Source organism: Pseudomonas sp. A-R-19, from assembly GCF_019956575.1.
In the GTDB taxonomy this organism is placed as follows: domain Bacteria; phylum Pseudomonadota; class Gammaproteobacteria; order Pseudomonadales; family Pseudomonadaceae; genus Aquipseudomonas.
Map to the genome: position 1 here is coordinate 170,649 of NZ_JAHBDR010000049.1, position 56,651 is coordinate 227,299.

Below are 56,651 nucleotides of genomic sequence, written 5' to 3' on the forward strand. Positions count from 1 at the left end.
CAAGGCTTGCTCGGCCGCGCCGATGGCCATCTGGCAAAGCACCGACCATTCGTCGTTGGAACGTTCCGGCAGGCGCGGAGCCATGCGTTGCGGGTCGAGGATGCCTTCCTTGTCCATGACAAAGCGGCTCTTGATGCCGGAGGCTTTTTCGATGAACGCTGCGCTGGACTCGGTCAACGCTTGCACTTCACCGCGCGCGATGGCGTCAGCGTTGTCGGCGTTGAATTGCGCGACGTAAGCATTGAAAGACTGCACCAGCTCTTCGTTGGAAATGCTGTTGGCCGGGGTGTACAGGCCGGTGCCGCTGATGACGACGTTATGCATGGTCGTGTCTCTAATCTGTTCAGGCAGAAAGCATTGGCACCGTCGTACCAATACACAAAGGGTCTATTCCCATCCGGGGGACGCAAACCTGGCATCGCTTTATTCCTGCTCGCAACCTGGTCGAAGGCTCCAGGTCGCGAAACTGGCGTTTATGGTCGCGAAGTTTGCCATAAAGCTTGGGTTTTGGCGCCTTTTGCGAGAGCAACGCAATACTTGTAGGAGCGAGCTTGCTCGCGATGAACCAGAGAACGCCGTGGGGTGTCAGGTTCCCAGCGTTATCGTTGACGACCATCGCGAGCAAGCTCGCTCCTACAGGGATTGTGTCAGGGCTCTACCTGACTCCACTGCTTGTTCAGGCGCTTGTCGGAGATCGGCACTTTGGTTCCCAACTGTTGCGCAAACAGCGAAACCCGATACTCCTCCAGCCACCAGCGATACAACTCCAGCTGCGGATCGCGCTTGCCTTCCTGGGCGTGTTTGTTGGCGCGGGTCTGGTACTGCGTCCACAGGCCGGACAATTCGCCGCTCCAGACCCGGTCGCGCTGCACTTGGGCACCGATTTTCTCGAAACGCTGCTCGATGGCCTTGAGGTAACGCGGTAATTCCTTGAGCCACTGCATCGGCGTTTCCCGGACAAAACCCGGATAGACCAGGTGGCTGAGCTGCTGCTTGATGTCGTTCAAGGCCACGGCTTGTGCCAGATCGATCTTGCCCTTGAAGCGCTTTTGCAGGCCGTGCCAGAGTTTGAGGACTTCCAGGGTCAGCTTCGCCACGCGCTCGGCGTGCTCGGTCCAGGCGCCACGTTTGCGCTCGGCCAGCGACGCCAATCCGGCGCCATCGCGAGGCAGCGGGTCTTCGCCTTCGAGAATGCAGCTGTCGAGGCTGGCCAGCAGAATGTCTTCCACCAGTGCATCGACACGCCCCATGTCGCGATACAGCAGGCCCAGTTCAGTCAGGCCCGGCAACTTGCCACGCAGGAACTTCGCCGACTCGGCCAGTTGCTGCATCAGCAGGCGCTGCAAGGCACGGCGATGCTGGAACTCGGCCTCGGCCGGGGTCGAGAAACGCCCTTCCTTGACCGTACCGCTCTCCTCCACCAGCGCCGGATAGACCGTCATCGACAGCCCGGCGATCTTCTGTTGGGTTTTCTCGGCCACGGCGGCGAACACTTTCGGCTCCACCGGTTGCTGGCTCTTCGCGGTTTGCGGCACGGCCAACGCCGCCTGGCTGGCCTCGGCGAAACGCGCCGTCAGTTCCGCCAGGTCGCGACCTTCACCGAGGAACTTGCCCTGGGCGTCGACGATTTCCAGGTTCATCCGCAGATGACTTTCAACCTGCTGCGCCGCCTCGGCCCAGGCTTCATCGCTGACCCGCGCACCGGTCATGCGCAGCAGCTCGCGCCCTAAAGCCTGGGGCAGCGAGCCCTCGGCAAAGGTCATGCGCTGCAACGCCGCCTTGACGAAGTCCGGCACCGGCACGAAATTCTTGCGCAAGGCCTTGGGCAGGTTGCGCACCAGGGCAATGCACTTGGCTTCGATGACACCCGGCACCAGCCATTCCAGGCGTTCCGGCGGCAGCATCGGCAACAGCGGTGCAGGCACGCGCAGGGTCACGCCGTCGCGCGGGTGATTCGGTTCGAAGTGGTAGCTGAGGGCCAATTCCAGATCGCCGATGTGCAAGGTGTCCGGGTAATGCTGGGCGGTGACTTCACTGGCTTCGCGGGCCAGCACGTCCTCTTCGCGCATGATCAGCAGTTGCGGGTCTTTCTGGCTGTTGATCCGGTACCAGCTGTCGAAGGTCGCGGTCTGATGGATCTCCGGCGGCAGACGCGCATCGTAGAAGGCGTACAGAGTTTCTTCGTCGGCGAGGATGTCGCGGCGACGGGCCTTGGCTTCCAGTTCGTCGAGCTGTTCCAGCAACTGCTTGTTGGCCGCCAGGCACTTGGCCTTGGACTGGATTTCACCGCGCACCAGCGCTTCGCGGATGAACAGTTCCCGCGACACCACCGGGTCCACCGGGCCGTAATGCACCGGCCGGCGCCCGACCACGATCAGCCCGAACAGGGTGATCTGCTCGAACGCCACGACCTGGCCGCGCTTCTTCTCCCAGTGGGGTTCGAAATGGTTTTTCTTGATCAGGTGCCCGGCCAGCGGCTCGATCCAGTCGGCATCGATCTTCGCCACCATCCGCGCGTAGAGCTTGGTGGTTTCCACCAGTTCAGCGGTCATCAACCATTGCGGGCGCTTCTTGCCGATGCCCGACGACGGGTGAATCCAGAAGCGCCGCTGACGCGCACCGAGGTAATCACCCTCTTCGGTTTTCTGGCCGATCTGGCTGAGCAAGCCCACCAGCACCGCTTTGTGCAGTTTCGGATAGTCCGCCGGCTCTTTATTGAGGCTCAACTGCATGTCGCGGCAGATCAGGCTCAGCTGGCGATGGGAATCGCGCCATTCGCGCAGGCGCAGGTAATTCAGGAAATTCTTGCGGCACCAGTTGCGCAGCGGGTTGGCGGTCAGCGCCTGGCGCTGCTCCTCGAATCCGCGCCACAGATTGACCAGCCCGGCGAAGTCCGAGTCGGGGTCCTTCCATTGGGCGTGGGCTTGATCCGCCGCTTGCTGACGCTCCGGCGGACGCTCGCGCGGGTCCTGGATCGACATGGCGCTGGCGACGATCAGCACTTCCTGCAAGCTGCCGAGTTTCGCCGCTTCCAGCAACATGCGCCCCATGCGCGGGTCCACCGGCAGTCGCGCCAGTTGACGACCGAGCGGGGTCAGCTGGCTGTTGCGATCCACCGCCGAGAGTTCTTGCAGCAGGTTGTAACCGTCGCTGATGGCCTTGCCGTCCGGCGGCTCGATGAACGGGAACTCGGTGACTTCGCCGAGGCGCAGATGCAACATCTGCAAGATGACGGCGGCGAGGTTGGTGCGCAAGATTTCGGGATCGGTAAATTCCGGGCGCCCGAGGAAGTCTTCCTCGCTGTAGAGGCGGATGCAGATACCCGGCTCGACCCGCCCGCATCGACCTTTACGCTGGTTGGCGCTGGCCTGGGATACCGCTTCGATCGGCAAGCGCTGAACCTTGGCGCGGTAGCTGTAGCGGCTGATGCGCGCGGTGCCGCTGTCGATCACGTAGCGAATACCCGGCACGGTCAGCGAGGTTTCCGCGACGTTGGTCGCCAGGACCACGCGACGGCCCGGGTGCGACTGGAAAATCCGCTGCTGCTCGGCCGGCGACAACCGTGCGTACAGCGGCAGGATTTCGGTGTGCTTGAGCTGGGCCTTGCGCAGCATTTCGGCGGCGTCGCGAATCTCGCGCTCACCGGGCAGGAACACCAGCACGTCACCGGGACTGCGGCCTTCGCTGCGCTCATAGGCGGCGATTTCATCAAGGGTGGCGAGAATCGCCTGATCCACTGTCAGGTCGTCCTCGACGCGGTTGCCCTCTTCGTCCTGCTCCAGGGTCAGCGGGCGATACCAGGTGTCCACCGGAAAAGTGCGCCCGGAAACTTCGACTATCGGCGCATCATCGAAATGCTTGGAGAAACGCTCCAGATCGATGGTTGCCGAAGTAATGATGACCTTCAGGTCCGGACGACGCGGCAGCAGGGTTTTCAGATAGCCGAGCAGGAAGTCGATGTTGAGGCTGCGTTCGTGGGCCTCGTCGACGATGATCGTGTCGTAGCGTTCCAGGTAGCGGTCGTTCTGGGTTTCCGCCAGCAGGATGCCATCGGTCATCAGCTTGATCAGGGTGTTGGAATCGCTCTGATCCTCGAAACGCACCTGATAGCCGACCAGCGCGCCCAGCGGCGTGCCGAGCTCTTCGGCGACCCGGCTGGCGACGCTGCGCGCAGCGATCCGGCGCGGTTGGGTGTGGCCGATCAAGCCGTGCTGGCCGCGACCGATTTCCAGGCAGATCTTCGGTAACTGGGTGGTTTTACCCGACCCGGTTTCACCGGCGATGATCAACACCTGGTGCTTTTCCAGCGCCTTCTTGATTTCGTCGCGCTTGGCGGCGATCGGCAGGCTGTCGTCGTAACGAATCACCGGCAGGCTGGCGCGGCGCGCCAGCACCTGCTCACAGGACGCCTGCATGCGCGCAACCCACTGGGCCAGCTTGGCCTCGTCGGGTTTCTTGCGCAGCTCAAGCAACTGCCGCCGCAGCCGGTGGCGGTCGGCAAGCATGGCGTGATCGAGGTTTATCAGCAGTTTGTCGATGGAGGGCGATTCGTCGGTCATCGGGTACGCAATTCAGTCGTCTAGTGGCGCAGGGGGGCGATTGTCGCAGATTTGAAGGTTGAGCGAGATCCCTTGTAGGAGCGAGCTTGCTCGCGATGAACTCAAGAACGCCACGGGGTGTCAGGTTTCCCGCGTCACCGTTAACGACCATCGCGAGCAAGCTCGCTCCTACAGGGATGCGTACCGGTGCTACTCGCTGTCGAGGCCTTTACGCCGATACGGGAATACATCGATCACTTTGCCGCCCCGAATCGCTTCCTGCAGGCTTTTCCAGTAATCGGCGTTGTACAACTCGCCATGCAACTGATCGAACAGCTTGCGCTGCCCGAAATCGGCAAACAGGAACGGCGGAAACTCTTCCGGGAACACGTCCAGCGGCCCGATCGAATACCACGGTTCGGAAGCCATTTCGTCTTCCGGGGTGCGCGGTTGCGGGATGTGGCGGAAGTTGGCCTCGGTGAGGAAGCAGATCTCGTCGTAGTCGTAGAACACCACGCGGCCGTGACGGGTGACGCCGAAGTTCTTCAGCAGCATGTCACCGGGAAAGATGTTGGCCGCCGCCAGTTGCTTGATCGCCAGGCCGTAGTCTTCCAGGGCTTCGCGCACCTGCGCCTCGTTGGCGTTCTCCAGGTAGAGGTTCAGTGGGGTCATGCGCCGTTCTGTCCAGCAGTGGCGGATCAGCACCGTATCGTCTTCCACCGAGACCGTGGACGGCGCAACTTCCAGCAGTTCCTCCAGGCATGCCGGATCGAACTTGCTCAGGGGAAAACGAAAATCGGCAAACTCCTGGGTATCGGCCATGCGCCCGACGCGGTCGACACTCTTCACCAAACGGTACTTTTCGATCACCGTGGCGCGGTCGACGTTTTTCGACGGCGAGAAACGGTCCTTGATGATTTTGAACACGGTGTTGAAACCCGGCAGGGTGAACACGCTCATGACCATGCCGCGTACACCGGGGGCCATGATGAACTGGTCGTCGGTGTTGGCCAGGTGGTTGATCAGCGCCCGGTAGAACTCCGACTTGCCGTGCTTGTAGAAGCCGATCGAGGTGTACAGCTCGGCAATGTGCTTGCCCGGCAGGATACGCCGCAGGAAACCGATGAACTCCGCCGGCACCGGCACATCCACCATGAAATACGAACGGGTGAAGGAGAAGATGATCGACACGTCCGCCTCATCGGTGATCAGCGCATCGATCTGGATGCCGCGGCCTTCGAGGTGCAGCAGCGGAATCGCCAGCGGCCATTGCTCGTCGGCGGTGTAGATGCGCCCGACCAGGTACGCGCCCTTGTTGCGGTAGAGCACCGAGGAAAACAGTTCGACGCTCAGCTCCGGGTCCTTGCATACCCAGTCCGGCAGGTTCTCGCGCAGTTGCGCTTCGAGGCGCTTCAGGTCGCCGGACAGGTCGGCGTAATCCTCGCTGAAGCGGTAGTCGGCGAAGATGCTGGCGAGCATGGCCGACAATTGGCCTTGCGGCTTGTAGGTGCGGGTTTGCGCGGCCCGGGCCCGGCGCAGGCTCGGCCGGGTGGTGTGGATGAACATGCAGCCATCGCTGATCAGGTCGTGGCTGAACAGCCCGCAGAAGATCGAGTTGTACCAGGTCTCGGACAGTTCATCGTCGAAGCGCAGGTCGATCAGGCTGATATAGGCGCTTTTGACCAGCGGCCAGCAGCTGACGTCCAGGGTGCCTGGGTCAAACGCGGTGCGCAGGCGCGCCACCGTTTCAGCGACTTTGTCTTCGTACAGATTGATCCGCGCCGCCGACGCCGATTGTGTCTCTTGCCACTTGGCCTGTTCGAAGCGAGCCCGGGCGCCGTCGGTGATCTGGCGAAAATGCTCGCGGTAATCGTCAAAGCCATCGAGGATCAAGCGGGCGATGTCGGCGGCTGGCCATTGCTGCGGCATGGTGAGACCTCTGCGGGAATTCGGGAGCCCTGAGCTTAGCCAGTGAAGCAGGTGCAGGAGAAGCGTAATTTTGCGGGCGAATTGAATGCCCGGTTTTCGGTTGCCATCGATCACACACTCAGCAACACTTTCGCCCCTCCATCAAGGAAGGACCGCGCTGTGAACCCCGTCGATATTTTCCGTTTACTGTCCCTGGCGGCCATTTGGGGAGCGAGTTTCCTGTTCATGCGCATCATCGCCCCGGTGATTGGCAGCATTCCAACCGCGTTTTTCCGAGTATCCATCGCCGCTGCCGGACTGCTGGTGATTCTCGGGCTGATGCGCATCAGTTGGGATTTCAAGGGCAAACTCAAAACCGTGATGCTGCTCGGGGTGATCAACTCCGGGATTCCGGCGACGCTCTATTCGGTGGCCGCGCAGGTGCTACCAGCCGGTTACTCGTCGATTTTCAATGCCACGACACCATTGATGGGGGTGCTGATCGGCGGCCTGTTTTTCCATGAAAAGCTCACTGGCGCCAAGCTCGGCGGCGTGTTCCTGGGGCTGTTCGGTGTGGGCGTGCTGACCCGTGCCGGTCCGGTGGCGTTCGATATGGCACTGCTGATGGGTGCCGTTGCCTGCCTGCTCGCGACCACTTGCTACGGCTTTGCGGGGTTTCTCGCCCGGCGCTGGCTCGATCAGGCCGGTGGCCTCGACAGCCGTTTGTCGGCACTGGGCAGCATGCTCGGCGCGACGTTGTTCCTGCTACCGCTGTTCGGCTACAGCGTGATCAGCCAACCACCCGCGAGTTGGGGCGGCTGGAGCGTGTGGCTATCGCTGCTGGGCTTGGGTCTGGGATGCACGGCGTTTGCGTACATTATTTACTTCCGGCTCCTGAGCTCCATTGGCCCGGTGAAATCGATGACCACAACCTTCCTGATCCCGCTGTTCGGGGTGTTGTGGGGGGGACTGTTTCTCGATGAGCCGCTGTCGATGGCGCATGTCTATGGCGGGATGTTGATTGCGCTGGCGTTGTGGCTGGTGTTGAAGCCGGCTGCGGTGAAACCTGGCCTGGTGGCTGACCGGTAGGGTTGTTGCGAGTCGGATGACGCCTTCGCGGGCAAGCCCGCTCCCACATTTGATCAGAGTGTTCACAAATTATGCGTTCACAACAGATCCAGTGTGGGAGCGGGCTTGCTCGCGAAGGCGATAGCCCAGACACCGACAATCACAAGGCCGAAGCACTCATCTCCCCATCCACCAACCGCCGAATTCCCAGCGGATTGCCGTTCTGCAACGCTTCGGGCAGCAACGCATCCGGATAGTTCTGGAAGCACACCGGCCGCAGGAAGCGATCGATCGCCAGGGTGCCCACCGAGGTGCCCCGCGAGTCAGACGTCGCCGGATACGGCCCGCCATGCACCATGGCCTCGCAGACTTCGACCCCGGTCGGATAGCCATTGAGCAAGATCCTTCCGACCTTCTCCTGGAGCAACTCAGCCAGCCAGCGGTACTCCAGCAATTCTTCGGCCTCGCCGATCAACGTCGCCGTCAATTGCCCGCGCAGGCCATGCAGCGCCGCCGCCAACTGCGCCCGATCCTCGACCTCAATGACAATGGTGGTCGGCCCGAACACTTCCTCCTGCAACAACTCATCGCCCTTGAGCAACAGGCTGACATCGGCCTTGAACACCTGCGGTTGAGCCTGATTGCCTTGTTGTGGCCGGCCCGCCAGATGGGTCAGGCCCGGATGCTCGTGCAGTTCGCCAAGACCCCGGCTGTAGCTGACCAGCGCGCCGGCGTTGAGCATGGTTTGCGCCGGTTGCTGGTTCATGTGGGCGCAGAATGTCTCAAGGAAAGAACTGAACTGCGGCGAGCGCACACCAATGACCAAGCCCGGATTGGTGCAGAACTGGCCACAGCCCAGGGTGACCGAGCCGGCCAATTGCGCCGCGATCTGCTCGCCACGCACCTTGAGGGCTTCGGGCAGCAGGAACACCGGGTTGATGCTCGACATCTCGGCGAACACCGGGATCGGCTGCGCCCGGTTAGCAGCCATGTGGCTCAGGGCATTGCCGCCTTTGAGTGAGCCGGTGAAGCCGACCGCCTGAATCGCCGGATGCTTGACCAGCCATTCGCCGACACCGCCGCCATAAATCATGTTGAACACACCGGCCGGCATGCCGGTTTTTTCCGCGCCGCGGATGATCGCGTCAGCCACCCACTCGGCAGTTGCCATGTGTCCGCTGTGGGCCTTGAACACCACCGGGCAACCGGCGGCCAGTGCCGAAGCGGTATCGCCGCCGGCTGTGGAAAACGCCAGCGGGAAGTTACTGGCGCCGAACACTGCAACCGGCCCCAGGCCGATGCGGTACTGACGCAGATCCGGGCGTGGCAACGGCTGCCGATCCGGCAATGCGCGGTCGATGCGCGCACCATGGAAATCACCGCGACGCAGCACCTTGGCGAACAGGCGCAACTGGCCGCTGGTGCGTGCGCGCTCACCTTGAATACGCCCGGCCGGCAACGCGGTTTCGCGGCACACGGTGGCGACGAACTCATCGCCCAGCCCGTCGATTTCATCGGCGATGGCATCGAGGAACGTTGCGCGCTTTTCAGCGCTGAGGTTGCGATAAACCGGGTAAGCGCTGGCGGCGGCTTTGGCGGCGGCATCCACTTCGGCTTCGGATGCCTGAATGAAGAATCCGGAGAGCGCTTCGCCCGTCGTTGCATCGAGGCTTTGCAGCTGCGTCGTGCCGTTGGCACTGCGGCGACCGCCAATGTAGTTGTGTCCGAGAAACTGGGTCATATGGACTCCTTGGTCAAATGCAGACCTGTAGGAGCCGGCTTGCTGGCGATAGCGATTTGGCGCGCGACGTTGATGATCATTGCGCCATTGCCATTGCGATCGCCAGCAAGCCGGCTCCTACAAGGGTTAAAGCGTGCGCACCTGACCGATGCCAAGCGGCTGGGCGCTTTCGCCGATACCGTTGACCAGCGGCGCGCCGAACTCATCGAGGCTGATCTGGAAGCTGTCTCCCGGCTGGGTCTTTACCCCGTCGGCAAACGACAGCGTGGCGGTGCCGAAGTAATGCACGTGCACATCACCAGGACGCAGGAACTGCGCGTACTTGAAGTGATGAAACTCCAGGTTGGCTAGGCTGTGGCACATGTTGTCCTCGCCGCTGAGAAACTCCTTTTCCCAGATCGTTTCACCGTTGCGCTTGATCCGGCTGGTGCCGACCAGATGCCTGGGCAACTCGCCGACGCGTAGTTCCGGGCCATAGGAACAGCAGCGCAACTTCGAATGGGCGAGGTACAGGTAGTTGCGCCGTTCCATGACGTGGTCGGAGAACTCGTTGCCCAGGGCGAAACCGATGCGGTACGGCTGGCCATCATCGCCAATCACATACAAGCCGGTGAGTTCCGGCTCTTCACCGGCGTCTTCGGCGAATGGCGGCACCGGGAAATCCGCACCGGGGCGCACGACGATGCTGCCGTCGCCCTTGTAGAACCATTCCGGTTGCGCGCCGACCTGCCCTGCCGCCGGTTTGCCGCCCTCCAGCCCCCACTTGAACATGCGCATGGTGTCGGTCATGCCAGCTTCGACGGCGCCGTCGTGCTGATGCATTTTGTCCCGCGTCGCCGCGCTGCCCAAATGGGTCAGACCGGTGCCACTGATCAGGCAATGCGCCGGGTCCTCGTGGTCCAGTGGCGGCAGGACCTTGCCCTGCTGCAACAGCGTTGCGTAATCCGGTCCGGGCTCGGTGCCGCGCAGGGCGATCTCTTCTTGCAGACTGCGTTGGGCACGAATGGCGGCCACCGCCAGTTCACGGGTGCTGCGGGTATCACGCAACACCTGGACCTGAGCCCCTTCAACCAAGCCGACCTGGCGTTGTCCGTCGGTGTTTTCAAACTGAATCAGGCGCATGTCGGCCCTCCGAAAAGTCGTGTTGGGCGCCGCCGCTGAGCGACGCCGGACGGTCACTCGATGATGTTGAAATCGCTCAGGTACTCATCGGAGATTTCCAGACCCAGCCCCGGTTTGTTGTCGTCGAGCTGGATGTAGCCGTTGACCGGTTGCGGCTCGCCCTTGAACACGTAGTAGAAGAGCTCGTTGCCGACTTCGACATCGAACACCGGGAAGAACTCGGCCATCGGCGAGGCCGTGGTGGACATGGTCAGGTGGTAGTTGTGCATCTGCCCGGCGTGCGGGATGACCGGCACCGACCAGGCTTCGGCCATGGCGTTGATCTTGCGCGCGGCGGTAATACCGCCTACGCGGTTGGTGTCGTACTGGATCACATCGACGGCACGGCGTTCCAGCAGGTCCTTGAACCCGTAGGAGGTGAACTCGTGCTCGCCGCCGGAGATCGGCATGATCCCCATCTTCTTCAGTTCGATGTAGCCTTCGATGTCATCGGCGATCACCGGTTCTTCGAGCCAGCGAGGTTCGAACTCGGCCAGTTTCGGCAACATGCGACGCGCATATTCGAGGGTCCAGCCCATGTAGCATTCGAGCATGATGTCGACGTCAGGGCCGGCCAGCTCACGCAGGGCGCGCACTTGTTCGATGTTGCGACGCATGCCGGCCGGGCCGTCTTTCGGGCCATAGCCGAAGCGCATCTTCAGCGCGGTGAAACCCTGGCTCAGATAGCCCTGGGCCTCTTCGAGGAACAGGTCGAGGTTGTCGTTGGCGTAGAGTTTGGACGCGTAGGTCCAGATCTTTTCCTTGGTGCGCCCGCCCAGCAGCTTGAACACCGGCTTGTTCACCGCTTTGCCCATGATGTCCCAGATCGCGATGTCGATCGCCGAGATCGCCGCCATGCCGATGCCCTTGCGGCCCCAGGCGTGGCTCTGGCGGTACATTTTCTGCCAGATGTATTCGTTGTCGAACGGGTCTTCGCCAATGGCGATCGGTGCCAGGTAGGTGTCGATGATTTCCTTGGCCACACGCGGCGCCAGGGCGCAGTTACCGATGCCAACGAGGCCGGTGTCGGTCTCGACTTCTACCACCAGCCAGCCGTGGAAACGGAACGAGCCCATGGCGTCGCCACGTTCGAACAGGATGTCGCTGGCGTTGGTGCAGAAGTGCGCCTGGGGTGGCACGACTTTGCCTTTCCACTCGAAAACGCGGGTACGGATCGCTTTGATTTTCATGAATACAGTTCCTTGCTAACGCTTGGGTAGTGATCAGCCAACCTGAGCCGGTGTGAGCTGCGAGGGGGATTTAGGGGTGTGGGTGGTACGAAGTCGGGACAGCAGGACGGCGCCGATAATGCCAACCGTGGCCAGGGCGAACATGCCGGCGCGGGGGTCTGCAAAACTGCTTTCCATCACGGTTTTCAGGTTCGGTGCAACGAAGCCGCCGAGGTTGCCGATAGAGTTGATCAGGGCGATCCCGCCCGCCGCGGCGGCACCGCTGAGGTAGCTGGTGGGGATGGTCCAGAACAGCGGTTGCACAGAGACGAAACCGGCAGCCGCGAAGCAGAACGCGAGGACAACCGGCACCATGCTCGTACCCAGCGCGGAGGCGGCGATACCAAGGGCAGCCATGGTCAGCATGCACACGGCGAGGTGACGGTGCTGGCCGGTACGGTCGGCATAGCGAGTGACGAGGCGGGTCACGATCAGCGCGCAGATCCACGGGATTGCGGTGATCAGGCCGACGTTCAGGCCAACATGCCCGTCAAGCAAACCTGCTATACGGGTCGGCAGGTAGAACACCACGCCGTACACGCTCATCTGAATGGTGAAATACGCCAGGCAGAATTGCAGCACCCGAGGGTTGCGCAAGGCACTGAGGAAACCGTGGGGGCTGCTGTGTTTTTTCTGTGCGTCTTCTTCGGCCAGGGCAGTGCCCAGCGCCTGTTTTTCTTCAACGCTCAACCAGGTCGCGTCGCTTGGGCGATTGACCAGGTAGAAGTACGCCGCGATGCCGACTACCGAAGCCATCAAGCCTTCGACAACGAACAGCCATTGCCAGTTGGTCAGGCCGAACACGCCGTGGAATTCCAGCAACCAGCCGGACAACGGGCTGCCCAACACCAGCGCCAGGGGCAGGCCGAAATAGAACAGGCCCAGCGCCTGGCCACGGCTCTGCGCCGGGAACCAGTAGGTGAGGTAAAGGATGATCCCCGGGAAAAACCCGGCTTCAGCCACACCCAGCAGGAAGCGCAGCACGTAGAAAGTTTCGGCATTGTGAGCAAACATCATCGCCGCCGACACCAGGCCCCAGGTGACCATGATCCGGCACAGCCAGACCTTGGCGCCGAGGCGATGCAGCATGTAATTGCTAGGCACTTCGAAGAACGCGTAACCGATGAAGAAGATGCTCGCGCCGAACGCGAACGCGGCATCGCCCAACCCGGTGTCGGCCTGCAACGCCGCTTTGGCGAAGCCGACGTTGGAGCGATCGATGAACGCCAGGATGTACATCAGGATCAGAAACGGCAGCAGGCGAAGCCGGCTTTTGGAGATAGCGCTGGACAGCGCCAGGGCGGAATCTGGGCGGGTCATGTGAAGGTTCCTTTTGCTGCCGGTATGTGCCTTGCGGAAGTGACAAGGCGGGCTTTTTGTAGTTGTCATTCGCTTGATCGCCGTGGCCGAAAGTGGCCGGTTGCGTTCATTCGATGGAGCGACTTTAGCCAGCGCAAAGGGTTGCGGATAATCACTTATGCGTATCCGGCGATAACCTGGGGTGATAGGAAAAACCGATTATTGAGTAGATCGAGTTATCAGCCTTTCCACAAAACTGTAGGAGCCGGCTTGCTGGCGATTGCAGTCCGTCAGGCACCTGAAAAGTGTCTGCCAGACCGCATCGCCAGCAAGCCGGCTCCTACAGGGGTATTGCGTGATGTCAGTGGCGGTTGCGACCCATCCGGCAGGCAATCTCGAACGCCTGGCGGATCGCACCGGCATTCGCCTTACCCTGCCCCGCGATGTCGAACGCAGTGCCATGGGCCGGGGTGGTGATCGGAATCGGCAGACCGCCCTGCACCGTCACGCCACGGGAAAAACCCATCAGCTTAATCGCGATCTGGCCTTGATCGTGGTACATGGTCACTACCGCGTCGAAGGCACTGGCATCGCCCTGGACCTTGAGGAAAATAGTGTCGGCCGGATACGGCCCGTCCGCCGCGATCCCCAGCGTCTGCGCCGAGCGGACGGCCGGGCCGATGATGTCCAGTTCCTCGCGACCGAACGAGCCGTTGTCGCCGTTGTGCGGATTCAAGCCACACACACCGATTCGTGGTTTCTCCAGACCATTGCGCTTGAGCGCCGTGTCGATCAGTTGAATCGCTTCCACCACCCGTTGCTGGCTGAGCAGGCCTGGTACATCGGCCAGGGCCACATGGGAGGTCACCCGTGAAGTCCAGAGGTTGTCGAGCACGTTGAACTCGCAGAACGGCCCGTGGAAGTCCAGCAGCTCGGCGAACCAGTGCAACTCATCGCTGTGCGCCATGCCGGCCATGTGCAGCGAGGTCTTGTTCAAGGGCCCGAACAGCACCGCATCGGTGATGCCCGCTTCGGTCAGGCGCAGGGCCTTTTCCAGGGTGTCGAGGCTATAGCGCCCGCCGATGACGCTGGCCTCACTGCGCGCAAACTCACCGACGGTGTCGCCACGAAAGTCATAGAACAACGGCGTGTCATCGACGAATGCCAGATGCTCCAGGGACTCGACGCGACGATAGGGAAACTCCATCCCGGCGATGCGCATGCCGCGACGCATTTCCGCTTCGTCGGCGATCAGGATCACGTTGGCCTGAGCGCGCACGTCGGGCTCGCCGAGCAAGCGGGCGATCAGTTCCGGGCCGATGCCTGCCGGGTCGCCAAGGACCATCGCGATGGTGGATTTGCTCATGCTTCACTCCTCAAGGGTTCAGGCCGCGCCCGGTCAATGGCGCAAGGCTCGCAGCGATAGACCCGCTGCGCGTTGCTATGGAAAAGTCGCTCCTGATCGGCCATTGGCAAATCGGCGACGATGGATTTGAAACCGCTGTAGATGTCGTCGAACGAGCCGCACAGGCTGTCCACCGGAAAGTTGCTGGCGAACATCGCTCTGTCGCTGCCGAACATGGCGATCACTTCGCGCACGATCCAGGCGTTATCCTTGGCACGCCAGCGCTGGCCGCCCTGCCCCAGGCCGGAAATCTTCACCCGCACGTTCGGCCATTGCGCCAGTCGCGCCATCGCCAGACGCCAGCCCGCCAGGCCTTCGGCACTGCGGTCGTTGGGCAAACCGGCATGGTTGAGAATCAGCGTGATGCCGGGAAAGTCCCGGGCCAGGCGTTCGGCTTCGTGCAGGTTCCACCAGGGTGTCTGCAAATCGAAATGCAGGCCCAGCCCTTCGAGCGCGGCATAGCTGCGACGCCAATGCTCATCGCTCATCAGGCTGCGCATGTGACCGACTTGTTGCGGCGTGGCCGGCCCGCCGGGTTTGTGCCGAACGCTGCGCACATGCTTGAAGCGCGCCTGTTCGGTCAGGACATCGATGGCGTCCGGGTGGTCGAGCCAGGCTTGCGCAACAACCGCATTCGGCACGCCGTAACGGGCGGCCAGTTGCTCGATGAAACGGGTTTCGCCAATCGGGTCCTGGGGGTTCCATTCAGTCTCGACGTACACCGTTTGCACGACGTTATGGGAGCCGGCATCGGCAAAGTAATCCTCGGGAAAATAGCGGCGCTTGATGGCGCTGTAATCACCGTAGCGAAACGGAACACTGGCTTCAGGGGCGAGCCACGGGTGATCGTTGATCGTTGGGTCCCAGAAGTGATGATGGGCGTCGATGATCGGGCCGTCCCACAACTTAGTCATGACGCACCTCATCCAGGCTGATAAACAACGTGGCTAGAACAAACACCGCCGAGCACGCCGCGAAGAACCCGAGCACCGGGGCAAAACCGCCGGCCGCTTGCAGAATCACGCCCACCAGAATTGGCACCGCAATGCCACCGGTGCTGCCGGCCATGTTCATCACGCCGCCGATCAAACCGACCCGCGCCGGAGCTGCCAGCAGCGCCGGGAAGCTCCAGTAGAGACTGCCCCACATCAGGAAAAACGCGGTCATGGCCAATAGCGCCACCGCCGCAAAAGGATCGCTCAGGGTCGGCAGCAACAGGAATGCACCGAGGGCCACCAGACCGGAAAACGCCAGCAGACTCTTGACCGCCACACCGCGACTGACGCCCTTGCGAATCAAACCATCGCAGAGGAAGCCACCGGTCAACGAGCCGAGCGCACCGCAGATGAAAATCACGAAAGTCGCCGCGCCGATGCCCTTGATATCGAAGCCGCGGGCCTGGGCCAGATAGCTCGGCCCCCAGGTCAGCAAACCGAAATACACCATGGCCCAACTGGCCCGGCCGATCAGCAAACCGCTCAGGGAACGGGCCGCAATGCCCAAGCCCTTGACCGGCATCCGCACGGCTTCGGCGGCCGGTGTGGCGCGGCCGACGTTGATCTTTTCCAGCTCCGCTTCATTGACCTGCGGATGGCTGGCCGGGTCATCGCGCAGATAACGCCGCGCCAGCCAGGCCAGTACAAGGGTGGCGATACCGGCAATCACGAACGCCAGGCGCCAGGAATCCAGCGAGGCAATCAGGTAGGCAATGATCAACCCGCCAAGGGCCACACCCAGCGGGCTGCCGCTGTCCATCAATACCGCACCGCGACTGCGCTCGTTCGGTGCGAGCCACAGGGAAATCAGTTTGCCGCCCGACGGGAACAGCGGGGCTTCGGCAGCGCCCAGTGCAACCCGGGCAAACAACAAGGACAAGCCACCGGTGGCAAACGCCGCCAGCACCTGAAACGTCCCCCACAATCCGGTGGACCAACTGATGACCCGATGCGGACCTAAGCGATCGATCAACCAGCCGCCGGGAATCTGCAACAATGCGTATGCCCAGAAAAAGCTGCTGAGGATCAGCCCTTGCAGGCTAGGTGACAGGGAGAATTCATGAGCAATGGTCGGCATCGCGATGGACAGCGACACCCGGTCGATCAGGTTGACCATGGTCAACGCGAAGATGATCGCGAAGATCCGCCAACGCACATTACTGGCCTTGGCGGTTGCCATCTGCGGTTTCGCCACCGTTGCGGGCGCAGCATCTGCGCCAGGCAGATACAGGGAAGCACTGGAACGAGCCATGGTGCGTACCTCTTTTATTATTTTTGTGGTGATGCAAACGTTCGATCTGTAGGAGCCGGCGCCTGTCACACCGCTATCGCCAGCAAGCCGGCTCCTACGGAATGGGTGTTGTCGAGCACTATCGAAGGCTCATTGATAACCGTCTAATCAAAACTTGAAATCGGGTGATAGCCCCGGGTTATGTCATGCCCTGCTTTCAACGAGCTTTCAACGTTTCTGTAGGAGCGAGCAAGCCCATCGCGAGCAGGGCTCGCTCCTGCAGTGCCGAGGTATAACCCCAGGCTATCGGTGTATGTATTGTTTTGACTAGACGCGGCGACGGCACGTTCCCACACTCAGCCCAGGCTTGCGGCTTTACCGCGCAGACAAGTCGCTCATAACAATTACAAAAACACAAAACGAGGCTCTTCCATCATGCGAAATGCATTCGTCCGCCGCACATCCCGTCTGTTTCTCGGCTGTACCCTGATCGCCGCCACCGCCCTCCCCGCTCTCGCCTACGCCTGGCAACCAGACAAGAACGTCGAAATCGTCGTGGCCGGTGGCCCCGGTGGCGGCACTGACCAGCTCGGTCGCCTGATCCAGTCGATCATCACCACCCACAAGCTGCTCGACGTCAACACCATCGTCCTCAACAAGGGCGGCGGCAACGGCGCCGAAGCCTTTCTCGACATGAAGATAAACAAGGGCGATGCCGAGAAACTGGTGATCGGCACCAACAACATTTACCTGTTGCCCCTGGTGTCCAAGCTCGGCTACCAATGGCAGGAACTGACACCGATTGCCGCCGTGGCCGAGGATGACTTCATTCTCTGGAGCTACAAAGACGCCCCGTGGAAGGACGCCAAAGGCTTCTACGAAGCGGTCAAGGCCGATCCGTCGAACCTGCGCATGGGCGGCAGCCAGTCCAAGGACGTCGACCAGACCCTGACCCTGCTGCTGAACCAGACCACCAACAGCAAACTGGTGTACATCCCGTTCAAAAGCGGCAGCGAAGCCGCGACCCAACTGGCTGGCAAGCACATCGCCGCCAACGTCAACAACCCCAGCGAAAGCATCAGCCAATGGCGTGGCGATCAGGTCGAGCCGCTCTGCGTCTTCAGTAAAGAACGCATGGCCTACACTGAAAAAGTCGCCGGAGATAAATCCTGGGCCGATGTTCCGACCTGCCACGAACAAGGTCTTGGCATCGATCAGTACCGCTTCCCGCGCACCGTATTCATGCCCGGAGACATCAGCGCCGAACAGCGGGCGTTTTATGTCGAGCTGATGCGCAAAGTCACCCAAACCGATGAGTTCAAGGCCTACGTGAAGCAGAACGCGCTAGTGCCGACCTTCCTCGAAGGCGAGCCTCTGACCGCCTACATCGAAAAAGACACCGCCCGCGTCACCCCGGTGTTCAAAGAAGCCGGCTGGCTGAAAAACTGATGTTGCCGTGGCCGCCCGCCTGCGGGCGGCCGCCTTCTGCTGGAGGTGTTTCATGTCCCATTCTTCGGATTCACCGGCGCTGGTCGGCACCCGTTGGGTCGAACTCGGCCTGGCGGTGTTCACCACCTTGATTGGCGCTGTGGTGATGTACGGTAGCCTCGAACAAGGCATCGGCTGGGGGGATGCCGGCCCCGAGCCGGGTTACTTCCCCTTCTACATCGGCCTGTTGCTGAGTGCCGCGAGCGTCGCCAACGGCATATTGGCGCTGGTGCGCTGGCAGGCCCTGAGCGTGGCCTTCGTCAGCCGCAGCGCGTTCAAGCAAGTGATGTCGGTGTTTGTGCCCATTGCGCTGTTCGTCGGGGCCATGCCTTTGACGGGTATCTATATCGCGTCGGCGTGCTTCATCGCCTGGTTCATGTGGCGTGACAAGGTCCGCGCCAAGCCTTACGGCAAATGGATGATCGGCAGCGTGTCCCTTGGCGCGGTGCTGGCCAGTTACCTGATTTTCGCGCTGTGGTTCAAAGTGCCGCTGGATGCCGGCCCGATGGGCGACTGGATTGCCCTGGCCGGGAGAAACTTCAAATGAGCGAGTTCGATTCCCTGCTGCAAGGCATGAACCTGATCCTCACGCCGGGCCATATCGGCCTGATGGTGATCGGCGTGCTGCTGGGCATTCTGGTCGGCGTATTGCCCGGTCTCGGTGCCCCCAATGGCGTGGCGTTGCTGCTACCGCTGACGTTCACCATGTCGCCGGTGTCGGCGATCATCCTGTTGTCGTGCATGTATTGGGGCGCGCTGTTCGGCGGCTCGATCACCTCGATTCTGTTCAACATCCCCGGTGAACCCTCATCGGTGGCAACCACCTTCGACGGTTACCCGATGGCCCGTGAAGGCCGCGCCGCCGAAGCCCTGACTGCCGCCTTCAGCTCGGCGCTGATTGGCGCCTTGTGCGGTGTGTTGCTGCTGACGTTTCTGTCGACCCGGATTGCCGAGTTCGCCATGTCCTTCAGTTCACCGGAGTTCTTCGCGGTGTACCTGTTGGCGTTCTGCACCTTCATTGGCATGAGCAAGAACCCGCCGCTGAAAACCGTGGTGGCGATGATGATCGGTTTCGCCATGGCCGCCGTCGGCATGGACACCGTGTCCGGCAACCTGCGCCTGACGTTTGACCAGCCGACCCTGATGACCGGCATCAGCTTCGAAGTGGCGGTGATCGGCCTGTTCGGTATCGGTGAAATTCTCTGCACCGTCGAGGAAGGCTTGGTATTTCGTGGCGAGCATGCGCGGATCACACCGATGGTGATTTTGCGCACTTGGGCCAAACTACCGCGCTACTGGTGGACGATTGTGCGCAGCACTCTGGTCGGTTGCTGGATGGGTATTACGCCTGGCGGCCCGACCGCCGCATCGTTCATGAGCTACAGCCTGGCGCGACGTTTCTCGAAAAATCGCGACAACTTCGGCAAGGGTGAAATCGAAGGCGTGATCGCACCAGAGACTGCCGACCACGCGGCCGGCACCAGTGCCCTGCTGCCGATGCTGACCTTGGGCATTCCTGGTTCGGCGACCGCTGCGGTGATGCTCGGCGGCTTGATGATCTGGGGCCTGCACCCGGGGCCGACGCTGTTCGTCGAGCAACACGATTTTGTCTGGGGCCTGATCGCCAGCATGTACCTGGGTAACGTAGTCAGCCTGATCGTGGTGCTGGCCACCGTGCCGCTGTTCGCTTCGATCCTGCGCATCCCGTTCTCGATCATCGCGCCGATCATCATCATGGTCTGCGCCATCGGTGCCTACTCAGTGCACAACTCGTTCTTTGACGTGGTGCTGATGCTGGGTTTCGGTGCCTTGGGTTATCTGTTCAAGAAACTCGGCTACCCGATTGCGCCACTGGTGTTGGCGGCGGTGCTGGGTGACAAGGCAGAAGATGCCTTCCGCCAGTCCATGCTGTTCTCCGACGGGCACCTGGGGATCTTCTGGTCCAACCCGTTGGTGGGCAGCCTGACCACGGCGGCGCTACTGATGCTGTTCTGGCCGTTGATTTCCAAAGTGCTACAAACCCTGATCGGCCTGCGCAAATCCCACGTCGCCAAGGCAAAATCGGTGCTGTGACACAGCAATGCTGGCAACGCCTGGCATTTCTTGTCAGGCTTGCCGCAGTCCTTCTTGCGAGTCGAGCCCATGACCCGAACTCCTGATGTTCGAATTCCAGAAGCTAACGTGATCCACAGCCGACTGCGCCTGCGCCAACTGCGGTTGATGTTGGCATTGCAGGAGTTCGGCTCGCTGCGCCGCGCCGCCGACCACATCGGCATGACCCAGCCTGCCGCGACCAAAATGCTCCATGAAGCCGAAGACCTGTTGGGCGTCGAACTGTTCGAACGTCTGCCCCGGGGCATGCGCTCCACGCCGTTCGGGGAAACGGTCATTTACTACGCACGCATGGTGTTCGCCGAACTCAGTGGCATGCGCGAAGAACTGGTCGCGCTCCAATCCGGCAACCTCGGAAGGGTTGCGGTCGGCGCCATTCCGGCATTGGCTTCGGGGCTGCTGACGCGCACCATCGCCACCTTGAAACAAAGCCATCCGCGCTTGTCCATGAGCATTCAGGTCGATACCAGCGACGTGCTGGTGCAGGCGCTTTTACAGGATCAGCTGGATATCGTGCTGGGCCGGATTCCGGCCGGAGCACGGGCCGAAGAGTTGCTGTTCGACAGCCTCGGCGAGGAAGCGCTGTGCGTGATTTCCGGCGCACAGAACCCACTGGCCAAAGCCACGCAGTTGAGTTGGGCAGAGCTGCAGAACATGACCTGGGTACTGCAACAACAGCCCAGCCCGATGCGCGCGATCATCAATCAGGTGTTCCACAACGCGCGAGTCGATATTCCGAGCAGCATCGTCGAAACCACGTCGATCATGACCTTGCTGTCGTTGATTCAGCAGACCGACATGCTCGGCGTCACGCCGGTGTCAGTGGTCGAGGATTATCCGGGTCGGGATTTGCTCGCGGTGCTGCCGATCAAGTTCGAGGCACGGCTGCCGCCCTATGGACTTATTACACGGCGACATCGCATTCAGTCGTCGGCGATGCAGGCGTTCATGAATTCGGTGCGGGCCGAACACGCACTGGCCAAATGAAAAAGGCCTGGAGCAGCTCCAGGCCTTCTCGGGTTTACGCAGTTTTACGGAACACAAACACCAGACCGACGATGATCAACAGCATGCCGAACAGGCTCAGCAGCGCCAGTCGGTTACCGAAAATCAGATAGTCCATCACCGCCGTTACCGCCGGCACCAGGTAAAACAGACTGGTGACGTTCACCAGATTGCCCCGGGCGATCAAGCGGTACAGCAACAGCGTCGCCAGCACCGACACCACCAGCCCCATCCACAGCACCGGCAGGATGAAGCCGCTGTTGTGCTCATAGTGAAACGGCTGGAAGGGTACGAAAATCCCGCACAACAGCAGTCCGGCGAGGTACTGCACCGGCAGTGTGCCGAGTGGATTTTCAGTGATGCGTTTTTGCATGATCGAACCGAACGTCATGCTCGCCAGTGCCAGCAAGCCGAACAGCATCCCGGCCAGCGACATCCCGGCCAGGCCGATGCCCTGATAGACCACCATGATCAACCCGGTCAGGCCCAGGGCCAGTCCGAACAGGCGACTCCAGGAACGCTGGCGCTCCACCAACACCACGGTGAGGATCGGCTGCACGCCCATGATGGTCGCCATCACCCCGGGCGTGACTTTAAGGTCGAGGGCCAGCAGATAGAAAATCTGGTAGGCCCCCAACAACACTACGCCGGTGGCCATCGCATACAGCATCGGCTTGCCGCCCTTGGGCAGCTTCAGCTTGAGCAACGGCACCAGCAACACCAGACCGCAAAGCGCGATGACGAAACGAAACGTCAGGAAGGCGAAGGGCGACGCGTGGGCCAGCCCCCATTTGGAGAAAATCGCCCCGCTGCTCCACAGAAGGACGAACAGGCTCGTGGAGGCCGCCGCGAGCGCGGACTTTTTCGAAAGGACAAACATGAATACCACCTGTAGTCAGGCAAAAAGCCAACTCAGCCAAAGCTGAAATTCAGTAGTTTTTTTCAGGCAGGCAGGCAGGGGAACAGCAGAAAGCAGCTGATCAGCCCGAAATGCCAACGCCTGGCGGTGATACGACTGCGCACACCGGCGTGCTACTGACAGGTGGGGGGTATTGACTGATCTGCCCGGGCTGCTGATTCCCGCACGGCACGACGCCAGCGTTGACCGCTGAATCGACTACCGCATTGATGAGGGATGCAGGCATTGGGCTGATCTTTGCTCGAGGGATAAAAAGTGAGTTGGAAACTCACTGTGCGCCGACTATAACCAGCGTACGACATGGATTGCAACGGCAGTCGGCACAGAGCCTGCCTGGTGCGGTTGGAGGAGCATTCAGGGATTGCGTGAAGCGCCATAAAAAAACCGCTCACAACGAGCGGTTTTTTTATCCGGCTTCAGCCGAACAACCAATACCCCAACAACGTCAGCACCACCACCGCCAGTACCGGGCGCAGAACGCGGTAGGCCTTGGGATGGCGCCGCTTCCACTGCTTGACCACGCCGCTGAATTTGTCGCTGGAATTCTTGCTCCAGGCGTAGGCTTTGTTGATCCCTCCTACGCGCTCGTCATCAAGATTCTGCGGTGCAGTCGCACGGCCCAGCCAGGCACTGATGCTGCGATTGATGCGGGTCATGAAGCGGTTGCTCAGCGGACGTTCGATATCGCAGAACAGGATGACCCGGGTCTTTTCCGTTTCGTTCTTGACCCAGTGCACGTAGGTCTCGTCGAACATCACGTCCTCACCATCGCGCCAGGCGTAGACCTGACCGTCGACAAAGATGCGGCAATCATCGGAATTGGGGGTGGACAGGCCCAGGTGATAACGCAGGGAACCGGCAAACGGATCACGATGCGGGTTCAGATGGCTGCCGCCCGGCAACAGCGCGAACATGGCGCCCTTGACGTTGGGAATGCTGCTGACCAGCTCCACGGTTCTCGGGCACAGGGCTTCGGCAGAAGGCAGTGGTTTGTCGTACCACTTGAGATAGAAGCGTTTCCAGCCCTTCTTGAAAAACGAACCAAAACCGGCGTCGTTGTTCTTTGCTGCCGCGCGGATATACCCCTCGTCGAACAAGTGCATCGCTTCGTCGCGAATCACCTCCCAGTTGTCCCTGAGTACATCCAGTTCCGGGAACTTGCTGCGATCCAGATACGGTTTCGAAGGCACACCGGAGAACAGGTACATCAAGGCGTTATAGGGGGCGAACAGTGCCGAATGATTGACGAACTGACGCAATACCGGCAGACGCGCCTTGCCACGTAAATGCACATAGAGGGTGCTGCCAAGAAACAGCAACAACAACGAGGCCTTCGCGGCAAACGATAAGGTCATCAACAACTCCTTTGAAGATAAACGTTACTGCGCCACGTCCATTGCGGACGTGGCTGCTGGCATGATAAACACTGGCGACCAGGTGAAAAACCTGCACTTTCAACATTCAATGTTAATGAATATGCAACAAAACATTTCATAACACGAGGAGCCTGAACGCTGGCTGATGCAAATCCATCTTCAACCGGAGCCGATCAACAGGTCGCAACCAGCGACAACGCCTCAGTCATCACCGCCACGACCGGCCAATGTTTAGCGCTTACTGCTGATTCTCCTGTTCGGTAAACAGATCACTGAACAGCATGCTCGACAGATAACGCTCACCGGAGTCAGGCAGGATCACGACGATGGTCTTGCCCTGCATTTCCGGAGTCTCCGCCAGTCGAACAGCCACTGCCATGGCGGCGCCGCAGGAAATCCCGGACAAGATTCCTTCTTCCTGCATCAAGCGCAAGGCCATGGCCTTGGACTCCTCGTCACTGACCAGCTCCACCCGATCGACAATCGACAAATCGAGGTTCTTCGGCACAAAACCGGCACCGATGCCCTGGATCTTGTGCGGGCTCGGCTTGATCTCTTCACCGGCCAGGGCCTGGGTAATCACCGGCGACACCACTGGCTCCACCGCCACCGAGAGAATCGGTTTGCCCTGGGTATTCTTGATATACCGTGAAACCCCGGTGATGGTTCCCCCTGTTCCGACGCCTGCCACCAGCACATCGACCGCGCCGTCGGTATCGTTCCAGATTTCCGGGCCGGTGGTTTTTTCGTGGATGGCCGGGTTGGCCGGGTTGTCGAATTGCGCCGGCATGAAGTACTTCGACGGGTCGCTGGCAACTATTTCGCCGGCTTTCTCGATCGCGCCTTTCATGCCTTTGGCCGGCTCGGTCAATACCAGTTCGGCACCCAGTGCCTTTAGCACCTTGCGGCGTTCGATACTCATGGACGCCGGCATGGTCAGCACCAGTTTGTAGCCACGGGCGGCGGCCACGAAGGCCAGGCCAATGCCGGTATTGCCGGAAGTGGGTTCGACGATGGTCATGCCCGGCTTGAGTTTGCCGTTACTCTCGGCATCCCAGATCATGTTCGCGCCGATCCGGCACTTGACCGAGTAACCGGGGTTGCGCCCTTCGATCTTGGCCAGAATGGTCACACCGCGCGGCGCAATGCGATTGATCTGTACCAGCGGCGTATTGCCGATGGAGTGGGCGTTGTCAGCGAAAATGCGGCTCATGGCTGGGTCCTTAACGACAGCATTGAAATAGGGCATCAAGGTAAGCCTCTTGCCCGCAGGCGTCCAGTCGGGTCGAACGTCCGCTTATCAGTGCAGTCAATGGCTTTAGACCGCCAGAGATTTGCCATCATGAAACGTCGATACAGCTGGCCCCTGTGGACCCTCATCGGCCTCGTTGTGCTGCTGATCACGCTACACATCGCTTTGCCCTATGTGGTGCGCAACTACCTTAATGAGCGGCTCGCGGACATGGGCGACTACCGGGGCCAAATCAGCGACGTGGACCTGGCCCTGTGGCGCGGCGCCTACAAAATCAACGGACTGAAAATCGTCAAGATCGATGGCAAGGTTCCGGTGCCTTTCGTCAACGCGCCGTTGATCGACCTCTCGGTCAGTTGGCACTCCCTGTGGTACGACCACGCGGTGGTGGCCGAGGTGCAGTTCATCCATCCCGAGGTCAATTTCGTCGATGGCGGGGCCAACAAGCAAAACTCCCAGACCGGCCAGGGCACCGACTGGCGCGCCCAGTTAGGCAAACTGCTGCCCATTACCCTGAACGAAGTGCGGATCAGCGACGGCAAGATCAGCTTTCGCAATTTCAATTCCAAACCGCCCGTGAACATGAACGCCACAAAAGTGGATGCCAGTATTTTCAACCTGACCAACGTGGTCGACACCCAAGGCAAGCGTGATGCGCGCTTCGAAGGCAAGGCCCTGCTGCTGGGACACGCGCCGCTGGAAACCCAGGCCACTTTCGATCCCTTGAGCAACTTCGAAGACTTCGAGTTTCGCTTGCGCGCCAGGGATATCGAACTCAAGCGCATGAACGACTTCGCCGCGGCCTATGGCAAGTTCGACTTCAATGCCGGCCATGGCGACGTGGTGATCGAAGCCAAAGCCGACAAAGGGCGACTGACTGGCTATATCAAGCCGTTGCTGCGCGATGTCGACGTGTTCAACTGGCAGCAGGACGTGGAAAACAAGGACAAAGGGCTGTTCCGCTCGATTTGGGAAGCCCTTGTCGGCGGCACCGAGACCGTGTTGAAAAACCAGGGCAAAAACCAGTTTGCGACCCGGGTCGAACTCAAAGGCAACGTACATCAGCAAGATATCAGCGCGTTCCAGGCGTTTTTGCAGATTTTACGCAACGGTTTCATCCAGGCATTCAATGCGCGGTATGAACGGCCCAAGCCGGATGCAGGCTGAGTCACCAAGTGACGCCCCATTCAGAGACTGAATAAGCCGTCTGCGTTCACAGTCGACCGGGCCCCGCGTTATAGTCGGGGCTGACCATTTTATTGCGCCCCCCGCCCTGCCTCGTTCAGGTCGGCGTTACCGTTCGAGGATTAGCAGATGAAGTTCGAAGGCACCCAGGCCTACGTCGCCACCGATGACCTGAAGCTGGCGGTCAACGCCGCCATCACCCTGGAGCGGCCGTTGCTGGTCAAGGGCGAACCGGGCACCGGCAAGACCATGCTCGCCGAGCAACTGGCCGAATCCTTTGGCGCCAAGCTGATCACCTGGCACATCAAGTCCACCACCAAGGCCCATCAAGGCCTGTACGAGTACGACGCGGTCAGCCGCCTGCGCGACTCGCAACTGGGCAACGAAAAAGTCCACGACGTGCGCAACTACCTGAAAAAGGGCAAGCTCTGGGAAGCCTTCGAATCCGAAGAACGGGTCATCCTGCTGATCGACGAAATCGACAAGGCCGACATCGAGTTCCCCAACGACCTGTTGCAAGAACTCGACAAGATGGAGTTCTACGTTTACGAGATCGACGAGACCATCAAGGCCAAGAAGCGCCCGATCATCATCATTACCTCCAACAACGAGAAAGAGCTTCCGGACGCCTTCCTGCGCCGCTGCTTCTTCCACTACATCGCCTTCCCTGATCGTACTACGCTGCAAAAGATCGTCGATGTGCACTACCCGGACATCAAGAAGGACCTGGTCAGCGAAGCGCTGGACGTGTTCTTCGACGTGCGCAAGGTGCCAGGCCTGAAGAAGAAGCCTTCGACCTCCGAACTGGTGGACTGGCTGAAGCTGTTGATGGCCGACAACATCGGCGAAGCGGTGCTGCGCGAGCGCGATCCGACCAAGGCCATCCCGCCGCTGGCCGGTGCGCTGGTGAAAAACGAACAGGACGTGCAACTGCTGGAGCGTCTGGCGTTCATGAGCCGTCGCGGCACCCGCTAAGAGGCTGATGCCATGCTGCTCAACCTGTTCAATGAAATGCGCGCAGCCAAGGTGCCGGTCTCGGTGCGTGAACTGCTGGACCTGATCAACGCGCTGAAACAGCGCGTGACGTTCGCCGACATGGACGAGTTCTATTACCTGTCCCGGGCGATCCTGGTGAAGGACGAAAAGCATTTCGACAAGTTCGACCGGGCGTTCGGTGCCTACTTCAATGGCCTGGAAAAGCTCGACGACCACCTGCAGGCGCTGATTCCCGAGGACTGGCTGCGCAAGGAGTTCGAGCGTTCGCTGACCGATGAAGAGCGCGCGGCGATCCAGTCCCTCGGCGGCCTGGACAAGCTGATCGAAGAGTTCAAGAAACGCCTCGAAGAACAGAAGGAACGCCACGCCGGTGGCAACAAGTGGATCGGCACCGGCGGCACCAGCCCGTTCGGCTCCGGTGGTTTCAACCCGGAAGGCATTCGGGTCGGCGACGCCGGCAAGCGCCAGGGCAAGGCGGTCAAGGTCTGGGACCAGCGCGAATACAAGAACCTCGACGACTCGGTCGAACTGGGCACCCGCAACATCAAGGTCGCCCTGCGCCGCCTGCGCAAGTTCGCCCGTCAGGGTGCGGCGGAAGAGCTGGACATCGATGGCACCATCGACCACACCGCCAAGGATGCCGGGCTGCTGAACATCCAGATGCGCCCGGAACGGCGCAACACCGTCAAGCTGTTGCTGCTGTTCGACATCGGCGGCTCGATGGACGCCCACGTGAAGATCTGCGAGGAATTGTTCTCGGCCTGCAAGACCGAGTTCAAGCATCTGGAGTACTTCTACTTCCACAACTTCATTTATGAATCGGTGTGGAAGAACAACATGCGCCGCACCTCCGAGCGCACCTCGACCATGGACCTGCTGCACAAATACGGCGCCGACTACAAAGTGATCTTCATCGGTGACGCGGCCATGGCGCCCTACGAAATCACCCAGGCGGGCGGCAGCGTCGAGCACTGGAACGAAGAAGCCGGTTACGTGTGGATGCAGCGGTTCAAGGAGAAGTACAAGAAGCTCATCTGGATCAATCCGTACCCGAAGGACACCTGGGGCTATACCTCGTCGACCAACATCGTGCGGGATTTGATCGATGACCAGATGTATCCGCTGACCCTTCGCGGGTTGGAGGAAGGGATGCGGTTTCTTTCCAAGTAACGCATGGTCCCTGTGGCGAGGGGGCTTGCCCCCGTCCGGCTGCGCAGCAGTCGTAAAACCAATGCATGCGGAGTTTCTGACACACCGCGGTTGCAGGTTTTGGGGTCGCTTCGCAACCCAACGGGGGCAAGCCCCCTCGCCACAGTTAAAAGCGCCGCAGGTATTCGATCTGCTCGCGATGCGCCACATCCTGCACCACCGGCCGCAACCGCACGGACGCCCCCGGCAAGCACTGCGCCAATCGCGCCAGCGCCAACGGCGTCAATGCCCCCAGGCGCGGATAACCGCCAATGGTCTGCCGATCATTGAGCAACACGATCGGCTGCCCGTCGGGTGGCACCTGCACCGCACCTAGCGGTATCCCCTCGGAAATCATCGGTTTGCCCTGATACTGCAACGCGGTGCCCAACAGGCGAATGCCCATCCGGTCGGCACGGCTGTCGAGGTTCCACGCGCTGTTGAAGGCGTCGAACAGACTCTGCCCGCTGAATTCACCGATCTGTGCACCGAGGACCAGGTCCAACGGAGTATCAAGGTTCAGGTCCGGCCGCTGATCTGCGGTCAATTCGCGCAGCAACATCACCGAGTTGCCCGAATAGCTCAAACTCGCGCCTTTACCCAGCGCATGGCCCATGCCATCCAGACCGCCGAGTTCCTCACGGACCACCGTCGCGCTACTGCCCAACACCTTCGGCGCATCAAAACCACCCGGCGCCGCCAGATAGGCCCTGGCACCAAGCAACGGCTGGGTGAATTGCAAACGCTGGCCTTTGTGCAACCGGAAACTGCGCCACGGCGCCAGCGCCTCGCCGTCTACCTGCGCGCCGAGATTCGCTCCGGCCAAGGCCAGCACGCATTCCTCCTCGGCCACGACGGTAAACCCACCGAGGGTGATTTCGATCACCGGCGCGTCCAGCCCGTTGCCCAGCAGCCAGTTGGCCCAGGACATCGAACGCCAATCGGCCGCGCCACCCTGGGTCACGCCCAGATGCCGCACGCCGAATCGACCGGCATCCTGCACCAGGCACAACGGCGTGCTCGCTTCAATCATCAGACGGCTCATACCTGCGCCTCCAGAGGCGTATCGTCACCGCCCAGGTTAATGAACTCGGCATGGCCGACGGCTTCGAAGCGCACCGTATCGCCCGGCTGCATCAGGCTGTAACCGTCACGGTTGCGATCGAACAATCGGGCCGGCGTGCGGCCGATCAGGTTCCAGCCGCCCGGCGACACCACCGGGTAAGCCGCCGTCTGCCGTTCGGCGATGCCGACACTGCCGGCGGCGACTTTCTTGCGTGGCGTGCTCAGGCGCGGTGCGGCGAGCACCTCTTCCACCAGCCCCATGAAGGCGAAGCCCGGCGCAAAGCCCAGGGCGAACACCTGATATTCACGCTCGCTGTGCCGACGGATCACCTCCTCCACCGCCAATCCGCTGCGCTGCGACAGCAGGCTCAACTCCGGTCCGACGCTCAAGTCGTACCACACCGGCAACACATGACATTGGCCGCGGGCATGCGCGTTGGGCGACAGGTCGATCAAGGCTTCGGCAATCAATTCCCGGGCCTGGGCAGGACTCAGCGCGGTCAGGTCGTAATGCACCATCAAGGTCGTGTAGGACGGCACCAGATCGATCAGATGCCCGGCGAATGCCGTGCGCAGACTTTCGCTGGCCGCCAGCATCCACGGCATGTTGGCTTCGGCAATCTCATCGAACAGGCGCACCATCAGGCAATCCAGCGCCACCACTTCCACCCGCAACTTCATGACGCGATCTGCCGGTTCAAGGCTTCACGGATGCGTTGCACGGCTGCGACCGAACTGGCGTTGTCGCCGTGCACGCAAAGGGTGTTGGCCTGCAAATGCAAGGCGCTGCCATCGCTGGCGGTGAGCGGACCGCCACGGGCAACGGTCAGCGCCTGCTCGATGATGGTTTCCGGGTCGTGATGCACCGCTCCCGGCAGTTGTCGCGAGACCAGCTTGCCGGCGCTGTCGTAAGCCCGATCGGCGAAGGCCTCGAACCACAGGGTCACGCCGTACTCATCGCCCATTTGTTGGGCGGCGCTGTTGTCGCGGGTTGCCATCAGCATCAACGGCAGGTTGCGGTCATAGGACGCCACCGCTTGCAGCACGGCGCGTAACTGGGCCGGGTTGGCCATCATGTCGTTGTACATCGCGCCATGGGGTTTGACGTAACTGACCCGGCCACCCTGGGCCCGGCAGATGCCGTCGAGGGCGCCGATCTGGTAATGCAGGATGTCTTGCAGTTCCTGGGTGGCATAGGCCATGGAACGCCGGCCGAACCCCACCAGGTCCTGATAGGCCGGATGCGCGCCAATTTGCACACCGTGGCTGAGGGCCAGGCTGACGGTCTTGCGCATGATGCTCGGGTCACCGGCGTGAAAACCGCAGGCGATGTTGGCGCAATCGATGAAGGGCATGATTTCTGCGTCCAGACCCATGGTCCAGCTGCCGAAACTCTCGCCGATGTCGCAGTTCAATAGCAGGCGGCTCACTCGGAACACTCCTGTAGGCTTTATTCTTTTTAGCTGCGGGACATATCTATAAGACAGGCCCGCAGGTTATCAGTTACTGGGCGTCGAGTTGCTTGCCACGGGTTTCCGGCAGGCTCAGGGCCGCGAGGATCACCACACCGTAGGACACCGCCGCAAAGGCGCCAATGCCGACACTCAGCGGCACGGTCTGGCTGAGCAGGCCGATCAACAGCGGGAACAATGCCGCCAGCGCCCGGCCGATGTTGTAGCAAAAACCTTGGCCCGAACCACGAATGCGCGTCGGAAACAGCTCGGTCAGGAACGCGCCCATGCCACTGAAAATCCCCGAGGCGAAGAAGCCCAGTGGAAAGCCCAGCCACAGCATCACGCCGTTGCTGACCGGCAGTTGGGTGTACAGCAAGACGATGGTGAACGAGCCGACGGCGAACAGGATGAAGTTCTTTTTACGTCCGAGGATGTCGGTCAAATAGGCGCTGATGACATACCCCACGTAGGAACCGACGATCACCATCGCCAGATAACCGCTGGTATTGAGTACGCTCAAGCCGCGTTCATTCTTCAGAAAAGTCGGTAGCCAGGACGTGATCGCGTAGTAACCACCCAGCGCGCCGGTGGTCAGCAACGAAGCGCGAATCGTGGTGAAGAGCATACCGGGGGCGAAGATCTCGTAGAACTTCGACGGGTTGCTCGGCTCCTGTTTCGCTTTGGCTTGACGATAGATTTCCGGGTCCTTGACCAGACGGCGGACAAAGATCACGAAAATCGCCGGCACGATGCCGAGGATAAACAGCGCGCGCCAGGCGTCTTCCGGAGGCAATACCGAGAACAGCAGCGCATACAGAATCGCTGTCAGCCCCCAACCCAGCGCCCAGCCCGATTGCACCATGCCCACGGCCTTGCCGCGGTCCTGGGCACGAATCACCTCACCCATCAGCACCGCGCCGGCCGTCCACTCGCCGCCGAAACCGAAGCCCATCAACGTGCGGGCAATCAGCAGTTGCTCGTAGCTCTGGGCAAAGCCACAAAGGAAGGTGAAGAAGGCAAACCACAGCACCGTCAGTTGCAAGGTGCGCACGCGACCGATGCGGTCGGAGAGAATCCCCGCCACCCAGCCACCGATGGCCGAAGCGATCAACGTGCTGGTATGAATCAGCCCGGCCTGGCCGGTGGTGATGCCCCACATGGCAATCAGGGTCGGCACCACGAAGCTGAGCATCTGGGTGTCCATGCCATCCAGGCCATAGCCGATCTTGCAGCTCCAGAAGGTGCGGCGTTCCTGCTGATTGATGTTGCGATACCAGTCGAAAGGTCCCGGACGGGCCGAGGCTTTCGGGATGGCGGTGGTGTCGGGCGCACTCATGGCAAATCTCCGCGCTTATTTTATTGGTATTGTTCTGAGCCCCGACGACGCCTATCGTGGGAACCGGATGCGTCGATTCTTGGACGCGCGCCCCTGCTGCGTCCAACTAATAAAAACCCGCCTTAGCCATAAGAAATCTTTATCCCATGAACCTGAAGTTTCTCGAGACCTTTGTCTGGGTCGCCCGACTCAAGAGTTTTCGCCTGACCGCCGACAAGCTCTTCACCACTCAGGCCTCTATTTCCAGCCGAATTGCGGTGCTTGAAGGCGAGCTTGGGGTAAAGCTGTTTCTGCGGGATTCGCGCGGCGTGAGCCTGACACCCGAAGGCCTGAAAGTGCTCGATTACGCCGAGCAGATGCTGGACACCATGCAGGCACTCAAGCAGTCGATCGAGACCCGTTCGAGCAAGGCCGGACGGGTGCGCATCGGCGTGATGGACACGGTGATCCATACCTGGCTCAGTCCGCTGGTGGCGCAGATGACCGATCACTACCCGCTGGTGGAAATCGAGCTGGTGGCCGATACCTCGCTCAACCTCTGCGATCAGCTGCAAAAAGGCTTTCTCGATGTGATCCTGCAGACCGACCTGCTGCGCCAGGAAAGCGTGCGCAGCCTGGAACTGGCCAGCCACCCCATGGGCTGGATTGTCGCCAGCAACTCCATTTACAACCGCGAGTATTCAGGCATCGCTGACCTGGCGGGCGAGCGGATCATCACCTACTCGAAAAACTCCCACCCGCACCAGGAAGTGCTCGCCCTGATGCAAGCCAACGGTGTACTGGCGCCGCGACTGAACTGTGTGAACTCGGTGTCGGCGATTACCCGGTTGTTGCGCGATGGCTTTGGTATCGGCGCCTTGCCACCGGTGCTGGTGGCCGAGGAACTGGCGCGGGGCGAGTTGACCTTGCTGGACATTGATCAGCGACCACCCGACCTGCAGGTGGTGGTGTCGTGGCGGGTGGGCGTAGAGTGGGTCGAGGAGATTGTCGCGCTGTGTCAGCAAGTGCTTGAGGAGTATGCGCAGAAGGTGGGTGAGGACTACATCACCCTGGCTGACTGAACGCACCCTGTGGCGAGGGGGCTTGCCCCCGTTCGGCTGCGCAGCAGTCGTAAACCCAGCAAACGCGGTACACCTGTAAACCGGAGTGCCTGGTTTTGGGGCTGCTGCGCAACCCAACGGGGGCAAGCCCCCTCACCACAGGGACCAGGCAGTATTACAACCCGCGCAAATCCCGCTCTTCGATTGGCCGGCTCTGGCGCAGACGCCTGCCGCCCAACACCACCCAGTCAATCAGGCGAAACAGGCATTCGATCCCGAACGACAGCAGCAACGCGCCGCTCATGCCCCAGATCATCGCTTCAGGCGTCAACAGGATCTGGTAGCTGTAGCCATTCCAGGTTTCCTTGCGGATGTCCGGATCAGCGGCCAGCACCACTTGCAGGAAGCGGATGTACCACGGCCCCTGCATTGCCTGGAATTGCTTGTCCAGCGCCAGCTGGCGGGTCAGCAGGTTGCTCAGGCTGTCGGCATCGCTGCGAAAGATCGGATCTTCGCTGGCGCGGTAATGGGCCACCAGGGCCTGCATGTCACCCTTGAAGAACTGGTTGGCCGTACCTTGAAACCCGCTCAGGCTGGCCTGCGCTTCAATCAGATGCGCTTCGACTCGCTTGGCGTAATCGTTGATGAACCCCGGCACCTGGACACCGATCAACAGGCCCGCGGCAAACAACACCAGCCGTAGATAACTGAGCAACATGCAAGGAGTCCTTATTCGGTCATGCCCTGGCTGACGCATTCGCCGCGTCGCCACAGGCTCCATTGACCCGGTTCGTAGCGGGTCCAGGTTTCGTTTTCGGTCAGGGGTTCGGTGGCGATGACAGTGACCACATCATTTGGCGTGGTTTCGGCCTGAAAATCGACGATCACGTCGACATCCTTCAAGCGCGCCGGGCCAAACGGTGCGCGACGGGTGATTTGCGCCAGCTTGGTCGAGCAATAGCAGAACAGCCAGTCGCCATCGCTGAGCAGGCAATTGAACACACCCTTGCTGCGGTATTCGGCGCAAGCGGCCACCAGGTCCGGCAGCAGTTCTTCGACCTCGACCGGCTCGGGGAACGCCGCCCGTACGCGGTTAAGCAAATCGCAAAATGCCGCTTCGCTGTCGGTATCGCCAACGGGGCGGTAGAAACTGGTCGTTGGCTGAAAGTCAGCCAACTGGCCGTTATGGGCGAAACACCAGTTGCGCCCCCACAGTTCACGGACGAACGGGTGAGTGTTGGACAGGCAGACCTTGCCGACGTTGGCCTGGCGGATGTGCCCGATCACCACTTCACTCTTGATTGGATAGCGTTGCACCAGGTTCGCGACTTCCGACTCGCAGCTCGCCGCCGGATCCTGGAACAGCCGCAGCCCACGGCCTTCATAGAAGGCAATGCCCCAGCCATCGCGATGCGGGCCGGTGCGTCCGCCGCGCTGCATCAGCCCGGTGAAGCTGAACACGATATCGGTCGGGACATTGGCACTCATGCCCAATAACTCACACATGCTCGGACTCTCGCTCAATCGCAGGGGCAAGGTTACAGACGGGGTTCCACTCGCATCCGCTGAGGATTGCTCGGCACGGGTGGACGACCGTAACGATCATCGCCGGCACCGCCGAATGGTTGATCATCCTCACGCTCGTCGGCGCGGACGGCGGCCTTGGTGGCAGCCTCACGTTCCTTGCGGGCGTTGGAAGCGCGCTCGATGGGGAAACGGATCGCCACCAGCACCAGATACAGGCCGAACGCGATCATGCCGTACATGAACAGATCGGAAATCGCCCGCCAGGCGTTGTTGCCGACCTTGAACAGCAGGTCGAGCGCGGTAATGGCGATGGCCGGTGCGACTTTATCCTTGACCGGGTCAATGATGGTCGGGCTGAACAGGAGCACGGCCATCACCAGGCGCAGCGGCTCTCGTAGCCAACGCCACATCCAGCGGGTCAAGCGCATCCACACCAACAGGCAGCCCAAAGCGGCAAAGGCGTAGAGGCCCCAAGCGATCAGATAGTCGTTCTCGGTCATGGTGTCCATGGCAAGGCAGGCAAAGAGGCGCTTATGATAACGGCTTTTCGCCCGTCAGGCTGCATCAAGACATAGAACCCTGTAGGAGCGAGCTTGTGTGGCGAGGGGGCTTGCCCCCGTTCGGCTGCGAAGCAGTCGTAAAACAGGCACCGCGTTATTGACTAAACATCGCAGTGACTCGTTTTAGGGCCGCTTTGCGACCCAACGGGGGCAAGCCCCCTCGCCACAAAAGCTCGCTCCTACAAGGTCTAAACCCTATTCCGTACACTGCTCGAGAGTCCTACATGCCCCTATCCGCCAACATTCACGACGCTCCGATTGCCCACAAGGCTGAAGGCTCCGACCCGTATGCCTGGCTGCAAGAGCGCGACACCGATGCAGTGCTCGACTATCTGAAAGCCGAAAACAGCTATCAGGAAACGCAAACCGCCGACCAGGCCGGGCTGCGCGAAACCCTGTTCGAGGAGATCAAGGGGCGGATTCTCGAGACTGATTTGTCCCTGCCCTCGCCGTGGGGACCGTATCTGTACTACACCCGCACCACGGCGGGCGATGAGTACGCCCGGCACTACCGCTGCCCGCGTCCGGCCGATGACAGCCTGACCCTCGACGAAAGCCGCGAACAACTGTTGCTGGACCCCAACGAACTGGCCAATGGCGGCTTTTTTTCGCTTGGGGCGTTCAGCATCAGCCCGGACCATCAGCGCCTGGCCTACAGCGTCGACTCCAGCGGCGACGAGATTTACACGTTGTTCGTGAAGGAGTTGTCCGACGGCCGCGTCAGCGAACTGGGATTCCAGGACTGTGACGGCAGCATGACCTGGGCCAACGACAGCCTGACGCTGTTCTTTGGCGAACTGGACGACACCCATCGCCCGCATAAGCTGTATCGCTATCGTCTGGACGGCACGGCGGCCGAGGAAGTGTTCCATGAGCCGGACGGTCGCTTCTTCATGCATTGCTACCGTTCAAGCTCCGAGCGGCAATTGTTGCTGTCCGTGGGCAGCAAGACCACCAGCGAGGCCTGGGTCCTCGATGCCAACCAGCCGCAGCAAGCCTTTACCTGCATCGCGCCACGGGTCGAGGATCATGAGTACGACGTCGACCACGGCGTACTCGACGGTCAATGGACCTGGTTCATTCGCAGCAACCGTGACGGCATCAATTTCGCCTTGTACACGGCCATCGACACCGGCGTAGCACCCACCGAAGCCGACTGGCAGAACCTGATCCCCCACAGCGACACGGTGATGATCGACGGCATCAGCCTGAACACCGGGGCCATGACCCTGAGCCTGCGGGTTGGCGGTTTGCCGATCATCGAGGTGCACCCGCAAGGCCTGGCGCCTTATCGCGTGCAATTGCCGGATGCGGCCTACAGCCTGCACGTGCAAAACAGCCTGGAGTTCGAAAGCGAGCGGATTCGCCTGCGCTACGAAGCGCTGAACCGTCCGGCGCAAATCCGTCAGCTTGAACTGGCAACCGGCGAGCAGAAAGTCCTCAAGCAAACCCCGGTGCTCGGCCCGTTCGATGCCGACGCCTACGTCAGCCAGCGCCTGTGGGCCACTGCGCCGGACGGTACACAAGTGCCGATCAGCCTGGTGATCAAGCGCACAGACCTCGGCAAGCCGGTGCCGCTGTACCTCTACGGCTATGGCGCCTATGGCGAAAGCCTCGACCCATGGTTTTCCCATGCGCGCCTGAGCCTGCTGGATCGCGGCATGGCGTTTGCCATTGCCCACGTGCGCGGCGGTGGCGAACTGGGGGAAGCCTGGTATCGCGCCGGCAAGCAGGAGCACAAGCACAACACCTTCAGCGACTTCATCGCCTGCGCCGAACACCTGATCACCCAAGGCTTCACCACTGCCCCGCAGTTGGCGATCAGCGGCGGCAGCGCCGGTGGCCTGCTGATCGGCGCGGTGCTCAATCAACGGCCGGAGCTGTTTGGCGCCGCCATCGCCGAAGTGCCGTTCGTCGACGTACTCAACACCATGCTCGACCCTGACCTGCCATTGACCGTCACGGAGTACGACGAATGGGGCAACCCTGAAGAACCGGACGTCCATGATCGGATCAAGGCCTACGCCCCGTACGAAAACGTCAGCGCGCAAGCTTATCCGGCGACCCTGGTGATCGCCGGCTACAACGACAGCCGTGTGCAGTATTGGGAAGCCGCCAAGTGGGTGGCGAAATTGCGCGCGACCAAGACCGACAGCAATCCGCTATTGCTCAAGACTGAACTGGGTGCCGGGCATGGCGGGATGAGCGGTCGATATCAGGGATTGCGTGACGTGGCGCTCGAATATGCGTTTTTGTTCAAGGTATTGGGCATTGCCTGAGGAACTTGGGCCGACGAACCGGTCTCAATTGCGCACACCACTAGCCGATACAACCCGTATCCCTTGCAGTAGCGAGCTTTTGTGGCGAGGGGGCTTGCCCCCGTTTGAGTGCGTAGCACTCACACGATCTTTGGTGTATCAGCGATTTTGGGGCTGCTTCGCAACCCAACGGGGGCGAGCCCCCTCGCCACAAAAACTCGCTTCCACAAGGGATTTGCGGTGAATTCAAGTCAGCAACAATCACAATAAAGACCGTGACGACATGCCTGAATCAACCTTTCTGAACAACGAAATTCGCGACTGGCTGATGGACTGCGGCCTGTTCAATCAATTGCTGCCAGCGGACTTCGCCGCGGCGTCGGGTTACTTCAGTATCAGCACCATTGCCCAGGGCGAGGAAATCTTCCAGGAGGGTGATGCCGGCAGCTTCATGTGCATCATCCACACCGGTCAGGTGGCGGTGCAGAAAACCACCGCTGACGGGCAACGCGTCACCATCGCCACCTTGCGCAGCGGCCGCTCGTTCGGCGAGATGGCCGTGCTCGACGGCGAACGGCGTTCGGCCAGTTGCGTAGCCGCGAGCGATTGCCAGTTGCTCAACCTGGGCAAGGACTCGCTGGAAAAAATGCTCAACGACGCACCGAAAATCGCCGCCAAGACCATTCGCGCCCTCGCCGTGTCCCTGTCCAAGCGCCTGCGCATGGCCGACGGCCAGTTGCTTTCGCAGCAGGTCTAGCCGCCCGGCGACTTGGGTTTGGGCGGATTCGGCTCAATCCCCGGCACGGGCTGGTCCTTGGTCGGCGGGCTCGGCATTTCAATCGGCACCAACGGCGGGCCACTACTGCCGGGGCCGACTTTAGGCAAAGGCGCCGGGCTGATCTGCGGATACGGCGTGGGCGTCGCAGTGCCGGGCGAACCGGGCATCGGCGCGGGGCTGACGGGAATCGATTGCAGCTGTTGAGCCTGTACTGCAGTTATCGAGAGCGCGGCCAGGGCAATGACCGTTAGAATGGTGCGCTTCATCAATGGCTCCGTTGGCCTTGTCGTCATAAACAGGCTACTCCCAACTGCGTCTGTTTGCCCTCCCGAGTTCTGCCAATTTTCTTCAAGTGAGCCCCATGAAACGTTTCGTTCTGCTGGACACCACCCCCATTCCTGAAAACGGCGGTGCCCTGTGCCTGTTCGAATATGGCGAGGATTTCGTCATCAAGATCCAGGGTGGCGATGGCGGACAATTGATGAACACGCGCATGCACGGCTCCGAAGATGCCCTGGCCGAGATCCCGTGCCGCAAGGTCGCCGGCCGACCGAACTCACGGGTGCTGATCGGCGGCCTGGGCATGGGTTTCACCCTCGCTTCGGCGCTCAAGCACCTGGGCAAGACCGCCGAAGTGGTGGTCGCCGAACTGGTCCCCGGGGTCGTTGAGTGGAACCGTGGACCACTGGGCGAGAAGGCTGGCAACCCGCTGCTCGACCCGCGGACGGTGATTCGCATGGAAGACGTGGCCAAAGTCCTGCAAGCCGAACCCCAGGGCTTCGATGCGATCATGCTCGACGTCGACAACGGCCCCGAAGGCCTGACCCAGAAAGCCAACAGCTGGCTGTATTCCGCTGGCGGCCTGAGCGCCTGCGCCAAGGCCCTGAGACCAAAAGGCGTGCTGGCCGTCTGGTCGGCCAGCGCTGACCGGCAATTTTCCGACAAACTGAAGAAAGCCGGGTTCAAGGCCGAGGAAGTGCAGGTCTTCGCCCACGGCAACAAGGGCACCCGCCACACCATCTGGATTGCCGAGAAGCTCAAGGGCTAGGCTAAACTTCACCCTATAACCGTCATTAGTCATTCTACAAAGGTGAACCCATGAGTTCGTCCACCCCGACCAACACTTCGAAGCTGGATCGCATCCTCGCCGACAACCAGCGCGACAAGGAAATGGGCTACCGCGACAAGGCCCTGAAGATGTACCCGCACGTCTGTGGCCGCTGCGCCCGTGAGTTCTCCGGCAAGCGCCTGAGCGAACTGACCGTGCACCACCGCGACCACAACCACGACAACAACCCGCAGGATGGCTCGAACTGGGAATTGTTGTGCCTGTACTGCCACGATAACGAACACTCGCGCTATACCGACCAGCAGTATTTCGGCGAAGGCTCGCTGAGCACGCCGAAAATCGCCAAGGCCACGCATAACCCATTTGCGGCGTTGGCCGGGTTGATGAAAAAAGAAGACTGAAGACTCATCGGCGTCCCGACCGGCCTCTTCGCGAGCAAGCCCGCTCCCACATTTAATCTGTGCCAGACACAAAACCAATGTGGGAGCGGGCTTGCTCGCGAAAGCGATCGCCCTGGCACCACCAATCTCCAAACTGACCACTGCCGCCCAATCCCCGTATAATCGCGCTTTTTTCCCGAAAGGCACCCCGCTCGTGGCAGACAAACGGTACAGCTGCATTGGTTTGTATAACCCCAAATCACCGGAGAACGTCGGTTCGGTGATGCGCGCCGCTGGCTGTTATGGCGTGGCGTCGGTGTTCTACACCGGCAAGCGCTATGAGCGCGCCGCCGACTTCGTCACCGATACCAAGCGCGTGCACTACGACATCCCGCTGATCGGCATCGACGACCTGAAGAAAATCCTGCCGCTCAACTGCGTGCCCGTCGCCGTGGAACTGGTCGAAGGCGCCCGCCCGTTGCCCGAATACACTCACCCGGATCGCGCGCTCTACATCTTCGGCCCGGAAGACGGATCGCTGGATAAAGAGATTCGCGACTGGTGCGAAGACGTGGTCTACATTCCGACCACCGGCTGCATGAACCTGGCCGCCACGGTCAACGTCGTGCTCTACGACCGCATGGCCAAGGGGCTCAATACCCGCTCCGGGCCAAAATTCCGCTGAATCGCCGCACATCCGATTGAACAAGCGGCCTGCCCACGCAGTCAGCTTGATTATCGATCACAGAAGCCTGGAGACAGACCATGAGCGAACTCAAACGCGTCGAGCGTATCGAATCCACCCCGTTCCAGAGCCCTTCCGAGCAGAACGTGCAGGGCTGGGAACGCATCGGCTCCCTGGCCGGCGGCGTGGTGATGGTGGGCAAGGGCCTGCGGCGTGGCGGGATCTTTGGCCTGATCCAGGTGGCCATCGGCGGCGTGGCCCTGGCGCGCGGTATCACCGGCCACAGCTCGGCGAAAAGCCTGCTGGAAAAAGGCCGTCAGGACATGGACAACGTGCGGGCGAAAATCCAGCGGGCGGGTGAGGAACTGAGCCAGTTGAAGGCCAACGCCGAGGCGGCGACCAAAACGGCCACCGTGACTGGCAATGATTCCTTGAAGTCGCCGAAAGCTGGGGTTTGAACCAAAAGTTTTGGTGAGGCTACTGGCCTCATCGCTGGCAAGCCAGCTCCTACATCGATTTTGTGAACGCCACGGATCAAATGTGGGAGCGGGCTTGCTCGCGAATGGCGGTATTACTGAATCAACTCGGTACTCAACACCTTCGAAGACCCACCGATCACGCTCTCGCTGAGCTGAACAAACGCCTGGGTATCGATATCCCCCAGCCGCATTGCCCCGCGCAATACGTCGTCCAGCGACCGCTTGTTATGGGTTTTCAGGCGAATCTCGCCGTCCAGTTCCTGCAGCAACACCACCGCCCTGGCTACCTGCGCCGGGCTGACTCGCTCGCCGCGCAGCGTGGTGACTTTCTGTGTGTCCCTGACCAGCTTGCCGTGCAGGCTTTCGTAGCGTTCATCACTGATGCCGCCAGCCCGACGCACCAGTTCGATGGCGTAATACTCGGCAAAACCTTCACTGATCCAGTCGCTGCGCTGGGTGCCATTGATCCGTCCGGACACCTGGGCCAACTCACGGACCAACGCACTGCTGCCACTTTCGTTGACCAACGGCAGGTGACTGCTGAGATAGATCGACTCGTGCGCCGACTGGCTGCCGCGCCACATGGGGTCATTGGCCCCGACGATCAGCAGCTTGCCAGGGTGGCGCGGATACAGCGCCTGCACTTGCGGCCAGACGAAGGTCAGCAGGGTCAGCACATCCATACGGCGCATCCCCTGCCCCAGCGGCGAGGCGACGGTGACTTCAGTCTCGCCCAGACGAGTCCGGCGGCTGCCAAGCTGGCCGGCGAGCATCCAGCCCGTGGGCCGGTCGAACAGTCGGGAGGGGTTATCGATACGAAATTTGTTCTTGCCGATTCGTGGCCAGGCGGTTTCAACGCTTTTCCAGCCAGCGGGCAGCTCGAATTCGAGGCGTGAAACCAGTTCGGTGCCATCCTGTTGATCGAGCCTGGCGGCCGGCACCAGATCGTCGCCGCGCATCAACGCCCAGTTTGGCGTCATGCGCGTGTCGAAGCTGCCGTTCTTGCGCCCGTGGCTGATTTTCACGCGGTAGGTCAGGCTGGCCTTGTCGGCCGCCGGGCGCCAGACACCGCGAGTCGCTTTGCCGGGTGTCAGTAGCCATTGGCCGTCGACCTTGAAATCGCTGTAGTGGCTGCCGTCGCCGAGGTTGAAGTCCAGGCTGCGTACCGCCGAACCCTGGGCGAGCGTCAGGCGCACTTCGGCCTGATCGCTCTGCGGCAACAGGCGCACGTGATAATCCAGATTGACCTTGTTCGCGGCCCATACGGGCGAACTCACCGCCAGTAATCCAACGATCCACGCCCGCCGCCATCCCACAGCCATACACACACTCCTGATGTGGCGAGCGAGCTTGCTCGCGCTGGGCTGCATGGCAGCCCCAAATCCTTGTTAGCACTGGCGACTTTGTGAGTGCTACGCACTCAAGCGGGAGCAAGCTCCCTCGCCACAAAAAGCGATGAGCATTAGCCCGCGCGGAAAATCAGGTGATCTTCCCAGTCATCTTCCGGCACGCTGCCCTCGGCGAGCATGCGCCCGGACTGGGAAATCCGCTCGTGATGCACGGCATCGCGATCACCGCACACCAGGTGATGCCACAACGGCAGGTCCTTGCCTTCGCTGACCAGGCGATAGCCGCAGGTCGGCGGCAGCCATTTGAATTCGTCGGCCTTGCCCGGCGTGAGCTGGATACAGTCCGGCACGGAGTCACGGCGGTTAGGATAGTCCTTGCACTGGCAGGTTTTCAGGTCCAGCAGCTTGCAGGCGATGCGCGTGTAATAAACGCTGTTGTCGTCTTCGTCTTCAAGTTTTTGCAGGCAGCACAATCCACAGCCGTCGCACAGCGACTCCCATTCCTCCTGATCGAGTTGATCGAGGGTTTTGCGTATCCAGAACGGTTCTACTTTGGCGGCCATGGTTCGAGCATCGACATCAGGTGGTGAAAAGGCCGCCAGTCTAGTGCCCGAAGCCCCTTGGGCCAAGCATTGGCGACTGTCGGTAGATCGGGCTTGTCAGTTTTTGCGCTGGCAAGTAGCTTTGCCAATCGCAAGGAGCCTGACCTGCGTGCCATTAACGCTCAACCGCGTTGCATTACGGTGAACTGCCACGGCTCTCGAAAAACCTCACGGCCCGGCTCAACCGTGCCCACAGTTTTCGGACGACCCTCACTTTAAAACGTAGCAAGGAATCTCTTGATGAGTGCCAACCCACGCGTTGCCGATTACGCTATTCACCCACAGTTCACCGATCGCTGGTCGCCCCGCGCCTTCACTGGCGAAACGATCCCGGAGGAAACCCTGCTGAGCTTCTTCGAAGCCGCGCGCTGGGCACCCTCGGCCTACAACTCGCAACCCTGGCGTTTCCTTTACGCACGTCGCGACACGCCGAACTGGGAGCGTTACCTGGGCCTGCTCAATGAATTCAACCGCAGCTGGGCGCAACATGCTTCGGCCCTGGTGATCGTGATCTCGAAAACCACCTTCGCCGTGCCTGGCGCCACCGAAGAAACCCCGGCCCTGTGGCATACCTTCGACACCGGTTCGGCCTGGGGCCACCTGGCCTTGCAAGCGAGCCTGAGCGGCTGGCACACCCATGGCATGGCCGGTTTCGACCAGGAACTGACCCGCAAGGAGCTGAGCATTCCTGAAGGCTACGCCCTGCACGCCGCCGTCGCAGTGGGCAAGCTGGGGGACAAGGCAAGCCTGGCGGATTACCTGCAAGCCCGTGAAGAACCGAGCCCGCGTCGTCCGTTGAGCGAGCTGGCGGCTGAAGGTGACTTCACCCTCTAAGCCACTGCACAAAACATTGTGGGAGCGGGCTTGCTCGCGAATGCGGAGTGTCAGTCGACAAGTTCAGTGACTGACACCCTGCATTCGCGAGCAAGCCCGCTCCCACATTTTTGATGGCGGTGAATCAATACCCGCGATCGAAATCCACTTCTCCGCGCAACGCTTCTCCCGCCTGATACGCCCGCAGGTTTTCGACAAACAGCTTCACCATCAGTGACGGCGAAGTCGGTGCCGAGCTGTGGCCGGTCAGCAACAGGCCCCAGGCGGTCCAGAATGGATGACGCTGTGGCAAGGGTTCCTGACGGCAGACGTCAATCACCGCGCCCGCCAGATGCCCTTCCTTCAAGGCTTCCACCAGATCCGCATCGACCACTGCCACACCGCGCCCGGCGTTGATGAACAACCCGGTCGGCTTGAATTGCTTGAACAGCGCCGCGTCGTAGATATCGTGGGTGTCCGGTGTGTTCGGCAACAGGTTGACCACGTAATCGACTTCACCGACCAGCCGTGGCAGATCCGCCAGTGAACCGACTTCGATAAACGGTGCCTGTTCCCGCGCGCTGCTGGCAACGCCATACAACTCGACGCCAAACGGCACGAGGAACTGCGCGACACTTTGACCGATATCGCCCGTGCCGACGATCAACACCTTGCGCCCCGCCAGGCTCTGGCCATGGCGACTGTCCCATTTGCGCTCGACCTGGCTGACCAGCCGCGCCAGCACTTCACGTTCGTGACCGAGCATATAGGTGAGCACGTACTCGGCCATGACCTGGCCGAAGATGCCGACGGCACGCGTCAGCTGGTAGTGCCGTGGCAAGCCGTCGGCCAGCAGCGGCGTAATGCCAGCCCAGGTCGATTGCAGCCATTGCGGTTGATGCCCCTGGCGCAACAGGGTCGCCAGCAAATCAGGCTGGCCGAGCCACACCGGACAATCGGCGGCCTGACTGGCCAGTTCGGCGGAATCACCGCTGGTCAGCACCTCCAGGTCCGGTGCCGCCTCGCGCAACAGTTGGGCGTACACGGGGTGGTCGTGTTCAGCAATCAGGACGCGCATGCTTCAAACCTTTCAAAAACGGTGCAGACGACAGCCGACAGAGCCGTGCTCCGTCGATGCTGCCATCGCTAAAATCGATCAGTGTTTCATAACCACTCTGAACAGAGCCTGTCTGCCGCTCACATCGGATCGTTGCGGCGCAACAATTCTTCCGGCAAGTGCTCGATGTACTCGTCTTCGGCAGGCGGCATTTGCAGGTGATAACCCTGTTTGTCGAGGTTTTCCAGCACGACCTCGATGTCCTCGCGCGACAGCTTGCGCTCGGGGCTCAGCACCAGGTCGAATGCATGGATGGCCTTGCCGAAGGCTGCCATCAGGGGATCCGGCACGCGCTCCAGAGCATCGCTCTTGAGCACGTACAGGTACATTTCGTTTCTCTTCGAGCTGCGGTAGATGGAACAAATACGTTTCAAGGCTGTTCTCCGGCGGTGGCCAGGCTGTCGAGCAGCGCCTGGCCCATCAATTCGCGACGCCAGCCACGCAGCGAATCAGGCAATTGGTAGGGACCATTGGGGAAGCCGCTCTTGAGCAGCGCTTCCAGGGTTTTCTTGCGCAGCATCAGTTCCGGGGCGATGTTCAGGCGCTCGGCCTCCGCCTGGCCGATGGCCTTCAGTTGCTTGAGCAGCGCGGCGGCATCCACTGGCAACGGCTCTGGCACGGCTGGCGGCCATTGATCAGGCGACACACTGCCAGAGCGCTTGATCAGATCAAGCAGAAACTCGCCGTCCTGACGCACGGTACGCGGGTGCATGTCTTCGATTTTCGCCAGGGCGCCAAGGTTATCCGGTTGCGTACGCGCCAGCGGCCACAGCGAATGCTCGCGGACAATCCGGTTGCGCGGTAGGTCACGGGCCCGGGCTTCCTTTTCACGCCAGGCGCACAGCTCACGCAAAACCGCGAGTTGGGCGCGGGACAGCTTCCAGGCCAGCTTGGCATCGCGATAGACCTCGTACGGGTCGATCTCGCGGCGCAGGTTGGCCACCAGTTCAGCGCCGTCTTCCAGGACCCAGGCGTACTTGTCGTCCGACAGCTTTGGGCGCAGCCTTACGAAGACTTCAGCCAAATGCACGGCATCTTCCGCGGCATAGCTGATCTGCGTTTCGGAAAGCGGACGCTGCAGCCAGTCGGAACGGGTTTCACCCTTGGGCAGGTCGATGCCGAGCACTTCCTGCACCAGCCGCGAATAGCCCATGGAAAAACCGAGGTTCAGGTAAGCGGCGGCCAGTTGGGTATCGAACAGTGGCGCCGGCAGGCTGCCGGTCAGGCGTAGCAGGACTTCGAGGTCTTCGCTGCACGCGTGGACAACTTTGACCACGGCCGGGTTTTCCAGCAACGCAGCCAATGGTTGCCAGCTGTCGATGGTCAGCGGGTCAATCAGGTAGGCGCGCTTGCCATCACCGACCTGCAGCAGGCCAGCGATCGGGTAGAAGGTGTCGACCCGCATGAATTCGGTGTCGAGGGCAACGAATGGCAACTGCTGCCACTCGGCACACAAGCGTCCGAGGCTATCGTTGTCGCGAATCCAGTGAATATCGATGGCCACACGGCTCTCCCTTGAAGAATGGCGCGCAGTATATATCGCCCCCGGCGATTTCCGCGCATCCACTGAACAAGAGCGTTAGCGAAAATTACTGCGTGATATGAAGAATAGTCCGACAACGTCGCGCTAGCTGGTCTTACCCAGCACGTAGATCCGCATCCGCGCACAACCGGGGAAGAAGTCCTGATGGCTGAGCAGACGGAAACCCGCCTGCCTGAACTCGCTTTCCACCTTGGTCTTGCTGGGCAATGGCCCTTCCATCTCCGCACCCGCGCCCTTGAAACGACCGTCAAGGCGCACCGCGACAATCACCGTATCGCGACTGACCCGATAAAACTCGCCCAGCATCGCCAGACGATGTTCCGGGTTGGTGAGGTGCTGAAACAGTTGCATGCAAAAAATGCAGTCAACCGCGTTCTCCGACAAACCAATCGTGAATGCGGAGCTTTGAAAGGTCTTGATCCGCTTCAACAGACTCTTCGGGTGGTGTGTGAGGGCATGATCGAGGATGTCCTGGGACGGATCCGTCGCCAGGATCACCCGATTGGCATGTTCGGCCAGCACCGGCCAAAAACGCCCCACACCGCAAGCCACATCAAGGATCAGCCCCGGTTCGCCGGCGACCTTGAGCGCGTTGCGCACCAGACGCTCCTCACGCCAAAGCACCAGACGTCCGGTCAGGCCAGGCGCTTGCGGCTGAAGGCAGACGCGCGCGTGCTCCTGGTCGTAGCGCCGGGCAATCTCAAGCTCGATGGCGGACGGGGGCTGAGCGGACATGTGCAATGGCTCTTGATAAAGGTTCTACAGGCCGCAGGACGGCGGCCACCGCGTGAAACAAAATCGGAGCACTCAATCTTTGGCCAACACGCCGTCGGACACTGGGCCACGACAGCCGGCAAACATGTCCAGATCCTGGTTGTAGACCTTGCTGTTGACTTCCAGCAGCCCAAGCATCGAATGGAACAGGTTGTCCTGGCTCAGGGGCTTTTCACGACTCTGTTGCAGGCAATGGGTATCTACCGCAAACGACTTTTTATAGCTGTCGGAGAACCAGGCAAACATGGCCACATGCTTTTGCTGCTCCGGTGCCAGCATGTAAGGCGTGCCGTGGAGGAACAAGTTGTACTCACCCAGGGATTCGCCGTGGTCCGACAGGTACAGCATCGCGGTATCCACTTTGTCCTGATTGCTGCGCAGCAGATCGATCAAGGTCGACAGCACATGGTCGGTATATACCAGGGTGTTGTCGTAGCCATTGACGATACTTTCGCGACTGCAATTGTTCAGGGCATTGCTTTCGCAAACCGGGGTGAAGTGCTCGAACTCTTTCGGATAACGCTTGAAGTACTCCGGACCGTGGCTGCCCATCTGGTGCAATACCAATACCGTGTCCTTGTCCAGGCTATCGATGAAATGTTGCAGCCCTTGCAGGAGGATTTCGTCGCGGCATTCACTGTTGGCGCACAGCGTTGGGTCTTTCAGATTGCTGACGTCCTGAACCGTGACGCGATCGCACGTACCCTTGCAGCCAGACTGGTTGTCACGCCAGATCACGTCGATACCTGCATGCTTGAGCACATCCAGCAGGCCTTCTTCATTCTTTGCCTTGCTGGCGTTGTAGTCCTTGCGCCCCATATTGGAGAACATGCAAGGCACCGAGACGGCGGTTTCAGTACCGCAGGAGTGCACATCGGTGAAGGCGATCAGGCCCTCTTCCTTACTCAGTTTCGGCGTGGTGTCACGGCTATAGCCAAGGATGCCGAAGTTCTCCGCCCGGGCACTTTCACCCACGACAAGAACGGTCAGGGATTTGCGCCCGTGAGTTTGCCAGGCCGGATTGCGCTGGGCATCTTCACCGAGTTTGACAAAGGGCTGGCGTGCCGTCGCTACTTTCTCGCGCAAGAGACCCGCCGAGGCACCAATGTAGTTGCTTGGCACCACCATCAGGCGCAATTCGTGATGATTGCGAAACAGTGAAGACAGGCCTTGATAGTTAACCAGCGCAACACCACCGATCACCGCCACCGAAGCAAAAGTCACCAGAACTTTACTGAGCAGTTCACGGTGCCAACGTCGATAACTGATTGGAGTCTTCCACAACAGCCAAGACGGTAGAACTCCAAGCAGCGCAATATAAACAAACAACTTGAGCGACAGTAAGTCGCGAACTTCCGTGGCATTGGTTTCAGCAAAGTTACGCAACATGCCGGTGTCGATCAGAACACCATACTGACTCATGAAATACGCCACGCCCGCGCTGATCATGAACAGCAGGATCAGGACCGGCTTGAGTACCGGCCGGAATGCCAGCAGGGTCAATACAATGTTGAAGGCCGCGCAGATCATCACCCCGAAAGCCACGCGCATGGCGATGCCTTTACCATCGGATGCGGTGATTTCGAACAGGTGTTGCCAGAGCACAAAATTGAAGCAAATTAACAAAAATACGCTGGCAATCAGTGTCACCCATTCTGGGCGCACGGCTTTAATCTTAAGCATGAGGTTCGGCGGGTCCTGAAAAGAAATGTCTTCGGCAAATGTGAAAATTTCATTTACCGAGACAATTCTAATTTTAGGTAGCCAACCATCAATTTTTTGTGAAAAAGAAGCCAACAATTAGTTGGCTTACAAGACCGCCTGAAACTTTCAGACTTTTTGAGAACTGTTCAGCTTAGGTTCAGCTTTGACTCAAGCCTGGTGCAAATACCAGCGCCAGTCCTGCTCTCCGACCTCGCCCATGAATTGGCGATACTCGGCGCGCTTCACCGCCAGGTAGACACCGAGGAATTCGCCACCAAAAGCTTCCCTGGCCCAACTGGAACCCTCCAGCGAGCGCAAGGTGGTCAGCCAGTCTGTCGGCAACAGTTTCGCAGCCTGGGCGTAGCCATTGCCTTCCACCGGCGCACCGGGGTCGAGTTGTTCGCGGATACCGCGATGAATACCGGCCAGAATTGCCGCAGCCGCCAGATAGGGGTTGGCATCCGCGCCACAAATTCGATGCTCGATATGCCGCGAATACGCCGGCCCGCCGGGTACGCGCAAACTCACTGTGCGATTGTCCACGCCCCAGGTGGCCGCCAGGGGCGCATAGCTGTTGGCCTGGAATCGACGGTAGGAGTTGGCGTTCGGGCAGAACAGCAATAGCGAATCGAGCAAGGTACTGAGCATGCCTGCGACAGCCTGCTTGAGCAGCGGCGTGCCATCCGGGGCTTCGCTGGCAAAGAGGTTGTTGCCGTCCTTGTCCGCCAGGCTCACGTGCATGTGCATCCCGGTGCCGGCCAGGTCATCGAAGGGCTTGGCCATGAAGCAGGCGGTCATGCCGTGCTTGTGTGCCACTCCCTTGACCAGGCGCTTGTAGCGCACCGCTTCATCCATCGCCTGCAGCGCGTCGGTGCGGTGTTCGAGGGTGATTTCCACCTGCCCCGGTGCGTATTCGGAAATGGCCGTGCGCGCCGGAATCCCCTGGAGCTTGCAGGCGCTGTACAGATCGGCCAGGAACGGTTCGATCTGTTCAAGTTCACGCAACCCATAGACCTGGGTACCACGCGGACGCCCGCCATCGACATCCCGTGCCGGTTGCGGCCGGCCGTTGCTGTCGCGCTGCTGATCCAGCAGGTAGAACTCCAGCTCCGCCGCCATGACCGGGTAATAACCGTCAGCCTGCAAACCTTCGATGACTTTCGCCAGTAAATGACGAGGATCGGCAATGGTGGCGGGCATTCCCTCCGACGGATGCATGCTGACCTGCACGGCCGCGGTCGGTATCAGGCGCCACGGCATACGCGTGAGGCTGCCGCTGATCGGGTAGGCCCGGCAGTCGATATCCCCGACATCCCAGACCAGCCCGGAGTTTTCCACGTCATCGCCATTGATGGTCAGGCCGAGGATGGTGCTCGGCAATGGCCGCCCGCTTTCATACACCGCGAGCAACTCGTCACGATGCAGCAGCTTGCCGCGCGGCACTCCGTTGTTGTCGAGGATGAACAGCTCGAACATTTCAACATCCGGGTTCTGCTGCAGAAAGGTCAGGGCTTCTTGCTGGGTGGCAAACGAGGTCGTGGCACTACTCATGGAAACTCTCTTTTTCCGTGTCAGGCGGGTACGCAAAAGCACCCGCGCTTTAATCCCGGCATCAGCCGGAAAATGTAGGAACAATCAGCGGAAAAAGCAGGAATCCGGCGGGCGCGCATGGCGGCAATGCCACAGCGCCCAAAAAGCCAGTTCAGAAGGAAGTGCAGAGAGGTTTGGCGCGGTGGCGGGCGTGAACCGACGACCAAGGCTCGACGCACGAGCGTCGGTGGATGCCTTGAGGTGGATTACGACTGGCCAACCGTCCATAGAGAGAACCGCAGAAAACAGATGACCCGCAGCGTCACACGATGGGTTGAGTCGTTAAATCAGGATTTGAAGAACCTTGGATGTGATCTGGCTAAACATTTGGCTGTTGGGTGGCGCCTCTGTCGGAGCAATTTGTATTTGAATTCTAAATACCACCACGGACTTTCTGATTTGTGCCCTTCGGGTCTCTCGCGCCTAATCGGAACCCTATTGTTCAAGGTCCGATCATGGAAAACATTCGAGTCACTTCCCGCCCTGCGCTCTGGCTCCTGTTCAGCATTGTCCTGGTGGCCCTGAACCTGCGCCCTTCCATGGCCGCTGTCGGACCACTGCTCTCGGCGATTCGCGACGACATCCCACTGAGCTTCAGCCTGGCTTCACTGCTGACAATGTTGCCGGTGATGGCCATGGGGCTGGCGATGTTTGTCGGCCTGCGCGTCAGCCAGCGACTCGGCGATCAACGCACCGTGGTGTTCTCGTTGCTGATCATCGGCGTGGCCACGGTCTCGCGGTTGTTCCTTGATTCAGCCACGCAGTTGCTCCTCAGTGCGGTGCTGGCAGGCATCGGGATCGCCCTGATCCAGGCCCTGATGCCAGCGCTGATCAAATCCCGCTTCAGCGACCACGTTGCCCTGTGCATGGGGCTCTACGTCACGTCGATCATGGGCGGTGCCACCATTGGAGCTGCCTTTGCGCCACTGGTGATGGAGCGTACCGGCAGTTGGCGCATGGGCCTGGCGGTCTGGGCGGTTCTCGCCGTGCTGGCATTGTTGTTCTGGGGTACCCAACGGGTGCAGATACCGACACTGGATGCCAAGACCGCCAGTAACGGTTCGTTCTTCGCCAATTCCCGCGCATGGTTACTCGCGATCTTCTTTGGCCTGGGCACTGCGTCCTACACCTGTGTCCTCGCCTGGCTGGCGCCGTACTACGTGGAAAAGGGCTGGAGCGAACAGCACGCCGGATTGCTGCTCGGATTTCTGACCGCCATGGAAGTACTGTCGGGTCTGCTGACCCCGCTCATCGCCAATCGCAGCCGCGACCGCCGCGTCGTGCTGATGACATTGCTTGCACTGATCATCGCCGGTTTCTGCGGACTGATTCTGAGCCCCCGGCATCTGAGCCTGATGTGGCCATGCCTGCTGGGACTGGGCATTGGCGGCCTGTTCCCGATGAGCCTGATCGTATCGCTGGATCACCTGGACACCCCCTTGCGCGCCGGTGGCCTGACCGCGTTCGTGCAAGGCATCGGCTACCTGATCGCTGGCCTGTCGCCGTTGCTGGCGGGGATAATCCGCGACCAGCTCGGCAGCTTTGAATGGGCCTGGTGGTCGCTGACGGCGGTCATGGCGCTGATGATGCTGATGGTCTTGCGCTTCAACCCAAGGCACTACGCCCGCCATATTCACTGACCCGGAGACTGCCATGAAAACCACCGGTTTCGCCGTCGCTCACGCCAGCATGCTGCTGTGGGCCTTGTTGATCGCCGCATCGTTCACCGCAGCGGCGCAAGTCAGCCAGGCCATCGACCCAATCCTGCTGACCGGTTTGCGCCTGCTGTTTTGCGCATTGGTGTTTCTGCCGCTATTGCTGCTCAAGGGCGATACCGTCATGACCGTCCGCGGGCTGCTCGGCCACGCGGTGCTCGGCCTGCTGCTGGCGTTGTACTTCGGTTCGCTGTTCGAAGCATTGCGCTACACCTCGGCCGTCAACACCGGGACGATGTTCACGCTGGTGCCACTGATGACCCTGGGTTTCGAAGCCGTGCTGACACCGGACAACCGCCTGAAGCAACGGATTGTGCCGATGCTGCTCGCTGCTGCCGGGGCAGTGTTGCTGATCATGAAAGGCACCGGCCCCGGTGAGCTGCCATCGCCGTACGCACTGGCGGTGTACGGCAGCGGTTGCCTGGCGATGGCACTCTACGCCCCTCTCAGCCAACGCCTGAAAGCCAATAGCCTCAAAGGGCGCGGGCCGGTGCCCATGACGTTCTGGAACATGCTGTTCGGTGCGCTGTTTCTGCTGGTGTTCTGTGGACTCAGTGGCGGTTGGCGCTCGGCATCATTACTGACGCTCAACGATTTCTACTGGCTGATGTACCTGGCGGTGTTCGCCACCCTGGCGACGTTTTGGCTATTGCACCGGGCCATCGGCGTGATCGCGCCGTCCTCGGTGATTTCCTACATCTACCTGAGTACGCTGTTTATCACGATGTTTCACTGGCTCTGGGGGCGCCAGATGCCGCTGCCGCTGGAAATGGCCGGCGCGGCACTGGTGGGTGTCGGCATGTTCGCGCTGTTGATGTCCAGTCGCCGCGCCGTGTCGGCGATGGTCCGGAGCTGAAAGTCCCTTGGGCGAAACTTCCTGCGAGGCATTCTCCCTGCTCTCTCATTCCGCTAGGATCATTCGCTCACCCTTGCACACGGTCAGCGCAAGGGGCGCAGCGAGACGCAATGGATGCTGAACAGTAATTCGCTTAGAAAACTCGACATGCAGGACCTCTTGGTGTTCGTCGCCGTGTATGAGCAGAACAGCGTCACCGGCGTGTCCGAGACGCTTTGCGTCAGCCAGTCCACAGTGAGCTACTGCCTGAAAAAGCTGCGCGCCATTTTCGAAGACGAGCTATTCATCAATACCCGTACCGGCGGCATGCAGCCCACGGGCAAGGCCGGCGCGATGTATCCCCACGCGCTGAAAATCCTCCAGAGCATCAATCTGTGTCATGCCGGCTCACCCGCCTTCGACCCGAGCCTACAGCCCGTGACCTTCAACATCTGCGCACCGGAATATTTCGAGCAGTTGATCCTGCCGCGCTTGTTGAAAACCTTCGACCTCGCCGATCTTCCGGTGATGGTCAATGTGTTCAAACTCGAAGCCGATATCCCTGCCGAAGCGTTGCGCGACGGCAGCCTCGACCTGGTGATGTGCTTCGGTCCGAACTTTCATCGCCGTCACGTCGATTTCAAATCGCAGGCACTGCTCGAAGATGATCTGGTATGTGTGTTCGACAAACGCGCCACGCCGGCAGAACCACGCTTGAGCCTGCAAACCTATGTCGAACGTCGACACGTGTTCCCGACACCCTGGACGTCCGCGACCAACATGGTCGACGGCTGGCTCGCTCAGCAGGCACAACAGCGCCAGATCGTCGCACGCGCCAACAGCTACAGTGCAGCGCTGAAGCTGATTACCGGCACCGACTATGCCCTGACCCTGCCCCGGCGCATCCAGCGATTGTTGGCCAGTGCCGACACCTTCGATCACTGTGAAACACCGGAAGGCTTGCCGGGCTTCACCCTCGACATGCAGTGGAACCAGAGAGTTGATCAGGACAGCGCCAACACCTGGCTGCGAGAGCAAGTGATCCAGGCCTGCGTCGAGCAGGAAACGGCCTGATACTCAGTTGTTGATGGCGGTCTTGCTGTAGGAATCGCGATCGATGTCGAGAATCTCCACGCACAACTGGACTTCAACGCCGCTCGGCCACTCACACAGTTCCTGCACCACCGCCAGCAGGCTTTCGGAGAGCTGTTTCTTGATCTGTGCCGAACGACCACTCAACAGCGCCAGTTTTACTTCAACGATGCAACTCTAGAAGACGAAATTCGGCCGCAGACTTCGGAAGACGCCAGCGTGGCGACTCGTTCATTTGGCCATGCTTAATCTTTTTTAATCCACAAACAACTTACCTCAGCGAACGGCACTTTTTTGGTTTATTAGCTTGGCTCCGCCGCCCCCACCAATGCTAAATTACTATGGAGTTCCCTCTAACCGACGACACAGATAAGCTCGAGTTTGATACGGAAGCTCAATGGTTCCACACTCGCGAAGGTACGGATGTGTTTGGATCAGTCTCTGCAACTGTTCGGAAACTTTCGCCTTTTCGGTAGGAGGTAGGGCAGCGATAAAACTCACCGAGAGAAATCGGTCCATGATGACTTCCTTGGCGCTACCCGCATGGGTGTATGGGAAGCAGGTAAGTTCTGGTTCAGAAAAGTAACGCCCAGTGAATGCCAATTTCCAGTCCCCGGTATGAAAGCGTGGGGTATCGCCTTCGTACGGCGCGATGATGTCTGTGATGGCCGCAACCCAGTCCACCGACTCATCACGCACGTTCCAGATCAACCCCAACCGACCGTTCGGTTCAAGCACTCGGTGAATCTCGGCAAGGGCCGTTTCATTTGCAAACCAGTGGAAAGCCTGAGCGCATACCAGTGCTCGCGCTGCTCCGGAGTTGAGCGGGATGGATTCGGCCGTTCCCTCCAAGATCGTGATGTGCGGTAGATTCCCGGCAAACTCGGCTCGCATGGCTTCTATGGGCTCGACCGCTACGACATCAATCTCCATTGATCCCAATAACTGAGTGAATTTACCGGTGCCGGCTCCTAAATCAACTACCGTCGACCCCGGTTGAATTTCAAGTGTTTCTCTAAGCCAGGTAACCAGTTCGCGTGGATAGCTCGGGCGCCCCTTGGCATAAGTTCCAGCTTGCGATGAGTAGCCCAGTTGAGCAGCTTTCTGAATACCTGCCATGATTAGCAACCCGCTTTAATTAAGAGAGACCTGGTCAATTGAACCAGTGAAGCGCTACAGCTCATTGACCAATAGATGTCTTCGAATAAGATTCGCGATCGATGTCGAGAATCTCCACGCACAACTGGACTTCAACGCCGCTCGGCCACTCACACAGTTCCTGCACCACCGCCAGCAGGCTTTCGGAGAGTTGTTTCTTGATCTGTGCCGAACGACCACTCAACAGCGCCAGTTTCACATGCACGAACGCCCGCTCAGCCAATGCCGTTCCAACCTTGAATGTCTCGACCTTGACCGCGCGGCTCTTGATGTCGAATTCGGCAGCAAATTGACCGGAACCCACCAGCGTATTGTTCAACCGCATCAGTGCCACATCGGCATTCAGGTCAGTCAGGTTGGCGGTGTATTCCATGTGCAGGTGAGGCATGAGTTGACTCCTAAGGGAATGGAAAGGTCCTACGTATAACAGAGCGCCGCCCGATTCATTCGGGCAGCGGCAAAACTGCACGCTCACTCATGAACGCCTCCAGGCGCGAGCGCAACCAGCGTTCGGCAGGGTCGGTATCGACATGACTGAGCCAGACCATGGACAAGTCCAGGGTCGGCGTCTTGAACGGAAAGGGTTCCTTGAACAGCGTTCCCGATGCGGCCATCGCCTCGGCGGTGTAGTCCGGCAGACTGGCAATCAGGTCCGTCCCGGCGAGCAGTGCCGGCAACGAACTGTATTGCGGTACCGAGAGCACCACCTGGCGCGTGCGGCCGATTTCCGCCAGCCACTCGTCGGCGTAGCCGCTGACGTTAGCGGTATGGGACACCAGCACATGTGGTCGCGCGCAATATTCATCGAGGGTCAGCGGGGTGTCGCTGGCATCGGCGCGCAATATGCTGGGCTGGATGTGCCGCAGCAACTTGCGCTTGGCATTGGCCGGCAAGCCACGAGTCTGGCTGATACCCACCGTGATATCGCCGGACGCCAGCAAGTCGGGAATCCGCCAGTAATCGACATGCTGCACCACAAACACCACTTTGGGCGCTTCCTGGCGCAGAGTTCGCAGCAATGGCGGCAACAGGCCGAACTCGACATCGTCGGACAACCCGATGCGGAATGTCATCGTGCTGCTGGCCGGGTCAAAATCATGGGTCAGGCTCAAGGCCACGGACAAGGAATCCAGCGCCGGCGACAGGTGCCTGATGATCTCCTCCGCCCGCGCTGTCGGCTCCATGCGGTGGCCAACGCGGATGAACAGTGGATCATTGAACATCGCACGCAAGCGGTTGAGTGCAGAGCTGATGGTCGGCTGGCCGAGAAACAGCTTCTCCGCCACCCGAGTGACATTGCGCTCGAGCATCAGTGTTTCGAATACCACCATCAGGTTGATATCGGCCTTGCGAAGTTCGTTGCGATTCATCCACTGCCCCCAATCCCCAAATCTGCTGACAGTTTAGGTAGCTGGGGCAACTGCCGTCCATCCAACTCAAGTCCAACAGCCGGACGCGGTTCACGTTTAAGCAAGATGCCTGCCCACGCCTCGTCCTACAGCCCCTTCCTTTTTACCTGCACCTACTGGCAGTCAGCCCGTGGGTCCCTAAGCTCAGCGACGCACGAGGGGAATAACCAGCCTCGTCATCCAAAACATGCGTTATCAAAAGGAGCGGCACCATGGCCAGAGA

52 protein-coding genes and 1 pseudogene (2 of these 53 cut by a window edge) are annotated in these 56,651 nt (G+C 60.4%); 20 read left to right on the forward strand and 33 right to left on the reverse strand.

The genetic code is table 11. The features are described from left to right. The 3 genes from KGA88_RS12620 to aceK all read right to left on the reverse strand — a co-directional run. On the reverse strand, positions 1–324 hold the start of the coding sequence (locus KGA88_RS12620; RefSeq protein WP_110660045.1) for a beta-ketoacyl-ACP synthase III. Its footprint begins 798 nt before the window's first position; only the first 324 of its 1,122 coding nucleotides appear in the window; the start codon lies at positions 322–324; the stop codon falls past the left edge of the window. 323 nt (positions 325–647) lie between these two features. Further along, entirely contained in the window at positions 648–4,559 is a 3,912-nt protein-coding gene (gene hrpA, locus KGA88_RS12625) for an ATP-dependent RNA helicase HrpA (protein WP_223591376.1), read from the reverse strand. 189 nt (positions 4,560–4,748) lie between these two features. Beyond that, entirely contained in the window at positions 4,749–6,467 is a 1,719-nt protein-coding gene (aceK, locus tag KGA88_RS12630) for a bifunctional isocitrate dehydrogenase kinase/phosphatase (RefSeq protein ID WP_223591378.1), read from the reverse strand. Between the two features lie 159 nt (positions 6,468–6,626). Here aceK and KGA88_RS12635 point away from each other — a divergent pair, with 159 nt between their 5' ends. Continuing rightward, positions 6,627–7,535 (forward strand): DMT family transporter, encoded by a 909-nt coding sequence (locus tag KGA88_RS12635; RefSeq protein WP_223591380.1) that lies wholly within the window; start codon positions 6,627–6,629, stop codon positions 7,533–7,535. A 139-nt stretch (positions 7,536–7,674) separates the two neighbouring features. On the opposite strand, the gene KGA88_RS12640 is transcribed toward KGA88_RS12635, so the two are convergent. The 7 genes from KGA88_RS12640 to KGA88_RS12670 form a co-directional block, all read right to left on the reverse strand. Beyond that, entirely contained in the window at positions 7,675–9,255 is a 1,581-nt protein-coding gene (locus KGA88_RS12640) for an aldehyde dehydrogenase (NADP(+)) (RefSeq protein WP_223591382.1), read from the reverse strand. A gap of 126 nt (positions 9,256–9,381) precedes the next feature. Next, positions 9,382–10,377, reverse strand: a complete 996-nt coding sequence (gene araD1 / locus KGA88_RS12645) for an AraD1 family protein (protein ID WP_223591384.1) — start codon at positions 10,375–10,377, stop codon at positions 9,382–9,384. A 53-nt stretch (positions 10,378–10,430) separates the two neighbouring features. Next, positions 10,431–11,606, reverse strand: a complete 1,176-nt coding sequence (locus KGA88_RS12650) for an L-rhamnonate dehydratase (protein ID WP_015096352.1) — start codon at positions 11,604–11,606, stop codon at positions 10,431–10,433. 33 nt (positions 11,607–11,639) lie between these two features. After that, a complete protein-coding gene (locus KGA88_RS12655; RefSeq protein WP_223591387.1) occupies positions 11,640–12,965 on the reverse strand; it encodes an MFS transporter in 1,326 nt (441 codons plus the stop codon). Between the two features lie 340 nt (positions 12,966–13,305). Continuing rightward, complete coding sequence (locus tag KGA88_RS12660) at positions 13,306–14,310, reverse strand: 4-hydroxythreonine-4-phosphate dehydrogenase PdxA (RefSeq protein WP_110658519.1); 1,005 nt, start codon at positions 14,308–14,310, stop codon at positions 13,306–13,308. Continuing rightward, positions 14,307–15,263, reverse strand: coding sequence for an amidohydrolase family protein (locus tag KGA88_RS12665; protein WP_223591395.1), 957 nt, complete (start codon positions 15,261–15,263; stop codon positions 14,307–14,309). The genes KGA88_RS12660 and KGA88_RS12665 overlap by 4 nt, the downstream gene beginning before the upstream one ends. Continuing rightward, the gene (locus KGA88_RS12670; protein ID WP_223591503.1) at positions 15,256–16,524 is read right to left on the reverse strand and encodes an MFS transporter; all 1,269 of its coding nucleotides are present in this window, start codon (positions 16,522–16,524) and stop codon (positions 15,256–15,258) included. Before KGA88_RS12670 ends, KGA88_RS12665 begins: the two co-directional genes overlap by 8 nt. Before the next feature lie 486 nt (positions 16,525–17,010). On the opposite strand from KGA88_RS12670, the gene KGA88_RS12675 reads away from it, so the two are divergent. The 4 genes from KGA88_RS12675 (at position 17,011) to KGA88_RS12690 (ending at position 21,162) form a co-directional block, all read left to right on the forward strand. Further along, entirely contained in the window at positions 17,011–18,024 is a 1,014-nt protein-coding gene (locus tag KGA88_RS12675; RefSeq protein WP_223591404.1) for a Bug family tripartite tricarboxylate transporter substrate binding protein, read from the forward strand. Between the two features lie 52 nt (positions 18,025–18,076). Then, positions 18,077–18,610 carry a tripartite tricarboxylate transporter TctB family protein gene (locus KGA88_RS12680; RefSeq protein WP_110658515.1) on the forward strand — a complete coding sequence of 178 codons (534 nt, stop codon included), beginning with the start codon at positions 18,077–18,079 and terminating at the stop codon, positions 18,608–18,610. Further along, positions 18,607–20,136: a tripartite tricarboxylate transporter permease gene (locus KGA88_RS12685; protein WP_110658514.1), complete on the forward strand. Its 1,530-nt coding sequence runs from the start codon at positions 18,607–18,609 to the stop codon at positions 20,134–20,136. The genes KGA88_RS12680 and KGA88_RS12685 overlap by 4 nt, the downstream gene beginning before the upstream one ends. Positions 20,137–20,205: 69 nt before the next feature. Further along, positions 20,206–21,162: a LysR family transcriptional regulator gene (locus KGA88_RS12690; protein WP_110658513.1), complete on the forward strand. Its 957-nt coding sequence runs from the start codon at positions 20,206–20,208 to the stop codon at positions 21,160–21,162. A gap of 34 nt (positions 21,163–21,196) precedes the next feature. On the opposite strand, the gene KGA88_RS12695 is transcribed toward KGA88_RS12690, so the two are convergent. The 3 genes from KGA88_RS12695 to cysK all read right to left on the reverse strand — a co-directional run bounded on the left by KGA88_RS12695 (position 21,197) and on the right by cysK (position 24,688). After that, positions 21,197–22,060, reverse strand: a complete 864-nt coding sequence (locus tag KGA88_RS12695; RefSeq protein WP_223591406.1) for a DMT family transporter — start codon at positions 22,058–22,060, stop codon at positions 21,197–21,199. A gap of 455 nt (positions 22,061–22,515) precedes the next feature. Next, positions 22,516–23,454, reverse strand: a complete 939-nt coding sequence (locus tag KGA88_RS12700; RefSeq protein WP_223591408.1) for an aspartyl/asparaginyl beta-hydroxylase domain-containing protein — start codon at positions 23,452–23,454, stop codon at positions 22,516–22,518. Between the two features lie 259 nt (positions 23,455–23,713). Next, positions 23,714–24,688 (reverse strand): cysteine synthase A, encoded by a 975-nt coding sequence (gene cysK, locus KGA88_RS12705; RefSeq protein WP_110658510.1) that lies wholly within the window; start codon positions 24,686–24,688, stop codon positions 23,714–23,716. Between the two features lie 129 nt (positions 24,689–24,817). On the opposite strand from cysK, the gene KGA88_RS12710 reads away from it, so the two are divergent. The 3 genes from KGA88_RS12710 (at position 24,818) to KGA88_RS12720 (ending at position 28,078) form a co-directional block, all read left to right on the forward strand. Then, the gene (locus KGA88_RS12710; protein ID WP_223591410.1) at positions 24,818–25,894 is read left to right on the forward strand and encodes a DUF748 domain-containing protein; all 1,077 of its coding nucleotides are present in this window, start codon (positions 24,818–24,820) and stop codon (positions 25,892–25,894) included. 147 nt (positions 25,895–26,041) lie between these two features. Then, positions 26,042–26,887, forward strand: coding sequence for an AAA family ATPase (locus KGA88_RS12715; RefSeq protein ID WP_007911294.1), 846 nt, complete (start codon positions 26,042–26,044; stop codon positions 26,885–26,887). Between the two features lie 12 nt (positions 26,888–26,899). Next, entirely contained in the window at positions 26,900–28,078 is a 1,179-nt protein-coding gene (locus KGA88_RS12720; RefSeq protein WP_110658508.1) for a vWA domain-containing protein, read from the forward strand. Between the two features lie 145 nt (positions 28,079–28,223). Here KGA88_RS12720 and KGA88_RS12725 read toward each other — a convergent pair whose 3' ends face one another. The 4 genes from KGA88_RS12725 to KGA88_RS12740 form a co-directional block, all read right to left on the reverse strand. Continuing rightward, on the reverse strand, positions 28,224–29,141 hold the full coding sequence (locus KGA88_RS12725) for a biotin-dependent carboxyltransferase family protein (protein WP_223591412.1): 918 nt from the start codon (positions 29,139–29,141) through the stop codon (positions 28,224–28,226). Next, entirely contained in the window at positions 29,138–29,842 is a 705-nt protein-coding gene (gene pxpB, locus KGA88_RS12730; RefSeq protein ID WP_223591414.1) for a 5-oxoprolinase subunit PxpB, read from the reverse strand. The genes KGA88_RS12725 and pxpB overlap by 4 nt, the downstream gene beginning before the upstream one ends. Continuing rightward, a complete protein-coding gene (locus tag KGA88_RS12735; RefSeq protein WP_110662042.1) occupies positions 29,839–30,591 on the reverse strand; it encodes a 5-oxoprolinase subunit PxpA in 753 nt (250 codons plus the stop codon). The genes pxpB and KGA88_RS12735 overlap by 4 nt, the downstream gene beginning before the upstream one ends. A 73-nt stretch (positions 30,592–30,664) precedes the next feature. Further along, complete coding sequence (locus tag KGA88_RS12740; RefSeq protein ID WP_110662043.1) at positions 30,665–31,951, reverse strand: MFS transporter; 1,287 nt, start codon at positions 31,949–31,951, stop codon at positions 30,665–30,667. Positions 31,952–32,097: 146 nt separating this feature from the next. Here KGA88_RS12740 and KGA88_RS12745 point away from each other — a divergent pair, with 146 nt between their 5' ends. After that, positions 32,098–33,012 (forward strand): LysR family transcriptional regulator, encoded by a 915-nt coding sequence (locus KGA88_RS12745; RefSeq protein ID WP_110662044.1) that lies wholly within the window; start codon positions 32,098–32,100, stop codon positions 33,010–33,012. A 154-nt stretch (positions 33,013–33,166) separates the two neighbouring features. Here the strand turns inward: KGA88_RS12745 and KGA88_RS12750 are convergent, their stop codons facing one another. The 3 genes from KGA88_RS12750 to KGA88_RS12760 are packed head-to-tail and all read right to left on the reverse strand — an operon-like array spanning position 33,167 to position 35,027. Next, complete coding sequence (locus KGA88_RS12750; RefSeq protein WP_110662913.1) at positions 33,167–33,709, reverse strand: DUF2937 family protein; 543 nt, start codon at positions 33,707–33,709, stop codon at positions 33,167–33,169. A gap of 11 nt (positions 33,710–33,720) precedes the next feature. After that, a complete protein-coding gene (locus tag KGA88_RS12755) occupies positions 33,721–34,497 on the reverse strand; it encodes a class II glutamine amidotransferase (RefSeq protein ID WP_223591423.1) in 777 nt (258 codons plus the stop codon). Between the two features lie 32 nt (positions 34,498–34,529). After that, a complete protein-coding gene (locus tag KGA88_RS12760; protein WP_110662915.1) occupies positions 34,530–35,027 on the reverse strand; it encodes an MFS transporter in 498 nt (165 codons plus the stop codon). A 275-nt stretch (positions 35,028–35,302) separates the two neighbouring features. Here KGA88_RS12760 and KGA88_RS12765 point away from each other — a divergent pair, with 275 nt between their 5' ends. Both KGA88_RS12765 and KGA88_RS12770 read left to right on the forward strand, forming a co-directional pair. Further along, positions 35,303–37,357, forward strand: coding sequence for a S9 family peptidase (locus tag KGA88_RS12765; protein ID WP_223591426.1), 2,055 nt, complete (start codon positions 35,303–35,305; stop codon positions 37,355–37,357). Positions 37,358–37,619: 262 nt separating this feature from the next. Then, entirely contained in the window at positions 37,620–38,093 is a 474-nt protein-coding gene (locus KGA88_RS12770) for a cyclic nucleotide-binding domain-containing protein (RefSeq protein WP_223591428.1), read from the forward strand. On the opposite strand, the gene KGA88_RS12775 is transcribed toward KGA88_RS12770, so the two are convergent. Next, positions 38,090–38,380, reverse strand: a complete 291-nt coding sequence (locus KGA88_RS12775) for a hypothetical protein (protein WP_110662116.1) — start codon at positions 38,378–38,380, stop codon at positions 38,090–38,092. The genes KGA88_RS12770 and KGA88_RS12775 overlap by 4 nt on opposite strands. Positions 38,381–38,475: 95 nt before the next feature. On the opposite strand from KGA88_RS12775, the gene KGA88_RS12780 reads away from it, so the two are divergent. The 4 genes from KGA88_RS12780 to KGA88_RS12795 all read left to right on the forward strand — a co-directional run bounded on the left by KGA88_RS12780 (position 38,476) and on the right by KGA88_RS12795 (position 40,706). After that, positions 38,476–39,162, forward strand: coding sequence for a spermidine synthase (locus tag KGA88_RS12780; RefSeq protein ID WP_007898703.1), 687 nt, complete (start codon positions 38,476–38,478; stop codon positions 39,160–39,162). Between the two features lie 50 nt (positions 39,163–39,212). Next, a complete protein-coding gene (locus tag KGA88_RS12785) occupies positions 39,213–39,584 on the forward strand; it encodes a YajD family HNH nuclease (RefSeq protein WP_007944009.1) in 372 nt (123 codons plus the stop codon). A 193-nt stretch (positions 39,585–39,777) separates the two neighbouring features. Then, entirely contained in the window at positions 39,778–40,248 is a 471-nt protein-coding gene (locus KGA88_RS12790; RefSeq protein WP_007911337.1) for an RNA methyltransferase, read from the forward strand. Positions 40,249–40,328: 80 nt separating this feature from the next. After that, positions 40,329–40,706, forward strand: coding sequence for a DUF2892 domain-containing protein (locus KGA88_RS12795; protein ID WP_110662115.1), 378 nt, complete (start codon positions 40,329–40,331; stop codon positions 40,704–40,706). Between the two features lie 113 nt (positions 40,707–40,819). Here KGA88_RS12795 and KGA88_RS12800 read toward each other — a convergent pair whose 3' ends face one another. Both KGA88_RS12800 and KGA88_RS12805 read right to left on the reverse strand, forming a co-directional pair. Continuing rightward, positions 40,820–42,049, reverse strand: a complete 1,230-nt coding sequence (locus KGA88_RS12800; protein ID WP_223591430.1) for a hypothetical protein — start codon at positions 42,047–42,049, stop codon at positions 40,820–40,822. A 140-nt stretch (positions 42,050–42,189) separates the two neighbouring features. Continuing rightward, positions 42,190–42,639, reverse strand: a complete 450-nt coding sequence (locus tag KGA88_RS12805; RefSeq protein WP_095945369.1) for a YcgN family cysteine cluster protein — start codon at positions 42,637–42,639, stop codon at positions 42,190–42,192. 279 nt (positions 42,640–42,918) lie between these two features. Between KGA88_RS12805 and KGA88_RS12810 the strand changes: the two genes are divergently transcribed. Then, a complete protein-coding gene (locus KGA88_RS12810; RefSeq protein WP_110658540.1) occupies positions 42,919–43,512 on the forward strand; it encodes a nitroreductase family protein in 594 nt (197 codons plus the stop codon). A 124-nt stretch (positions 43,513–43,636) separates the two neighbouring features. Here the strand turns inward: KGA88_RS12810 and KGA88_RS12815 are convergent, their stop codons facing one another. The 6 genes from KGA88_RS12815 to KGA88_RS12840 all read right to left on the reverse strand — a co-directional run bounded on the left by KGA88_RS12815 (position 43,637) and on the right by KGA88_RS12840 (position 50,180). After that, positions 43,637–44,569, reverse strand: coding sequence for a D-2-hydroxyacid dehydrogenase (locus KGA88_RS12815; protein WP_110658522.1), 933 nt, complete (start codon positions 44,567–44,569; stop codon positions 43,637–43,639). Positions 44,570–44,688: 119 nt separating this feature from the next. Next, positions 44,689–44,982, reverse strand: a complete 294-nt coding sequence (locus tag KGA88_RS12820; RefSeq protein WP_110658523.1) for a YcgL domain-containing protein — start codon at positions 44,980–44,982, stop codon at positions 44,689–44,691. Beyond that, positions 44,979–46,112 (reverse strand): ribonuclease D, encoded by a 1,134-nt coding sequence (gene rnd / locus KGA88_RS12825; protein WP_223591433.1) that lies wholly within the window; start codon positions 46,110–46,112, stop codon positions 44,979–44,981. Before rnd ends, KGA88_RS12820 begins: the two co-directional genes overlap by 4 nt. A 123-nt stretch (positions 46,113–46,235) precedes the next feature. Further along, positions 46,236–46,886: a class I SAM-dependent methyltransferase gene (locus KGA88_RS12830; RefSeq protein WP_110658525.1), complete on the reverse strand. Its 651-nt coding sequence runs from the start codon at positions 46,884–46,886 to the stop codon at positions 46,236–46,238. A 72-nt stretch (positions 46,887–46,958) separates the two neighbouring features. Further along, positions 46,959–48,608 carry a phosphoethanolamine transferase gene (locus KGA88_RS12835; protein ID WP_110658526.1) on the reverse strand — a complete coding sequence of 550 codons (1,650 nt, stop codon included), beginning with the start codon at positions 48,606–48,608 and terminating at the stop codon, positions 46,959–46,961. A 189-nt stretch (positions 48,609–48,797) separates the two neighbouring features. After that, the gene (locus KGA88_RS12840) at positions 48,798–50,180 is read right to left on the reverse strand and encodes a glutamine synthetase family protein (protein WP_223591435.1); all 1,383 of its coding nucleotides are present in this window, start codon (positions 50,178–50,180) and stop codon (positions 48,798–48,800) included. A gap of 494 nt (positions 50,181–50,674) precedes the next feature. Here KGA88_RS12840 and KGA88_RS12845 point away from each other — a divergent pair, with 494 nt between their 5' ends. The 3 genes from KGA88_RS12845 to KGA88_RS12855 all read left to right on the forward strand — a co-directional run bounded on the left by KGA88_RS12845 (position 50,675) and on the right by KGA88_RS12855 (position 53,843). Next, a complete protein-coding gene (locus KGA88_RS12845; protein ID WP_223591436.1) occupies positions 50,675–51,859 on the forward strand; it encodes a cyanate transporter in 1,185 nt (394 codons plus the stop codon). A 13-nt stretch (positions 51,860–51,872) separates the two neighbouring features. Beyond that, a complete protein-coding gene (locus tag KGA88_RS12850; protein ID WP_110658530.1) occupies positions 51,873–52,790 on the forward strand; it encodes a DMT family transporter in 918 nt (305 codons plus the stop codon). Positions 52,791–52,904: 114 nt separating this feature from the next. Next, a complete protein-coding gene (locus KGA88_RS12855) occupies positions 52,905–53,843 on the forward strand; it encodes a LysR family transcriptional regulator (protein WP_110658531.1) in 939 nt (312 codons plus the stop codon). A 3-nt stretch (positions 53,844–53,846) separates the two neighbouring features. Here the strand turns inward: KGA88_RS12855 and KGA88_RS12860 are convergent. The 4 genes and pseudogenes from KGA88_RS12860 to KGA88_RS12875 all read right to left on the reverse strand — a co-directional run. Then, a pseudogene (locus tag KGA88_RS12860) lies at positions 53,847–54,029 on the reverse strand (5-carboxymethyl-2-hydroxymuconate isomerase); the annotation flags it as partial. A 171-nt stretch (positions 54,030–54,200) separates the two neighbouring features. After that, complete coding sequence (locus KGA88_RS12865; RefSeq protein WP_223591438.1) at positions 54,201–54,980, reverse strand: class I SAM-dependent methyltransferase; 780 nt, start codon at positions 54,978–54,980, stop codon at positions 54,201–54,203. Between the two features lie 61 nt (positions 54,981–55,041). Further along, on the reverse strand, positions 55,042–55,407 hold the full coding sequence (locus KGA88_RS12870; RefSeq protein ID WP_223591440.1) for a 5-carboxymethyl-2-hydroxymuconate Delta-isomerase: 366 nt from the start codon (positions 55,405–55,407) through the stop codon (positions 55,042–55,044). Positions 55,408–55,462: 55 nt separating this feature from the next. Continuing rightward, a complete protein-coding gene (locus tag KGA88_RS12875) occupies positions 55,463–56,389 on the reverse strand; it encodes a LysR substrate-binding domain-containing protein (RefSeq protein WP_223591442.1) in 927 nt (308 codons plus the stop codon). A gap of 251 nt (positions 56,390–56,640) precedes the next feature. Between KGA88_RS12875 and KGA88_RS12880 the strand changes: the two genes are divergently transcribed. Further along, positions 56,641–56,651 carry the 5' end (the start) of a hypothetical protein gene (locus KGA88_RS12880; RefSeq protein WP_223591445.1) on the forward strand. The gene runs 196 nt beyond the window's last position, so 11 of the gene's 207 nt are visible here — the first part of the coding sequence; the start codon lies at positions 56,641–56,643; the stop codon falls past the right edge of the window.

What these genes read in the sequence shown, in the direction of transcription:
- KGA88_RS12775 (WP_110662116.1), bottom strand. Translation starts at nt 38,380, where the DNA reads ATGAAGCGCACCATTCTAACGGTCATTGCCCTGGCCGCGCTCTCGATA.
- KGA88_RS12875 (WP_223591442.1), bottom strand. Translation starts at nt 56,389, where the DNA reads ATGAATCGCAACGAACTTCGCAAGGCCGATATCAACCTGATGGTGGTA.
- KGA88_RS12810 (WP_110658540.1), top strand. Translation starts at nt 42,919, where the DNA reads ATGAGTGCCAACCCACGCGTTGCCGATTACGCTATTCACCCACAGTTC.
- KGA88_RS12660 (WP_110658519.1), bottom strand. Translation starts at nt 14,310, where the DNA reads ATGAGCAAATCCACCATCGCGATGGTCCTTGGCGACCCGGCAGGCATC.
- KGA88_RS12640 (WP_223591382.1), bottom strand. Translation starts at nt 9,255, where the DNA reads ATGACCCAGTTTCTCGGACACAACTACATTGGCGGTCGCCGCAGTGCC.
- KGA88_RS12795 (WP_110662115.1), top strand. Translation starts at nt 40,329, where the DNA reads ATGAGCGAACTCAAACGCGTCGAGCGTATCGAATCCACCCCGTTCCAG.
- KGA88_RS12710 (WP_223591410.1), top strand. Translation starts at nt 24,818, where the DNA reads ATGAAACGTCGATACAGCTGGCCCCTGTGGACCCTCATCGGCCTCGTT.
- cysK (WP_110658510.1), bottom strand. Translation starts at nt 24,688, where the DNA reads ATGAGCCGCATTTTCGCTGACAACGCCCACTCCATCGGCAATACGCCG.
- KGA88_RS12685 (WP_110658514.1), top strand. Translation starts at nt 18,607, where the DNA reads ATGAGCGAGTTCGATTCCCTGCTGCAAGGCATGAACCTGATCCTCACG.
- KGA88_RS12770 (WP_223591428.1), top strand. Translation starts at nt 37,620, where the DNA reads ATGCCTGAATCAACCTTTCTGAACAACGAAATTCGCGACTGGCTGATG.
- KGA88_RS12765 (WP_223591426.1), top strand. Translation starts at nt 35,303, where the DNA reads ATGCCCCTATCCGCCAACATTCACGACGCTCCGATTGCCCACAAGGCT.
- KGA88_RS12665 (WP_223591395.1), bottom strand. Translation starts at nt 15,263, where the DNA reads ATGACTAAGTTGTGGGACGGCCCGATCATCGACGCCCATCATCACTTC.
- KGA88_RS12740 (WP_110662043.1), bottom strand. Translation starts at nt 31,951, where the DNA reads ATGAGTGCGCCCGACACCACCGCCATCCCGAAAGCCTCGGCCCGTCCG.
- KGA88_RS12650 (WP_015096352.1), bottom strand. Translation starts at nt 11,606, where the DNA reads ATGAAAATCAAAGCGATCCGTACCCGCGTTTTCGAGTGGAAAGGCAAA.
- KGA88_RS12690 (WP_110658513.1), top strand. Translation starts at nt 20,206, where the DNA reads ATGACCCGAACTCCTGATGTTCGAATTCCAGAAGCTAACGTGATCCAC.
- KGA88_RS12760 (WP_110662915.1), bottom strand. Translation starts at nt 35,027, where the DNA reads ATGGACACCATGACCGAGAACGACTATCTGATCGCTTGGGGCCTCTAC.
- KGA88_RS12870 (WP_223591440.1), bottom strand. Translation starts at nt 55,407, where the DNA reads ATGCCTCACCTGCACATGGAATACACCGCCAACCTGACTGACCTGAAT.
- KGA88_RS12865 (WP_223591438.1), bottom strand. Translation starts at nt 54,980, where the DNA reads ATGGCAGGTATTCAGAAAGCTGCTCAACTGGGCTACTCATCGCAAGCT.
- KGA88_RS12655 (WP_223591387.1), bottom strand. Translation starts at nt 12,965, where the DNA reads ATGACCCGCCCAGATTCCGCCCTGGCGCTGTCCAGCGCTATCTCCAAA.
- KGA88_RS12830 (WP_110658525.1), bottom strand. Translation starts at nt 46,886, where the DNA reads ATGTCCGCTCAGCCCCCGTCCGCCATCGAGCTTGAGATTGCCCGGCGC.
- KGA88_RS12840 (WP_223591435.1), bottom strand. Translation starts at nt 50,180, where the DNA reads ATGAGTAGTGCCACGACCTCGTTTGCCACCCAGCAAGAAGCCCTGACC.
- aceK (WP_223591378.1), bottom strand. Translation starts at nt 6,467, where the DNA reads ATGCCGCAGCAATGGCCAGCCGCCGACATCGCCCGCTTGATCCTCGAT.
- KGA88_RS12755 (WP_223591423.1), bottom strand. Translation starts at nt 34,497, where the DNA reads ATGTGTGAGTTATTGGGCATGAGTGCCAATGTCCCGACCGATATCGTG.
- KGA88_RS12845 (WP_223591436.1), top strand. Translation starts at nt 50,675, where the DNA reads ATGGAAAACATTCGAGTCACTTCCCGCCCTGCGCTCTGGCTCCTGTTC.
- KGA88_RS12785 (WP_007944009.1), top strand. Translation starts at nt 39,213, where the DNA reads ATGAGTTCGTCCACCCCGACCAACACTTCGAAGCTGGATCGCATCCTC.
- KGA88_RS12700 (WP_223591408.1), bottom strand. Translation starts at nt 23,454, where the DNA reads ATGACCTTATCGTTTGCCGCGAAGGCCTCGTTGTTGTTGCTGTTTCTT.
- KGA88_RS12695 (WP_223591406.1), bottom strand. Translation starts at nt 22,060, where the DNA reads ATGTTTGTCCTTTCGAAAAAGTCCGCGCTCGCGGCGGCCTCCACGAGC.
- KGA88_RS12720 (WP_110658508.1), top strand. Translation starts at nt 26,900, where the DNA reads ATGCTGCTCAACCTGTTCAATGAAATGCGCGCAGCCAAGGTGCCGGTC.
- KGA88_RS12725 (WP_223591412.1), bottom strand. Translation starts at nt 29,141, where the DNA reads ATGAGCCGTCTGATGATTGAAGCGAGCACGCCGTTGTGCCTGGTGCAG.
- KGA88_RS12780 (WP_007898703.1), top strand. Translation starts at nt 38,476, where the DNA reads ATGAAACGTTTCGTTCTGCTGGACACCACCCCCATTCCTGAAAACGGC.
- KGA88_RS12800 (WP_223591430.1), bottom strand. Translation starts at nt 42,049, where the DNA reads ATGGCTGTGGGATGGCGGCGGGCGTGGATCGTTGGATTACTGGCGGTG.
- KGA88_RS12805 (WP_095945369.1), bottom strand. Translation starts at nt 42,639, where the DNA reads ATGGCCGCCAAAGTAGAACCGTTCTGGATACGCAAAACCCTCGATCAA.
- araD1 (WP_223591384.1), bottom strand. Translation starts at nt 10,377, where the DNA reads ATGCGCCTGATTCAGTTTGAAAACACCGACGGACAACGCCAGGTCGGC.
- KGA88_RS12835 (WP_110658526.1), bottom strand. Translation starts at nt 48,608, where the DNA reads ATGCTTAAGATTAAAGCCGTGCGCCCAGAATGGGTGACACTGATTGCC.
- KGA88_RS12850 (WP_110658530.1), top strand. Translation starts at nt 51,873, where the DNA reads ATGAAAACCACCGGTTTCGCCGTCGCTCACGCCAGCATGCTGCTGTGG.
- KGA88_RS12855 (WP_110658531.1), top strand. Translation starts at nt 52,905, where the DNA reads ATGCTGAACAGTAATTCGCTTAGAAAACTCGACATGCAGGACCTCTTG.
- pxpB (WP_223591414.1), bottom strand. Translation starts at nt 29,842, where the DNA reads ATGAAGTTGCGGGTGGAAGTGGTGGCGCTGGATTGCCTGATGGTGCGC.
- KGA88_RS12715 (WP_007911294.1), top strand. Translation starts at nt 26,042, where the DNA reads ATGAAGTTCGAAGGCACCCAGGCCTACGTCGCCACCGATGACCTGAAG.
- KGA88_RS12750 (WP_110662913.1), bottom strand. Translation starts at nt 33,709, where the DNA reads ATGTTGCTCAGTTATCTACGGCTGGTGTTGTTTGCCGCGGGCCTGTTG.
- KGA88_RS12675 (WP_223591404.1), top strand. Translation starts at nt 17,011, where the DNA reads ATGCGAAATGCATTCGTCCGCCGCACATCCCGTCTGTTTCTCGGCTGT.
- KGA88_RS12745 (WP_110662044.1), top strand. Translation starts at nt 32,098, where the DNA reads ATGAACCTGAAGTTTCTCGAGACCTTTGTCTGGGTCGCCCGACTCAAG.
- hrpA (WP_223591376.1), bottom strand. Translation starts at nt 4,559, where the DNA reads ATGACCGACGAATCGCCCTCCATCGACAAACTGCTGATAAACCTCGAT.
- KGA88_RS12815 (WP_110658522.1), bottom strand. Translation starts at nt 44,569, where the DNA reads ATGCGCGTCCTGATTGCTGAACACGACCACCCCGTGTACGCCCAACTG.
- KGA88_RS12680 (WP_110658515.1), top strand. Translation starts at nt 18,077, where the DNA reads ATGTCCCATTCTTCGGATTCACCGGCGCTGGTCGGCACCCGTTGGGTC.
- KGA88_RS12670 (WP_223591503.1), bottom strand. Translation starts at nt 16,524, where the DNA reads ATGGCAACCGCCAAGGCCAGTAATGTGCGTTGGCGGATCTTCGCGATC.